Origin of the sequence: Paenibacillus sp. P2(2022), assembly GCF_029522175.1 — a bacterium.
Lineage (GTDB): Bacteria > Bacillota > Bacilli > Paenibacillales > Paenibacillaceae > Paenibacillus > Paenibacillus polymyxa.
In genome coordinates this window covers 1-57,671 of the sequence record NZ_JAKWFI010000017.1, presented here as the reverse complement: position 1 = coordinate 57,671, position 57,671 = coordinate 1, and the positions used below count along the sequence as shown (strand labels likewise).

Annotated in this window: 52 protein-coding genes, 1 tRNA gene, 1 rRNA gene, 1 other RNA gene and 1 riboswitch (1 of these 56 running past the window's edge); of the genes, 16 read left to right on the top strand and 39 right to left on the bottom strand. The window is 46.6% G+C overall.

All coding sequences use genetic code 11. From position 1 onward, the window contains the following. The 10 genes from dnaX to rpoE form a co-directional block, all read right to left on the bottom strand. Window positions 1-1,154, bottom strand: the 5' portion of a protein-coding gene (gene dnaX, locus MMB75_RS25320; RefSeq protein ID WP_025363686.1) for a DNA polymerase III subunit gamma/tau. Its footprint begins 595 nt before the window's first position; the window shows 1,154 of its 1,749 coding nt (coding positions 1-1,154); the start codon lies at window positions 1,152-1,154; its stop codon lies off the left edge, out of view. Between the two features lie 156 nt (window positions 1,155-1,310). Continuing rightward, window positions 1,311-1,577: signal recognition particle sRNA large type (gene ffs, locus MMB75_RS25315), an RNA gene on the bottom strand. A gap of 111 nt (window positions 1,578-1,688) precedes the next feature. After that, window positions 1,689-1,886, bottom strand: coding sequence for a 50S ribosomal protein L31 (rpmE, locus tag MMB75_RS25310; protein ID WP_016818578.1), 198 nt, complete (start codon window positions 1,884-1,886; stop codon window positions 1,689-1,691). A gap of 152 nt (window positions 1,887-2,038) precedes the next feature. Then, window positions 2,039-3,310, bottom strand: a complete 1,272-nt coding sequence (locus MMB75_RS25305) for a radical SAM family protein (protein ID WP_019685780.1) — start codon at window positions 3,308-3,310, stop codon at window positions 2,039-2,041. Window positions 3,311-3,404: 94 nt separating this feature from the next. Further along, window positions 3,405-4,742: a transcription termination factor Rho gene (gene rho, locus MMB75_RS25300; protein ID WP_019685779.1), complete on the bottom strand. Its 1,338-nt coding sequence runs from the start codon at window positions 4,740-4,742 to the stop codon at window positions 3,405-3,407. 264 nt (window positions 4,743-5,006) lie between these two features. After that, window positions 5,007-6,260, bottom strand: coding sequence for a UDP-N-acetylglucosamine 1-carboxyvinyltransferase (locus MMB75_RS25295; protein WP_016818575.1), 1,254 nt, complete (start codon window positions 6,258-6,260; stop codon window positions 5,007-5,009). A gap of 225 nt (window positions 6,261-6,485) precedes the next feature. Next, window positions 6,486-7,340: a class II fructose-1,6-bisphosphate aldolase gene (gene fba, locus MMB75_RS25290; protein ID WP_016818574.1), complete on the bottom strand. Its 855-nt coding sequence runs from the start codon at window positions 7,338-7,340 to the stop codon at window positions 6,486-6,488. A 248-nt stretch (window positions 7,341-7,588) separates the two neighbouring features. Next, window positions 7,589-7,957 carry a response regulator gene (locus MMB75_RS25285; RefSeq protein ID WP_014599366.1) on the bottom strand — a complete coding sequence of 123 codons (369 nt, stop codon included), beginning with the start codon at window positions 7,955-7,957 and terminating at the stop codon, window positions 7,589-7,591. 213 nt (window positions 7,958-8,170) lie between these two features. Then, window positions 8,171-9,772 (bottom strand): CTP synthase, encoded by a 1,602-nt coding sequence (locus MMB75_RS25280; protein ID WP_016818572.1) that lies wholly within the window; start codon window positions 9,770-9,772, stop codon window positions 8,171-8,173. A 401-nt stretch (window positions 9,773-10,173) separates the two neighbouring features. Further along, window positions 10,174-10,725 carry a DNA-directed RNA polymerase subunit delta gene (rpoE, locus tag MMB75_RS25275; RefSeq protein ID WP_013368770.1) on the bottom strand — a complete coding sequence of 184 codons (552 nt, stop codon included), beginning with the start codon at window positions 10,723-10,725 and terminating at the stop codon, window positions 10,174-10,176. A gap of 405 nt (window positions 10,726-11,130) precedes the next feature. On the opposite strand from rpoE, the gene MMB75_RS25270 reads away from it, so the two are divergent. Beyond that, complete coding sequence (locus MMB75_RS25270; protein ID WP_045245401.1) at window positions 11,131-12,291, top strand: S8 family peptidase; 1,161 nt, start codon at window positions 11,131-11,133, stop codon at window positions 12,289-12,291. An 18-nt stretch (window positions 12,292-12,309) separates the two neighbouring features. Here MMB75_RS25270 and MMB75_RS25265 read toward each other — a convergent pair whose 3' ends face one another. Genes MMB75_RS25265 through MMB75_RS25250 form a run of 4 tightly spaced genes read right to left on the bottom strand, consistent with a single transcriptional unit; the run spans window position 12,310 to window position 17,455 of the window. Then, a complete protein-coding gene (locus MMB75_RS25265) occupies window positions 12,310-13,695 on the bottom strand; it encodes an MBL fold metallo-hydrolase (RefSeq protein WP_045245400.1) in 1,386 nt (461 codons plus the stop codon). Next, complete coding sequence (locus MMB75_RS25260; RefSeq protein ID WP_277511406.1) at window positions 13,692-15,362, bottom strand: ABC transporter permease; 1,671 nt, start codon at window positions 15,360-15,362, stop codon at window positions 13,692-13,694. The genes MMB75_RS25265 and MMB75_RS25260 overlap by 4 nt, the downstream gene beginning before the upstream one ends. 4 nt (window positions 15,363-15,366) lie before the next feature. Further along, window positions 15,367-16,437 carry an ABC transporter substrate-binding protein gene (locus MMB75_RS25255; RefSeq protein ID WP_019685775.1) on the bottom strand — a complete coding sequence of 357 codons (1,071 nt, stop codon included), beginning with the start codon at window positions 16,435-16,437 and terminating at the stop codon, window positions 15,367-15,369. A 19-nt stretch (window positions 16,438-16,456) separates the two neighbouring features. Then, the gene (locus tag MMB75_RS25250; protein WP_019685774.1) at window positions 16,457-17,455 is read right to left on the bottom strand and encodes an ABC transporter ATP-binding protein; all 999 of its coding nucleotides are present in this window, start codon (window positions 17,453-17,455) and stop codon (window positions 16,457-16,459) included. Window positions 17,456-17,656: 201 nt separating this feature from the next. On the opposite strand from MMB75_RS25250, the gene MMB75_RS25245 reads away from it, so the two are divergent. Both MMB75_RS25245 and MMB75_RS25240 read left to right on the top strand, forming a co-directional pair. After that, complete coding sequence (locus MMB75_RS25245; RefSeq protein ID WP_019685773.1) at window positions 17,657-18,535, top strand: LysR family transcriptional regulator; 879 nt, start codon at window positions 17,657-17,659, stop codon at window positions 18,533-18,535. A gap of 141 nt (window positions 18,536-18,676) precedes the next feature. Beyond that, window positions 18,677-19,537 carry a CYTH domain-containing protein gene (locus tag MMB75_RS25240; protein ID WP_019685772.1) on the top strand — a complete coding sequence of 287 codons (861 nt, stop codon included), beginning with the start codon at window positions 18,677-18,679 and terminating at the stop codon, window positions 19,535-19,537. 127 nt (window positions 19,538-19,664) lie between these two features. On the opposite strand, the gene argS is transcribed toward MMB75_RS25240, so the two are convergent. From argS to MMB75_RS25225, 3 genes are all read right to left on the bottom strand, one after another. Further along, window positions 19,665-21,344, bottom strand: a complete 1,680-nt coding sequence (gene argS, locus MMB75_RS25235; RefSeq protein ID WP_016818563.1) for an arginine--tRNA ligase — start codon at window positions 21,342-21,344, stop codon at window positions 19,665-19,667. After that, window positions 21,341-21,781, bottom strand: coding sequence for a YwiB family protein (locus MMB75_RS25230; RefSeq protein ID WP_016818562.1), 441 nt, complete (start codon window positions 21,779-21,781; stop codon window positions 21,341-21,343). Before MMB75_RS25230 ends, argS begins: the two co-directional genes overlap by 4 nt. Window positions 21,782-21,875: 94 nt before the next feature. Further along, complete coding sequence (locus tag MMB75_RS25225) at window positions 21,876-22,766, bottom strand: LysR family transcriptional regulator (RefSeq protein WP_016818561.1); 891 nt, start codon at window positions 22,764-22,766, stop codon at window positions 21,876-21,878. A gap of 150 nt (window positions 22,767-22,916) precedes the next feature. Here MMB75_RS25225 and MMB75_RS25220 point away from each other — a divergent pair, with 150 nt between their 5' ends. Together MMB75_RS25220 and MMB75_RS25215 are read left to right on the top strand one after the other, a co-directional pair. Further along, window positions 22,917-24,668, top strand: a complete 1,752-nt coding sequence (locus MMB75_RS25220) for an ABC transporter ATP-binding protein (protein ID WP_019685770.1) — start codon at window positions 22,917-22,919, stop codon at window positions 24,666-24,668. Then, window positions 24,665-26,404: an ABC transporter ATP-binding protein gene (locus tag MMB75_RS25215; RefSeq protein WP_017427233.1), complete on the top strand. Its 1,740-nt coding sequence runs from the start codon at window positions 24,665-24,667 to the stop codon at window positions 26,402-26,404. Before MMB75_RS25220 ends, MMB75_RS25215 begins: the two co-directional genes overlap by 4 nt. Before the next feature lie 119 nt (window positions 26,405-26,523). On the opposite strand, the gene MMB75_RS25210 is transcribed toward MMB75_RS25215, so the two are convergent. After that, window positions 26,524-27,816, bottom strand: coding sequence for an MFS transporter (locus MMB75_RS25210; protein WP_016818558.1), 1,293 nt, complete (start codon window positions 27,814-27,816; stop codon window positions 26,524-26,526). Window positions 27,817-28,080: 264 nt separating this feature from the next. After that, on the bottom strand, window positions 28,081-28,908 hold the full coding sequence (speE, locus tag MMB75_RS25205) for a polyamine aminopropyltransferase (protein WP_017427232.1): 828 nt from the start codon (window positions 28,906-28,908) through the stop codon (window positions 28,081-28,083). Between the two features lie 283 nt (window positions 28,909-29,191). Between speE and MMB75_RS25200 the strand changes: the two genes are divergently transcribed. After that, complete coding sequence (locus tag MMB75_RS25200; protein ID WP_016818556.1) at window positions 29,192-31,249, top strand: transglycosylase domain-containing protein; 2,058 nt, start codon at window positions 29,192-29,194, stop codon at window positions 31,247-31,249. A gap of 149 nt (window positions 31,250-31,398) precedes the next feature. Here MMB75_RS25200 and MMB75_RS25195 read toward each other — a convergent pair whose 3' ends face one another. Together MMB75_RS25195 and MMB75_RS25190 are read right to left on the bottom strand one after the other, a co-directional pair. Further along, window positions 31,399-31,863 (bottom strand): transporter, encoded by a 465-nt coding sequence (locus tag MMB75_RS25195; protein WP_162835286.1) that lies wholly within the window; start codon window positions 31,861-31,863, stop codon window positions 31,399-31,401. Between the two features lie 147 nt (window positions 31,864-32,010). Beyond that, on the bottom strand, window positions 32,011-33,048 hold the full coding sequence (locus tag MMB75_RS25190; RefSeq protein ID WP_016818554.1) for a hypothetical protein: 1,038 nt from the start codon (window positions 33,046-33,048) through the stop codon (window positions 32,011-32,013). A 122-nt stretch (window positions 33,049-33,170) separates the two neighbouring features. On the opposite strand from MMB75_RS25190, the gene MMB75_RS25185 reads away from it, so the two are divergent. Both MMB75_RS25185 and MMB75_RS25180 read left to right on the top strand, forming a co-directional pair. Continuing rightward, window positions 33,171-33,563 (top strand): VOC family protein, encoded by a 393-nt coding sequence (locus MMB75_RS25185; protein WP_016818553.1) that lies wholly within the window; start codon window positions 33,171-33,173, stop codon window positions 33,561-33,563. Window positions 33,564-33,652: 89 nt separating this feature from the next. Continuing rightward, window positions 33,653-34,465 (top strand): pentapeptide repeat-containing protein, encoded by an 813-nt coding sequence (locus MMB75_RS25180; protein ID WP_016818552.1) that lies wholly within the window; start codon window positions 33,653-33,655, stop codon window positions 34,463-34,465. A 367-nt stretch (window positions 34,466-34,832) separates the two neighbouring features. On the opposite strand, the gene MMB75_RS25175 is transcribed toward MMB75_RS25180, so the two are convergent. From MMB75_RS25175 to MMB75_RS25165, 3 genes are all read right to left on the bottom strand, one after another. Next, window positions 34,833-35,183, bottom strand: a complete 351-nt coding sequence (locus MMB75_RS25175; RefSeq protein WP_016818551.1) for a YunG family protein — start codon at window positions 35,181-35,183, stop codon at window positions 34,833-34,835. Window positions 35,184-35,348: 165 nt separating this feature from the next. Then, window positions 35,349-35,855: a PTS sugar transporter subunit IIA gene (locus MMB75_RS25170; protein ID WP_016818550.1), complete on the bottom strand. Its 507-nt coding sequence runs from the start codon at window positions 35,853-35,855 to the stop codon at window positions 35,349-35,351. 348 nt (window positions 35,856-36,203) lie between these two features. Continuing rightward, on the bottom strand, window positions 36,204-36,710 hold the full coding sequence (locus tag MMB75_RS25165) for a YwhD family protein (protein ID WP_016818549.1): 507 nt from the start codon (window positions 36,708-36,710) through the stop codon (window positions 36,204-36,206). A 124-nt stretch (window positions 36,711-36,834) separates the two neighbouring features. Between MMB75_RS25165 and MMB75_RS25160 the strand changes: the two genes are divergently transcribed. From MMB75_RS25160 to MMB75_RS25145, 4 genes are all read left to right on the top strand, one after another. After that, window positions 36,835-38,847: a M1 family metallopeptidase gene (locus tag MMB75_RS25160; RefSeq protein WP_016818548.1), complete on the top strand. Its 2,013-nt coding sequence runs from the start codon at window positions 36,835-36,837 to the stop codon at window positions 38,845-38,847. 11 nt (window positions 38,848-38,858) lie between these two features. Further along, window positions 38,859-39,686 carry a hypothetical protein gene (locus tag MMB75_RS25155; RefSeq protein WP_016818547.1) on the top strand — a complete coding sequence of 276 codons (828 nt, stop codon included), beginning with the start codon at window positions 38,859-38,861 and terminating at the stop codon, window positions 39,684-39,686. 276 nt (window positions 39,687-39,962) lie between these two features. Continuing rightward, window positions 39,963-40,100: riboswitch (cyclic di-AMP (ydaO/yuaA leader) on the top strand. Between the two features lie 5 nt (window positions 40,101-40,105). Then, a complete protein-coding gene (locus MMB75_RS25150; protein WP_016818546.1) occupies window positions 40,106-40,606 on the top strand; it encodes a C40 family peptidase in 501 nt (166 codons plus the stop codon). Between the two features lie 302 nt (window positions 40,607-40,908). Next, window positions 40,909-41,415 carry a GNAT family N-acetyltransferase gene (locus MMB75_RS25145; RefSeq protein WP_016818545.1) on the top strand — a complete coding sequence of 169 codons (507 nt, stop codon included), beginning with the start codon at window positions 40,909-40,911 and terminating at the stop codon, window positions 41,413-41,415. A gap of 78 nt (window positions 41,416-41,493) precedes the next feature. On the opposite strand, the gene MMB75_RS25140 is transcribed toward MMB75_RS25145, so the two are convergent. Beyond that, complete coding sequence (locus MMB75_RS25140) at window positions 41,494-41,793, bottom strand: 4a-hydroxytetrahydrobiopterin dehydratase (RefSeq protein ID WP_007428083.1); 300 nt, start codon at window positions 41,791-41,793, stop codon at window positions 41,494-41,496. Window positions 41,794-41,910: 117 nt separating this feature from the next. After that, window positions 41,911-42,204 carry a hypothetical protein gene (locus MMB75_RS25135; RefSeq protein ID WP_028542600.1) on the bottom strand — a complete coding sequence of 98 codons (294 nt, stop codon included), beginning with the start codon at window positions 42,202-42,204 and terminating at the stop codon, window positions 41,911-41,913. A 187-nt stretch (window positions 42,205-42,391) separates the two neighbouring features. Here MMB75_RS25135 and motA point away from each other — a divergent pair, with 187 nt between their 5' ends. Beyond that, on the top strand, window positions 42,392-43,186 hold the full coding sequence (gene motA / locus MMB75_RS25130; RefSeq protein ID WP_013368736.1) for a flagellar motor stator protein MotA: 795 nt from the start codon (window positions 42,392-42,394) through the stop codon (window positions 43,184-43,186). Next, on the top strand, window positions 43,179-44,006 hold the full coding sequence (motB, locus tag MMB75_RS25125) for a flagellar motor protein MotB (protein WP_016818543.1): 828 nt from the start codon (window positions 43,179-43,181) through the stop codon (window positions 44,004-44,006). The genes motA and motB overlap by 8 nt, the downstream gene beginning before the upstream one ends. Before the next feature lie 136 nt (window positions 44,007-44,142). Here motB and rluF read toward each other — a convergent pair whose 3' ends face one another. After that, complete coding sequence (rluF, locus tag MMB75_RS25120) at window positions 44,143-44,844, bottom strand: 23S rRNA pseudouridine(2604) synthase RluF (RefSeq protein ID WP_045245398.1); 702 nt, start codon at window positions 44,842-44,844, stop codon at window positions 44,143-44,145. 50 nt (window positions 44,845-44,894) lie between these two features. Continuing rightward, on the bottom strand, window positions 44,895-47,171 hold the full coding sequence (locus MMB75_RS25115; RefSeq protein ID WP_019685757.1) for a PAS domain S-box protein: 2,277 nt from the start codon (window positions 47,169-47,171) through the stop codon (window positions 44,895-44,897). A gap of 328 nt (window positions 47,172-47,499) precedes the next feature. Between MMB75_RS25115 and tadA the strand changes: the two genes are divergently transcribed. Further along, a complete protein-coding gene (gene tadA / locus MMB75_RS25110) occupies window positions 47,500-48,000 on the top strand; it encodes a tRNA adenosine(34) deaminase TadA (RefSeq protein ID WP_017427224.1) in 501 nt (166 codons plus the stop codon). A gap of 60 nt (window positions 48,001-48,060) precedes the next feature. Beyond that, window positions 48,061-48,618 carry a GNAT family N-acetyltransferase gene (locus MMB75_RS25105; RefSeq protein WP_025363666.1) on the top strand — a complete coding sequence of 186 codons (558 nt, stop codon included), beginning with the start codon at window positions 48,061-48,063 and terminating at the stop codon, window positions 48,616-48,618. Between the two features lie 123 nt (window positions 48,619-48,741). Here MMB75_RS25105 and MMB75_RS25100 read toward each other — a convergent pair whose 3' ends face one another. The 11 genes from MMB75_RS25100 to rrf form a co-directional block, all read right to left on the bottom strand. Beyond that, entirely contained in the window at window positions 48,742-49,818 is a 1,077-nt protein-coding gene (locus tag MMB75_RS25100) for a hypothetical protein (RefSeq protein ID WP_045245397.1), read from the bottom strand. Between the two features lie 197 nt (window positions 49,819-50,015). After that, on the bottom strand, window positions 50,016-50,171 hold the full coding sequence (locus tag MMB75_RS25095) for a small acid-soluble spore protein P (RefSeq protein ID WP_014599349.1): 156 nt from the start codon (window positions 50,169-50,171) through the stop codon (window positions 50,016-50,018). A gap of 72 nt (window positions 50,172-50,243) precedes the next feature. Beyond that, window positions 50,244-50,414, bottom strand: a complete 171-nt coding sequence (locus MMB75_RS25090) for a hypothetical protein (RefSeq protein WP_017427220.1) — start codon at window positions 50,412-50,414, stop codon at window positions 50,244-50,246. Window positions 50,415-50,441: 27 nt separating this feature from the next. Next, window positions 50,442-50,783, bottom strand: coding sequence for a hypothetical protein (locus MMB75_RS25085; RefSeq protein WP_017427219.1), 342 nt, complete (start codon window positions 50,781-50,783; stop codon window positions 50,442-50,444). A 146-nt stretch (window positions 50,784-50,929) separates the two neighbouring features. Continuing rightward, window positions 50,930-51,018 (bottom strand) — tRNA-Ser (locus MMB75_RS25080). A gap of 90 nt (window positions 51,019-51,108) precedes the next feature. Further along, complete coding sequence (gene serS, locus MMB75_RS25075; RefSeq protein ID WP_013368725.1) at window positions 51,109-52,392, bottom strand: serine--tRNA ligase; 1,284 nt, start codon at window positions 52,390-52,392, stop codon at window positions 51,109-51,111. 36 nt (window positions 52,393-52,428) lie between these two features. Then, window positions 52,429-52,995, bottom strand: coding sequence for a pyridoxal 5'-phosphate synthase glutaminase subunit PdxT (pdxT, locus tag MMB75_RS25070; protein ID WP_045245396.1), 567 nt, complete (start codon window positions 52,993-52,995; stop codon window positions 52,429-52,431). A gap of 16 nt (window positions 52,996-53,011) precedes the next feature. Then, entirely contained in the window at window positions 53,012-53,893 is an 882-nt protein-coding gene (pdxS, locus tag MMB75_RS25065; RefSeq protein WP_013368723.1) for a pyridoxal 5'-phosphate synthase lyase subunit PdxS, read from the bottom strand. Between the two features lie 132 nt (window positions 53,894-54,025). Next, window positions 54,026-55,414 carry a D-alanyl-D-alanine carboxypeptidase family protein gene (locus MMB75_RS25060; protein ID WP_016818537.1) on the bottom strand — a complete coding sequence of 463 codons (1,389 nt, stop codon included), beginning with the start codon at window positions 55,412-55,414 and terminating at the stop codon, window positions 54,026-54,028. Window positions 55,415-55,745: 331 nt separating this feature from the next. Next, window positions 55,746-57,203 (bottom strand): IMP dehydrogenase, encoded by a 1,458-nt coding sequence (gene guaB, locus MMB75_RS25055; protein WP_016818536.1) that lies wholly within the window; start codon window positions 57,201-57,203, stop codon window positions 55,746-55,748. Between the two features lie 343 nt (window positions 57,204-57,546). Next, window positions 57,547-57,663: ribosomal RNA gene (rrf, locus tag MMB75_RS25050) — 5S ribosomal RNA — on the bottom strand. Window positions 57,664-57,671 lie beyond the last annotated feature (8 nt).

Genomic DNA, 57,671 nt, shown 5'->3' with positions numbered 1-57,671 from the left:
ATGGCCACTTCTTCCTGACCAGCAGCACCAGAGCGCTGTACAGTCGGCTGTGCAGCAATTCCCGCTTCCCCCGGAATGCTGCATAACTTCAATAGAGCTACCTCAAATAAAGTTTGGGGCTGAACGGCATATTTCATCTCACCTTGATAACGATTAAGGGTGTCGATCATTGCAAAGAGCTGCTCCTTGGTAAAAGCATCTGCCACTTCCTTAAACTGCTCCGGATTCAGCACTCGCTCTGTCATTTTGGTCGCCTGCGGCACCATCTTGATCATTAGCAGATCTCGGAAATAGTACAGAAGATTCTCCATACACTTATCCGCACTTTTACCTTCCTGCATAAAGTTCTCGATCAATTGGAGCACTGTGCCCACATCTTCTTTCAGTAATGCCAAGGCCAATTTACCGAATTGCTCGGATGCGATCCCGCCCGTCATATCCAGCACCTGCTGATACGTAACCCGGCCATCAGTAAACGAGGATATCTGATCCAAAACGCTAACCGCATCTCGCATCCCGCCATCTGAAAGACGTGCAATATACTGCAGTGCATCCAAATCAGCCTGGATGTTCTCCTGTTGGCATATCAGGTCAAGCCGCTCTGTCTGCTCTTCCAGCGATACTCGCCGAAAGTCAAAACGCTGGCAACGTGATATAATTGTCGCGGGAATCCGATGCGGCTCTGTCGTAGCCAATATAAACATTACGTGTGGCGGCGGCTCTTCCAGCGTCTTGAGCAGCGCATTGAACGCTTCCGTCGTCAGCATGTGCACTTCATCAATGATATAAACCTTGTGCCGCACTTCTGTGGGCGCATATTTGACTTTATCGCGCAAATCACGAATCTCTTCAACACCCCGGTTAGAGGCTGCGTCAATCTCCTGCACATCCATGACCGCTCCGGCCGTGATCCGTTTACAGGCTTCGCATTCGTTGCAAGGTTCCGGCGCAGGTCCATGCTCACAGTTGATTGCCTTGGCCAAAATTTTGGCCGCACTGGTCTTACCCGTTCCTCGCGGACCACTGAACAGGTAGGCATGGGACGTGCGATTTTCGCGGATGGCATTCTGCAATGTCTGGATAATATGCTGTTGTCCTACCATGTCCTTGAAAGCCTGCGGCCGCCAAGCACGGTACAACGCTATATGTTCCAATGCGCGTTCCCTCTTTCCCATTCACTTTCATGACCATTTATGGTCACTTCATTATACTATACTCCCGTCCGAATCTAAACCAGACACATTTCAAATTATAAGCACAAAAAAACACCTTCGCATAATCGCCAAGATGTTTCAATCCCTAAGTATATACCGTGCACCTGTTATTGATCGTTGTGATCCGAGCGGCAACCCTGAGCAACAACTCGGGCTAGGCAACCCTCCGGCACAAGAGTGGACTTGCTTATGGCTGCTTCCTTCCGGACCTGACCAGGTTCACAAGTACTCATTGCGGAGGACCCAACCGTCAACATTGTGCGCAGGGACCAGCCTCACATCAACAACACCTCTAACAGGAATTCAACCTCGCTATAGCGGATTGCGAGTTACAGGGCACCGCTACCTCCCCATCTAGCACGGTGAAAATAAGTATATCTCATGGTTGCACAAAATGCAAATAGCAAATAACGACAAAAAGAGCCTCCTGCAATTGCAGAAGGCTCTAATAACTTTATCTCTTGCGGCAACTTATTACATACCGTATTTCTTTTTGAAACGATCCACACGTCCACCAGCATCAATAAACTTCTGCTTACCTGTGAAGAACGGATGGCAAGCGGAGCAAATCTCCACACGCAGAGATTCTTTTACAGAACCAGTTTCAAACGTATTCCCGCAAGCGCAAGTAACATTAGTTACGTTATACTTCGGTTGAATAGCCTGTTGCATTAACTTTCACCTCTTTCCGCCCTGAACGTCCTATCAGCCCAGAGTTGTATGAACACATGTTCAAATTATAGCACTTGAATATAAGTGTTTCAACATCTTTTTAGCACACAAAACAGTGTAAGATCAGTGTGTTTCAAATAACTCCCGACCGTTTAGGTTCTGGCAAATTTGGGACGTGCTAGCCCTTGCGGCGGCACATGAGTGTAAGAACCGATAACCACATCCGGCAGTTCCTCACGATAAATCTCAAGCATTTGCTTCATACCAAGTATCTCCCCTTGAGCCGGTGGAATCAACTCCAGATAGCTTTCAGGATCAATATTCAGATTACGCATTTGAATCAGCTTGAGCTTAGTGCGTTTGGCAAATTCAATCATTGCCTCAATTTCTTCCTCCCGGTCTGTTACACCCGGGAAAATCAAATAGTTGATGGACGTATACACTCCCTGATCGGACGCATAACGGAGTGACTTTTCCACATTAGCCAGCGTGTATCCGCGCGGCTTGTAATACGCATTGTAATGGTCGTCCAATGCACTAATTGTGCTTACTCGCATGAGATCAAGACCCGCATCCACAATTCCCCGGATATGATCATTCAATCCCGCATTGGTGTTGATATTAATATATCCCATATCTGTAACGGAACGTACTTCTTTGATCGCATCAATAATCAGTTTGGCTTGAGTGGAGGGCTCACCTTCACAACCTTGCCCAAAACTGATGATAGACTCAGGTGTCTTCAAATGTTCCAACATAACTTCTACAATCTCTTCCACGCGGGGACGGAAGTTCATTCTTGTCTGAGGAGATACAAAACCACTGTCATCCGGCTGTTCAGATATACAACCAAAGCAGCCCGCATTACAAGAATAAGATACCGGAACTCCCCCCTCCCAGCGATTCAGGAACGTATTCGAGGAAGTAAGGCATTCGTACCCCAGCGCACAGTTAGACAAATGCTGGTACAGCCTATTTTCGGGATACTGCTCTGTCATCCGCTGAACTCCCAATTTAACTTGATTGCGGTCACAGTTTTCGGGATTCCATTTGGAAGGACTGTCACTCTGCTCTGCTGTTACATAAAACGCCCCATCTTTCCAGACAACGGCTGAATAACCGAACAAGGGGAGTTTATACTCCTTATCCGTCTTCACATATCCCGGCAGACACAGGCGTGTAAAGCCTTGCGGTAACAAAGCCCCTACTGCCTGCATATTTCCCGGAAGAGAGACCATTTCCCCTGTTTCAGGGTTCATACCGACCGGGCGGGTGCTGGGCAGGCTTACCAGTGTGGCTCCTTCCGGCAACGGAATAAGCTCATCCTCCATGATTTCAACAATCATGTCTGCACTACGGGCAAGCCCATACAAAGAAGCATGATCATATACATTGCCTTTTTCGTCGGCATACACCAAATACATTATGGAGCTCCTTTCGTTCCATTAAACGCGCCATTAACCAAATAAATAGTAATGGCTGTCTACTTACGGAACAGATAAAATACATGGGTTGGGTTTAATTGGTTGTGGCGGGAACCGACGCTGTGGTAGAACGCGTAGTTCTTCGTTGTTGGCCACCAGAGCTACCTTGCGAGCCGCTGGAAGAAGGTGCTGTCAAATCAAACGAGGCTAAAAACTCAGCGTTAGTTTTGCTGTTACGCAGTTTTTTGAGGAAGCCTTCCACAAAGTCATGGCTTTCCGTCATATTTTTACGAATAGCCCAGATCGTATCTAATTCTTCCTTGTTCAACAGCACTTCCTCACGACGTGTACCGGAACGACGAATATCAATCGCAGGAAAGATACGACGTTCTGCCAGTTTGCGGTCCAAATGCAGCTCCATGTTGCCTGTGCCTTTGAACTCTTCGTAAATAATATCGTCCATACGAGATCCTGTATCAATCAGCGCTGTGGCAAGAATCGTCAAGCTACCGCCTTCCTCCACATTCCGAGCTGCGCCAAAAAAGCGTTTTGGACGGTGAAATGCTGCCGGATCAATACCCCCACTCAAAGTACGACCAGAAGGAGGGATGACGAGATTGTACGCACGAGCCAACCGTGTAATGCTATCCAACAGGATGACAACATCCTTTTTATGTTCTACGAGACGCAGTGCACGCTCCAACACCAGTTCTGCCACTTTGATGTGATTTTCAGGAAGTTCATCAAATGTAGAGGCCACAACTTCACCTTTGACAGAACGCTGCATGTCAGTCACTTCTTCAGGGCGTTCATCAATCAACAAGACAAATAGCTCAATCTCGGGATTGTTGGTAGAAATGCTATTGGCAATTTCTTTGAGGAGAAGCGTCTTCCCAGCTTTGGGAGGTGCCACAATAAGTCCGCGCTGTCCAAGTCCGACAGGGGCCAGTACATCCATAATTCTCGTAGACAAATGGTTGGGGGAAGTTTCAAGGACTAATTTGGTTTGCGGATACAGTGGAGTCAGTGCAGGAAAATGTAGCCGCTCAGCAGCTTGCTCAGGACTTCTTCCATTGACGGCGTTAACTTGAAGCAATCCAAAATACCGTTCATTTTCTTTCGGCGTTCGGCATTTACCGGAAACGAGATCGCCCGTTCTCAGGTCAAACTTGCGGATTTGTGAAGCAGAGATGTAAATATCTTCGGTACTCGGGAGATAGTTGATCGGCCTCAGAAAGCCGTAACCTTCAGGAAGTATTTCCAGAACACCCTGCATAAACATTAATCCACTCTTCTCAGCTTGTGCGCGCAGGATGGCGAAAATTAATTCTTTCTTCTTGAGCGTTCCGTAGTACGGGATCTGGTATTGCTTGGCCAGCTTGTACAGGTCGGTCAGCTTCATTTCTTCCAGATCGGAAATTTGCAGATCCATATAATAACCACCTATTCAATTATTAAGTCCATTCATACAATTAAATGATAGACAATGATATCATAAACACCATCAACATAATTTTAACCAAAACAAATAAAGTTATGCAGCCAGCTGCCAGGATTATACCGAATTATTCCGGTTTTTTGATAAAAGATTGTTAGGTATGAACCAAATCTTATACCAAGCAGCGGCTGCATAGGCGTTACCCGTTATTCCGCTTTGGTTACAGTAAATTCAATTCAAACAAAGTACATGGTTTAATTACTCAGTCTGCCGCCACACATCTGCGCCTAAAAGACGCAGGTTCGAAACGAGATGATCATAACCACGGTCAATATACTCGACACCTGCCACCTCGGTTACCCCTTCGCTTACTGTAAGTCCAGCAATGACAAGGGCCGCTCCGGCGCGCAGATCTGCAGCCTTCACTTTAGCCGCATTCAGTTGACCACCTTCAATAATGGCAGACCGACCCTCTACGCGAATTTTAGCCCCCATTCGCACCAGTTCAGGGACGTGCTTAAAACGATTGCTGTACACAAAATCGCTCAACACACTAACACCCTGAGCTTGGGTTAGCAAGCTGGTCATGGGAGATTGTAAATCTGTGGGGAAGCCGGGGTATACCAAGGCTTTAACGTCGACATGCCCATAGGAAGGTGCACCCAGTACGCGAATACTTTCATCATATTCCTCGATGCCGATGCCCATTTCCTGCATTTTGGCAGTGAGAGCCTCCATATGTTTGGGGATTACATTGTCAATCAATACATTTCCACGGGTTGCCGCAGCAGCAATCATATAAGTGCCTGCTTGTATACGGTCAGGTATGATGGAATGACGGCAACCATGCAGCTCCGACACACCTTCAATACGAATTGTCTCCGTACCAGCGCCTTTAATAATCGCCCCCATGGAGTTTAACAGAGTTGCTACATCTATAATCTCAGGCTCTTTAGCCGCATTTTCGATAGTTGTGGCGCCTTTGGCACGTGCGGCCGCCAGCATAATATTAATGGTTGCTCCTACGCTGCTGACATCCAAATAAATCTTGGTGCCGCGCAGTTCTTTGGCGTGCAAATGAATAGCGCCGTGCTCGTTCGTAACCGTGGCACCCAGCGCTTCAAAACCTTTGATATGCTGATCAATGGGCCGGGGTTCAAAATTACATCCTCCTGGCAAACCGATGATCGCTTCCTTGAATCTGCCAAGCATGGCCCCCATCATATAATAAGAGGCTCGTAATTTCTTAACAGGTCCATTCGGCATGGGAATGGATTTAATGGAGGAAGGGTCTATCTTCATCTGGCTACCTTCCCAGGTAACCTTTGCGCCAAGCTCCTCCAATATTTCGGAATACACCGCCACATCACTGAGCAGCGGCAAATTATCCAAAATGACTTCCGACTCTGCCAGAATGGCTGCGGGAATCAAGGCGATGGCACTGTTTTTGGCACCGCTGATGGAAACTGTACCCTGAAGCGGCCGTCCACCGGTGATCATCAATTTTTCCATAAGCTTGAGGGTCCCCCTACGTGTTTTGCAGTCGGTCAAACAATGAACTGAAACCATAAACTTTCAACTTTTTAAGTGGTTAAAATGGAAAGACACCGGCTAAGCGGTGTGCTTTCCATACCACACTATTCAACTGTACAGATTTAAATATTTTGTGCAGCATAATTACAGCTACAACGAAGAAATGCATCCAGTCTATGCAGAGGCATGACTAGTTGGAACTTATTACGCTTTGTTGTTGGAACCGAACTCACGGATTTTACCGATAACTGTTTGTTTGATTGCTTCACGACCTGGTTGGATGAATGTACGTGGATCGTAAGCATCTGGTTTTGCAGCAAGCACTTCACGAACCACTTTCGCAAATGCGATTTGGTTTTCAGTGTTTACGTTGATTTTGGAAGTACCCAGGGAAATGGATTTTTGGATGTCATGTGTAGGGATACCTGTTCCGCCATGAAGAACGAGTGGCATTTTCACAGCATCGCGAATTTCTTCCATTTCTTTAAAGCCCAGGTTTGGTTCACCTTTGTATGGTCCATGAACAGAACCCAGTGCAGGAGCCAGTGTATCGATGCCTGTTTCTTTAACGATACGTACACAATCGTCCAGCTTAGCGTACATTACGTCACCTACAACATCATCTTCTTGACCGCCAACCATTCCAACTTCAGCTTCAACGGAAACGCCTTTGGAATGTGCATATTCAACAACTTTCTTCGTTGTTTCGATATTTTTCTCGATTGGGCTGTGGGAATCGTCAATCATAACAGATGTGAAACCAGCGTCGATTGCTTCTTTACATTTGTCAAAGCTAGAACCGTGGTCCAAGTGAATTGCAACTGGAACCGTAATTTTCATGTCATGAATAAGACCTTCTACCATTTTAACAACAGTGTAGAATCCGCCCATGTGACGTGCTGCGCCTTCAGAAACACCCAAGATTACTGGGGATTTTTCTTCTTCAGCAGCGCCCAAGATAGCTTGAGTCCACTCCAGGTTATTAATATTGAATTGACCTACTGCATATTTTCCTTCGAGTGCTTTGTTCAACATGTCTTTCATAGATACCAATGGCATGGTTACAGTCCTCCTAAAGGTGTTTGGGTTTGTCTATATTTTTAGCCGACATCACATACGGGCTTATTATACCACAACCCATGTTAAATACTAAACAAGCTTTTGCATATCAACACATACAAAAATCACGCTCAGGACGCCGTTTTTCCATAGAATTGTATAAGGAGAGGATTTACTTTCAGTATTTCCCATAATCACAAACAAAAAACCCTGTTTTGTTAACAGAGTTCTCAACCAAAATGACTTCCCTAGTCACCTCTGAGTTGTTTGTTCACGGCGATCCGCATTTCATCAATATCAAAGGGCTTGGTAAAATGCATAAGTGCACCTAGCTCCGTCGCCTCTTTAATCATGTCCAGTTCTCCATACGCTGTCATCATAATAACCTTGATGTCGGGATTCATGCTTTTTAGGTGCTTCAGAATTTCAAGTCCGTCCATACCTGGAATTTTCATATCGAGCAGAACCAGATCAGGTGGTTCCTTCTCAACAATCTCAAGAGCAATTTTCCCGTTCGCTGCCTGAAAGGTCTCATAACCCTCACTTCCGAACACTTCCATCAGTAAAATCCGTATTCCATTCTGGTCATCGACGATTAATACTTTTTTCTTTTCCAATGTTTTAACCTCCTAAGATCTTAAAACGAGGATCATGCAGCTATTGCCATAACAGCGTCCGATGACGTACAATATCCGTCCCATACCTAAAACTATATTCGCTCCTGCAAAAAGAAAATCCTGCTCTTATACATAATTGTGGAATATTCTTTCATAATCAGGAAGCATGGGATAAAAAAAGACCTCCCAAAGGAGGTCTTTCAAGCTGTAGCATTAACCTTGAAGCTGCAATGCCGCTTTTACAAATTCACGGAACAAAGGCTGTGGACGATTCGGACGGGAAGTAAATTCTGGATGGAATTGTACCGCCAGGAACCATGGATGCTCAGGAAGCTCGACAATTTCCACCAAACGTCCATCCGGTGAAGTACCAGAAATACGAAGACCTGCTTTTTCAATAACTTCACGATATTCGTTATTGAATTCGTACCGATGACGATGTCTCTCGTACACCAGCTCGTCGTTGTAGCAAGCCTCTGCCAGGGAACCTTCCACCAGTTTACATGGATACAGGCCAAGACGCATGGTACCGCCCAAATCTTCGATGTCTTTTTGGTCAGGAAGCAAGTCAATGACAGGATAATCGGTAGCCGGGTTAATTTCCGAGCTGTTGGCTCCTTCGAGACCAGCCAGGGAACGAGCAACCTCAATAACAGATACCTGCATACCCAGGCAAATACCGAAGAACGGAATTTTTTGCTCCCGTGCATAACGAATGGTGCTGATTTTGCCTTCAATTCCGCGATCGCCGAAGCCACCTGGTACGAGAATACCGCCAATGCCGCCCAGCATGTCAGCTACGTTCTCGTCCGTTACTTCTTCAGCGTTCACCCAGCGGATTTTTACGTCCGCATTTGCATCAAATCCAGCGTGAGAAAGTGACTCAACAACACTTAAGTATGCATCATGTAGCGCAACATATTTACCAACAATAGCAATTTCAACCGTTTTGTCCAACTTGCTGATTCGATCAACTAACCCTTCCCATTCGGTCATATCCGGTGCAGGTGTTGTCAGCTTCAGGTGGTTAACTACGATTTCGTCCAAACCTTCTTCACGTAGGTTCAACGGAACCTCGTAGAGAGTCGAAGCATCGCGGCATTCTACCACTGCATTCGCATCAATATCGCAGAACAATGCAATTTTAGCCTTCATATCGGAGGACAATTCATGCTCTGTACGGCAAACAATGACATTCGGTTGAATGCCGATGCTGCGCAGTTCTTTCACACTGTGCTGAGTTGGTTTGGTTTTAACCTCACCAGCAGCTTTAATATAAGGAATGAGCGTTACGTGAATGTACATCACATTTTCGCGCCCAACTTCACTTTTAAGCTGACGAATGGCTTCCAAAAATGGCAAGCTTTCAATATCGCCTACAGTACCGCCGATTTCCGTAATAATGACATCCGAACCCGCTTCACGGCCTGCACGGTACACGCGCTCCTTGATTTCGTTCGTAATATGAGGGATAACCTGTACGGTACCGCCCAAATATTCTCCGCGACGCTCTTTGCTGATCACGCTGGAATATACCTTGCCTGTTGTGACATTGCTGTTCTTGGACAGATTAATATCAATAAAGCGCTCATAGTGTCCCAAGTCGAGATCCGTTTCCGCACCATCATCCGTTACAAACACTTCACCGTGCTGGTAAGGGCTCATGGTACCTGGATCGACATTCAGGTAAGGATCAAATTTTTGAATCGTTACCTTCAGTCCCCTGTTCTTCAAAAGCCTCCCCAGTGAAGCTGCCGTAATCCCTTTGCCCAAGGAAGACACAACCCCGCCTGTCACAAAAATATACTTCGTCACTGTTCAAAACCCTCCTAGATAAGATGCAAAAATTCAGGCGACATTATGATGTTATCGTAACCCGTTTGCACGGATTATCATCCATGAAGAAGGCAGCGGTTATATTTTCCAATCCGCCGCCCTTAGCCCTCTTTCATGAGTGGAAACACCCCTATAAAAAACAAAAAAGCACTCCCGTAGTACGGGGCACTTTTATACAAAAAGCAAACATATAAGTGAATCAATCATAAGCCCAAGCAATAGTTTACCCCGTGTCCAATCCGCTGTCAAGGAAGTTATCTGTGTTAATTTGTCCTTTGAACCTGATTGGAATAAATCTATCTGAAAGCTATAAATCAGCAGGGGTTTCAAGAAAACGGTCATGAAAAAGGGGAGAGCGTATCTCCCCTTGCAACCTGTTCCTAACGAAGTGAATCGTCGTCGTCTTCGATCGACTCATCGTCATTTTCATCATCTGTATCTTCCTCATCACTGAGGTCTTCATCGTCAATAACTACGTCATCGTCACTATCATCGTCATCTTCTCCGTCGAACAGCTCGTCTTCGCCATCCTCGTCTTCGCTATCTGCATCGAAGTCGTCATCGGAGTTGTATGTTTCTTCTTCCTCATGATAGTCATCTTCGTCGTCATCGTCTTCATCGTTAATGATACGAGGACGCTTGGCGCCTGTCAGGGCATCTTCGGATTTATCTACCGGATACCAACGTTTCAAGCCCCACAGATTCGTACCGACACAGGCAAAACGCCCGTCAATGTTGATTTCAGTATATAGCTGAGCAATAACGTCATTAATTTCTTCGTCGGACAAGCCGCGCAATTTGGCGACTTCATTCATCAGGTCACGGTAATAATATGGAGTATTGGCTGCTTTCAATACCATAAATGCCAAATCCACCATTGGAGTCTCGTGGACTTTCTCCGGGTCAATCTTCAAGTTGAGTGGTGTACTCACCTAGGGACACTTCCTCTCACACGTAATTCACAAGAACATGTTTCAGAGCATACACGATACATGCAATACTAACATATCCATTATCAAAACTAAGTAAAACCTATTTGGAAGCAAATTGCAAGTTAAACATGGGTATCGTCATAATTTCCAAGAATATCCCTCTGCACAAGACGGCACACGTAAAAAGACGGGGTTCCCCCCGCCTCCGACTGTACCCGCTCCGGGAGAGGCCTCCCAAAGTTGTTGCACAAGAGCTTATGCCCTCCATGTATCGTATGTGTCCATAGCTACTTTGACACGACAAGCAGGCCTATTTCCATAAAAAAGGGGCAAGTTTCCCATGCCGTAGCTGACGCTTGCTCATACAATACCTCAGCATGGCTCATCGGAGGGGGACCGTCTCAAATGGACTATCCGGATTTTTTGCAGCGTTTGCATGAGGGTATTTCGGAGCCGTCCGGCAGTGGACGGAACAAACAGATTATCACGTTCGATAAGCCTCACCAATACCGGGAATGCCTGTCCTATCTCAGGAAGCTGAAACCTGAGCTTGCGGGATTACGGCAAGTACAACCGGCTAGGCTAATCCGTGCTCTCATCGCTCCGCTTTCAGGGGGAGACAGGCTGGGCAAATATCACCACGGTGTTACCGTTGAAGAAGATACCCGCATAAAGGTTCACGCAGAAACGGCTTATATACCGAAAGTAGAGAAAAGCATTTCTATGCCATGGGGAGTCAAACAGGTACGTGCATACAAGGCTTGGCCTTCCTCGACAGGGAATCGGGTCAGAATCGGTGTGATCGACACAGGAGCGGATTTTCATCATCCTGATCTTCGCCATTCCCTTGCCAGAGGTATCAATTTGTTGAACCGGACCATGCTACCCTATGACGACAACGGCCACGGCACTCATATTGCTGGAACCATCGCGGCATCTAACTATGACGAGGGTATGGTTGGCGTAGCACCACGGGCTTTAATTCATCCTGTAAAAGCATTCGATCATAATGGAGCCGCCTATGTCTCTGACATCATTCTTGGTATCGACTGGTGTGTATTAAATCGTGTCGATATTATTAATATGAGCTTTGGTATGAAGTCGCGCAGCAAGGCACTGCTTGATATGGTGAATAAAGCATATCATAACGGCATTGTAATCGTAGCTTCCTCGGGAAATGAGGGTAAGCGTCGAAGTATTGACTATCCGGCCCGCTATTCCCAGACGATTTCAGTCGGAGCTACCGACAAATACAGACGTATCGCTCCTTTTAGCAATCGGGGGCAATTCGTAGACGTGTATGCACCCGGTGAGAAGATCAGATCCTCCTGGATTCATGGAAAGCATCATGAAATGAGCGGCACCTCTATGGCTACTTCCCATGTGACCGGGAGCATCGCACTTCTCCTTTCACTGAGACCGGAACTGGAGCCCGGAGAAATTAAAGCGCTGCTTAAGCGCACTGCCACACCGCTACGCCTTCGTAAAAGTGCTGGACGCACTTCCATCTCCACCAAGCTTGGAGAAGTGGATGCCTTCCGATTGATGCAAGAGGGCACAAAGTGAACCACGATCTGATGAATACTAAACCTCTATCGTTGCACCTGGCTCCAAAGAGTGAACTTCTCTGGCAGGACCTCCATGTTCATTATTTCCTTCTCTTATTAACTCATCTCGTACAAGGTCGGTCTGCAATTTGGGTGCATGAACGAGTACAACCTGTTTGCTAGGCATCTCCTTCAGCATTTGCCGTACATCCGATAATCCCTGGTGCACCTTGTAAATCAAATGCCGAGCTATACAGATGTCATTGGCGTCTGCACGTTCCAACAGATGTTTACCAAAAGTACCATTGGAAGCATGCCCGGTCAATATCACACTGTTCCTAATATCCTCCCCGCTATCCACATCGATCAGCATACTGCGGTGATCCGAAAGATATTGATAATACCAACGCGCCTGCGGGGAATCCATCATGCCGTCTCTTGTTACGATAATAGTGGCCGTGTTCCGTTCCAGCAGACTTATCCGTCCCGCAGTATCACGAGGCACAAACACCCTGTCACTGTTCAACACATGTTTTATTCGCGTGGAAGCTCCCGGACGTAGCCACTCTTTCCATCGATTTAACTGTTTCAATCCGTGCCACAGGTCAGGCTCTATAATTATTGTTTGTTCAGGAAATTGCTCGCTGGCCCATACGATCAATTCCTGTCCTCTGCCAAAGGCAGGCACTGGCAACAACACATGGCCGCCAGACAATAATACCTGCTCCATCTCGACCCTCAGCCGCTCCAGCTTAACAGGCTGCGGGTCTATATCCATACCATAAGCATTGTCCATGATTGATATGTCCACTAGATTGGACTTTGGCTTGCATCCAGGAAGGTCATCTACCCCCTCTCCCATACACAAGTCCGGTGCATCGGCAGCAAGAAGCTCAGATTCACGGCTATAGTCTCCAGAAAAGAACAGCCGCTTCCCTTCCATTTCTACGATATACCACACTGCACCAGCCAAATGTCCACTGCGTCCCCACATCATTCTCACACCCGGACAAGCTTCATGCCACACTCCTGACGGCGTTTCGTCTTCTAGATAGCGATAGGTAATAGATTGGATATCTTGTTCACTGTAGGGCAATTCGCCGTCTCTCGATTCAACATAAGTTTGCCAGGAGCGAAAATAGGATCCCAGCTGCTCAGCGGTAGCCTTGGTCGTCCAGACCTCTCCCCGATATCCATACTTGTACAGTAAGGGGAGCGCCATGGAATGATCCTCATGTGCATGAGACAGCAAAACAGTAGTTAGCTCCTTCACCTTCTGTGGCGGAAAAACCGGATATTGCCCGGTTCCTTCCTTTTTTACGCCACAATCCAGCATGATACGATGCTGCTTTCCTTCAAAAACATAACAGGAGCGGCCATGTTCGCCCGCTCCACCCCAAATCCTAAGCTTGGTCATCATCATTTCCACTTTCTCCGCGAGTTTAAGCTTTCCATTAAGATCAGTAGCAATGTGGTCAAACCAACCGATATAACAGCCATCGCCATGCCAAGCGACACCTGTCCCTGCTCAAACTGGGCAAATATATAGGTTGCAGACGTCTGGACGGATGGCGGTAAAATCAGCAACGATCCTACCAGCTCCCGTGAAGCAATGGTAAAGGTCATCATCCAACCAGCGAGCATCCCCGGTCCAATCAGCGGCAGTACAATCCGGCGGAATATGTAAGACGGACGCCCGCCGAATACCTGTCCCGCCTGAAAAAGACCAGTGTCCACCTGTGTAAAGGCGCTTTTGACATACTGCACCGTATAAGGAACAAACAAAATAACATACGTCAGAATGCCCATGCCATATGTGTTATACAATGGAATGGGCATCCACGGCGAATTCCACCACAAAATCAGACCCACCACCATAACAATTCCCGGCACTGTATTCGGAAGTAAACTGAATGCATCAACTGTCCGTTGGATTTTCGTGCGTGATCCACCGATAACAAGCGCAAACCAGGTGCCCAGCACCACTGCAAGCGTCGATGCACCCAAAGAGAGAAATACACTGTTCAGTAGCGCTTCCATGCTTTCTGAACCCCACGACAGCAGTTCCTTGTAATAGTCGAGTGTAAGGTTGTTCCATGCCAATCCGATTCCCCGCAGCTTCATGGAGGAGGCCGCAATAATTGAAAAGTAAGGGATGCCAATAGCTGCGATGAGCAGCAATAGGATGAACATGACACTCAGTGCTGTAGTCCAGCTGGATACACGAAGACGGGAAGGACGGGAACCTTTACCCCCTACCAGTCTGTATGTGAACTTTCGGTTGATCACCGATTGCACATACCACATAAGCAGGCAGGCCGTTAACAGCACCGAGGCCATGGACGTCGCTTTGCCAAAATCGATGGGCCAACTGGAAATATATTTGTGAATTTCAGAAGTCATAACCTCATACCCGATACGTCGCCCAAAGGTAGCGGGTGTGCCAAACTCGGCAATCGTTTTAACGAAAATGAGCAGCGCACCCATTCCGTATGCCGATAGTAGCAGCGGTAAAATGATTCGACGGAACCTGTACAGAAAGCCTCCGCCCATGACAGCACCCGCCTCTTCCAGACTGCCGCCAATCCTCACCAGCGCCCCGCGTAGCAGCAGGTACAGGAATGGAAACAGATGCAGGCTCATGATCATCACCATGCCGCCAAGGCTGAAGAAGGAAGCCGTTAAGAAATGCATATCCGGGAGCAACTGCTCCATATACCCGTTTTTTTGCATAAACAGGATCCATCCCATGGAACCGATATAGGGCGGAGTCATAAACGGAATCAGCAGCACGACATCCAACCAGCGCCAGTGTGCGAGTCGGGTGTTGGACATGATCCAGGCTAGCGGAAGTGCAAGGACGGTCGTTCCTGCGATCACACAGATGCCTAGCCAGATCGAGTTGAATAGCACTCCTGCAAATTGAGAAGCAGCTAACGTTCGAAAAGGCGCAGCCCATTGAAATGTCCCATCAACATACACACTTTGGATGAAGATTTGCAGCAACGGCAGTACAATTAGGATAAAAAGCGCGATCAGAGCAAGTGTCAGGGACCATCCCCTGATGTGTTTAACAGACAAACCTCCCATCGGCTTATTTGAACATTTGCGTGAACTTTTCCGTCACGTCTGATCCGTGTTCACCCATCCATTCCCAGTTGGTTTTCAGCAATGGGATTTCGTCGAGGTTTGCACGCTTGTCAGCTTTGATATCCGTGCGTCCAGGGAGTAGGGAAGCATCTGCTACTAGTTTCTGTGCTTCGTCCGACAACAGATAATCAATGAACGCTTTGGCATTTTGCTCATGCTGTGTGGACTTGAGGATTGCGGCAGGACGCGGGCTAATGACCGTTCCCTCTGTCGGATAAACGATGTCTATCGGCTCGCCTTTGGCTTTAGCCTTGTAGGTCATGTAATCAACCGCAGCGACGACTACACCTTTAGCCCCCGTAATCACTGGATCCAGCGCTTCCTGATTCGCACCGGCCATGGCCACACCGTTAGCCTTGTACCGCTCAAACAACGTCCAGCCTCCATCGCCCTTGGCGCTCAGATAGCCTGTCATAAAATCCAACGCTGAGCCAGACAGCGATGGATCAGGAATGTTAACCTGATCCTTGTACTCAGGCTTCGCCAAATCGGCCCATGAAGTAGGTGGCGTTTTCACTAACTTCGTGTTAAATGCAATACCCAAAGCAGAAGCACTTGTGCTGAAATAGTGACCCTCCTTATCAGACCAATCCGGGTTTAGCTTGTCCGCATTTTTAGCGTCCGGATAGGGGAGTGTGAGTCCTTCCTTTTTCAAGCCTTGTACAGACGGAAGCGATGCCAGCACAACCACGTCTGCTACCGGATTCGTTTTCTCCGCTTCCATGCGGGCTAAAATCTTACCTGTCGTTCCCTGAAATAACTCTACCTTAACCCCGCTCTGCGCCTCATACCCCGCTATCAGCTTTTTCGCAAGTCCATCCGGGCCTGCGCTGTAAACAACCAACTTCTGATCGGTGGACGCCGCCCCTGCTTGCCCTGCTGATCCATCGGCTTGTGCCCCATCCTTCGATGTCGTAGCCGTTCCGCAGCCTGCCACAGCCAGTCCAAAAGTCAATGTTAAAGCAAGCATAGCCCCTTTTTTCCATCCTGTACGAAAAACACGCCTATTCATCATCTTATATAACCCCTTTTCCCTATGTTTCAAGTTGGTGGATGTATTGCGGGGATACCCAAATATGCATTTGTTCGCCTATGGGCAAGCGGGTGGAGTGATACGCAGTCCATTGCTCGCCGTTTTCGGCTACTAGACGGATTTCATAGCGATCGCCAACATAGCTGACATGCAGGATCTCTACTGTAAAAGTGTGCTGATCCGCTTGTTCCTGTTCCCAACGGACATGTTCAGGTCGAAATAGTGTCCGTTCCAACTCGATCCAGTTGGATTTGCCGATAAAGCTTGCCACCTCTGGATGAGACGGACAACCATAGATCACCTCTGGTGTTCCGGTCTGCAAAATATGTCCACTTTTCATAACCACTACTTCATCAGACATGGACATGGCCTCGATCTGATCATGAGTGACATATAAGGCGGTCAGCCCCAGATCGCGCACAAGTGATATCATCTCAATGCGCATCTCCTCCCGAAGTACGGCATCCAGTGCACTGAGTGGCTCGTCGAACAAAACCAGTCGAGGCCGGATAGCAACTGCTCTTGCAAAAGCAACCCGCTGCTGCTGACCACCGGACAGCTGATGGGGATAGCGATCCTCCATCCCTGACAACCTCACCTTATCGAGCGCCTCCAGCACCACTGCCCGCAGTTCCTTGCCTTGAGCGCTAACAGCCCCTTTTCCCCGCTTGCTCGCTCGCAAGCCGAAGGCCACATTTTCAAACACCGTCATATGCGGCCACAGCGCAAAATCCTGAAAGACCATACCAAAGTGGCGGAGATGTGCGGGAACATCCTTTTTGCGTTCAGCTGAAAAGAGAATTTCCTCTCCCATCGTGATTGTGCCGGTATCTGGTGTCTCCAGACCAGCAATCAAGCGCAAGAGCGTCGTCTTCCCACAACCGGACGGTCCAAGCAGTGTGGTGAACTTGCCCTGTCGTACGACCAGATTCGTCTCATGCAACGCGGTGGTATGGCCGAAGGTTTTACTTAATCCGCGAATATATAGATCCTGATTCATCGCATTACCTGCCTGTTCTTGTGACTGACCCCAGTGTAAAACTTGAATTCGCAACCTGTGTTATTGGGAAGTTAAAACAAAATTAATTATTTCAATGAATTGTGTTAACACTCATAGATTTAATCTATATAGAGGCGGTTGATGCTGTTGCCCAGAGAATAAGCATGATTGTTTGACTTAACTGAAAGCGAGGCATTCTAAGTGAACTTAAGTCTTCTAAAGTTACATATTGTAGAGCTGCTGAACAAGCACCATAAAATTACCACCGTAGCCGAGGTTCTCGGCCTAAAGCAACCCACTGTTACTTTTCATATGAAAAATCTGGAGCGTGAGTTTGGAGTAAAGCTATTTGATACACGTATGGGCAAAATCATCCTGACGGATGCCGGAAATGCGCTGCTGCACTATGCTACCAAGATTAATGCACTTGCGGCTGAGGCTGAGCGGGTTGTCCGTGAGTTCGATACGCTCCAACGAGGGAGTATACGGATTGGCGCAAGCTATGTACCTGCCACCTATCTGCTTCCTGCCGTGCTGCATCGGTTTGCCCGCGAGCATCCGGGCATTCACATTGCCTTGTCCGTGAAAACAGCGCCCGTGATCAAGGACATGCTCGCTCGCCACGAAATTGACCTCGGCATTATTTCGGCAGAGCCGTTTCAATCCCCAACGCTGCTCTCAGAATCCTTGGGAGAAGATGAACTGGTGCTCATCTGCTCACCCACTCATCCGCTCGCTAACGAAACCGATTTAACACCCGAGCGCATCGCTTCTTCCTCTTTTGTGTTGCATGGGAAGGATTCCAGCACACGCCACGTGACTGACAAATGGCTGGAGCGCGGAAGGCGCCGACTTCCATCCTATCTGGAATTGGATTCACTGGAAGCTATCAAACAGGCGGTTATGCTGGGAGAACACATCTCCTTTGTCTCTCGCCTTGCTGTTCAATCAGAGGTTGAGCGGGGTTTACTGATCATAAGACCTATTCCGGGACAGCCTGTTGAGCGGCATATTTATATGGTCAGCAACAAAGATCGTCATCGCTCCGCGCTGATTCACAGATTCACTAAATATTTATGATGGAACCAAGATTAAATCTTAGCTGTCATATAAAAATTATGGTATTTTTTAACCAGAATACCATCTTAGCTTGACATACGACTGACAAATCACCCGTAAAGTGAAGCGTGTAACCTATTCGGACGAACAGGAGAGGATGAAATGAAAACAAGCCTGCGTATCACTAAATTCATGTCAGTAGTAACTCTGAGTGCAGTGCTGCTCGCAACAGGATGGAAAGGTGCAGAGCCCGTACAAGCCGCTGCCAATGCCACACCAAGCTATGAGGTAAAGCTGCTGCTGGATACAGCTCAGGTCCTCAATGCGGATGGCTCTTTAAAAAGCGGTATTGTAAATGAGTTCGGAATCAGTGAAGATGCGCAACGATTAAGCGTCGAGTATTTTGATACAGACTCCTTGCAATTGAATGACGAGGGCTGGAACGTTAGATTTCGCAAAAAAGAGGACAAAAAAAATTATGAGTTAACCTACAAAAAGCGATATACGATCACAAACGGGAATATCGACGCAGCACTTACCCAAGCGAATAAAGAAGGCTTCAGTGCCTCTGATGATAATTATGAGGCTGAGGTGGATTGGGGATACAGCAAGCAGACATTAAGCTTTTCCAATGACAAGAAAACGAACGCCTCCAAAGGATTAGCTCTGCCTTCCCCGGATCAGGCATTAAAACAATTGCAGGACAATCTTCCGGGCAAGCTGCAAAACTGGAAAAGCAGCAACTGGGGCAAACATACCTTGGCAAACTCCAGAGTACGCGGTCCTGTACAGGTCAACAAATATAAGGGCAGCTTTCAGGGCTTGGATACTGACGTTGAAGTATGGCCTATTCGCAGCGCCAACGGATCGGGTACCGACAATATCATCGAAATCTCCTTCAAAACTTCGGATTACAATACTGCCGCAAGCAACCGCACCAAGCTGATGAATCTGCTACAATCCAAAGGATGGCTGATTCCTGCCGATTCCCTGAAAACGAATCTGGTACTGGAACGCTATTAAGCTACTCAAACTTATTGTATTCAAACCAAAAAAAGGAACCGAACGAGCCTCCCTAGAGGGCAGCACGAACGGTTCCTTTAACCATTATACATATGACTACAAAATCATTATGTTGCAGTTGTTTACTTTACATACGTTCCGGTGCAGACACGCCCACCAGCTTCAGTACGTTGGCAATGGTCGTGCGGACCGCGCCAAACAACGCCAAGCGAGCTTGCGTTTGAGCGGCATCCTCCGTGATGACACGCTCTGCTTTATAGTAGCTGTGGAACATGGATGCCAGCTCGTAGACATAGCGAATCATACGATGCGGCGCAAAGTTTGCAGCTGCCACCGATACTTCCTCTGGCAACTCGCCAATTTTGCGCAACAAATCGTATTCATGCTCAGCCGTCAGCTTCGACAAGTCAACTTCTGCCAATGGCAGTACAGCAATACCCTGCTCTTCGGCTTGACGATATACGCTGCATGCACGTGCATGTGCATATTGCACGTAGAATACCGGATTCTCATTGGAGGTAGAAATCGCCAAATCCATATCAAAATCCAGATGCGAATCCATACTACGCATGGTGAAGAAGTAACGAATCGCGTCTACGCCCACTTCTTCCATCAGATCCTCCATCGTTACGGCCTTGCCAGTACGCTTGGACATTTTTACTTTTTCACCGTTTTGGAACAAGCTGACCATTTGGGCAATCAGTACTTTAAGCTTATCTGGGTCATTGCCCAGTGCTTCCATTGCGGCCTTCATCCGTGGAATATAGCCGTGGTGATCCGCTCCCCAGATGTTGATGATCGTGTCATACCCACGAGCATATTTGTCGCGGTGATAGGCGATATCCGGAGTCAGGTACGTATAAGTGCCGTCATTTTTGATCAATACGCGGTCTTTATCGTCACCATACTTAGTCGTGTTCAGCCAAGTAGCTCCGTCCTTATCATAAATTTCCTCACGGTCACGCAGCTCATTCAGTGCTTTAAGCACTTCACCGTTATCATACAGTGATGTTTCACTAAACCAGGAATCAAAAGGTACACGGAACCGCTCCAGATCACGCTTGATCTTATTCAGTTCCTTTTCCAGACCGTATTCACGGAAATAAGCGGCACGATCTCCTGGTTCCATAGACAACAAAGAATCGCCCTTCTCAGCCACCAGTTCCTTCGCAAACCCGATGATATCCTCACCATGGTATCCGTCCTCCGGCATCTCCGCAGGCTGTCCTAGCTCCTGCAAATAACGCGCTTCGATGGAACGGCTCATATTGTAAATCTGGTTCCCCGCATCATTAATGTAATATTCACGAGTGACTTGATATCCGGCAAAATCAAGCACATTACAGAGCGCATCCCCTACGGCTGCACCACGTGCATGGCCCAAGTGAAGACTCCCAGTCGGATTGGCGCTGACAAATTCGATCTGTACCTTTTTGCCCTCACCTACCTGTACACGACCGTAATCTGCTCCTTGCTCCTGTACTTGTCCGATCACTGCATAGAGGTAGCTCTTGTTCAGGCGAAAGTTAATAAAGCCTGGTCCCGCGATTTCCGCACTTTCAATAGAAGCGGAAGCTAAGTCCATATTCGCAATCAGATCTTCAGCGATTTGACGCGGATTCTTCTTCGCAATGCGAGTGAGCTGCATGGCTACGTTGGTAGCTAAGTCACCGTGTGACTTGTCCTTAGGTACCTCCAGCGTAATGGTCGGCAGCTCTTCGCGACCCACGATTCCAGCAGCCAGCACCGCTGCCTCGATTGCTGAGGTCACCTTTTGATTAATAAGTTCCAGTGGATTGCTTGTCATGATTGTTGCTCCTCCTGTATATGCAAACTGATGGCAAAATGCCCCGAGAAATCCTCAAATACGTATAGATCATAAGTCCAGCTCACTTGTCCGGTGAATCCATCCATCCGAATATCGAGCTTCTGCGTATGCGCAGACATGTTCAGGTTTAAATAAGGCGAGCGGTAAAATCCAGGCAACCTGCGTCCCAGCGCGAACGACTGCTCTGATTGTACCTCACCGTGACGAATCAGCTTTAGCTCATCCGGTCCGATCTTGACTGTGTTCCGTGTCGTACCGCCCTCAGGACTCTCTTGCGGCTCCTCGTACCTTATATATAGATGCTTCCCGCGAACGATTGCTTCTCCAGGAAGCTCCTGTACCACATCTTCTCCGTCATGATGACTATGAAGACGGATTCGAACCTTTGCATTGTGTGGCATGTGTTCAAACTCCATTCTATCGCTATCCTACTGTACTACTATATCCAGTTCCCGATTGCAATTCAAATGAGTTTTTACAAAAAGATGCTTTCGCCCTTAAAAAATTCAACTACTGTAGGTCAGCTACACTGGATGCCTGACTAAAACTTTCAATGAACCGGGAAGCCAAAGAAGACATGTATTTATCCTTCAACCAGACGGCAGCCACACGAGTGTGCAAATCTTCACACATAATTTCCTTAACAATTAAATGATTATTGCTGCCCAAAGACAATGCGGAGCTCGAAATCATGCCAATACCCAGCCCTTCGTTGGCCCAAAGAAGCGTGGTGCGGGCATCGTCATTTTTGCAAAAGTAGTTTGGCTCAAAGCCATGCTTCATACAGGTGTCGTGGATCAATTGCTCAAAACGACGATATACGATGAGTGGTCTGTTCTTCAGCTCAGCCAATGATATGCTCTTCTGTTCGGGACTCCAATCATGTTCTTCCGTCATCACTGCTACCATCGGCTCAGTGGACGCATATCTACACCCTAAATCAGTGGTATTAAAAGGAGTTCTGACGATACCGACCTCTACAATTCCTTTGTTCAGAAGATCGAGAATCCGGAAGGTATTTCCCTCATGTATTTCAAATTTTACACCCGCATAGGTTTTATGAAATTCGGAAAGCCTGTCTTTCATCAGGGTTGCCCCAGAGGAAGAAACCGTTCCAATGGTGAGCGTCCCCTTCATCCCCATGGCGAAATCGTTTATTTCCCTTGTCGTAGCATCCGTCAGCTCCAAAATCTGCTTGGCCCTGTTCCGTAAAATGATTCCCGCCTCTGTCAATTGAATGCTTCGTGAGCCTCGATGCACAAGCTTTACACCCAGCTCTTCCTCCAGCTGCATAAGCTGTTGACTTAAGGGAGGCTGTGCGATTTGCAGTTTTTTGGCTGCCGCTGTAATCTGTCCAGCGTCTGCAATCGCTAAAAAATACTTGAGATGTCTCAATTCCATCATGAACCTCCGGTCCTGATATATGTAAAACCTATATCTCTAATATATATTAAATATTATTCATATGGTTGGGGATATGCCATAATCATATTCAGATATGCAATTACAATAGAAAACTTTATACAATATTCAGGTTAGGTGATGGTTGATTTGCTGAAATTTGCTGTTTTTTTGAAACCCTATAAAAAGGAAACGATTCTTGGGCCTCTGTTTAAACTAATTGAGGCTATTCTGGAATTGTTGTTGCCTACTATGGTGGCTTTAATGATTAATCATGGCGTTGGTAAGGGAGACACCCATTATGTTTGGCAAATGGGTCTTTTAATGTTGCTCATGACTATACTGGGCTTTGGCAGTTCTCTAGTGTGCCAGTTTTACGCAGCCCGTGCTTCCCAAGGATTCGGAACCACACTGCGCAATACGATGTTTAAGCATATTTCATCGTTTTCTTATGCAGATCTCGATAAATTTGGTACGCCCTCTCTCATCAACCGAATTACGAATGATGTCAATCAGCTGCAAACAGCTGTAGCGATGTTGATTCGTCTGGTTATTCGTGCTCCTTTTATTTGTATCGGGGCGATCATCATGTCCATGATACTGGACTTCCGCCTTGCTTTGGTGCTGTTGGCGGCTACACCCGTTCTGGCTTTGATTCTGTATGTAGTCATTACGAAGGCTTCTCCGCTGTACCAGCTATACCAGAAAAAGCTCGATAAAATCGCTCTGGTGCTAAGCGAAAATCTCACAGGTGTAAGGGTTATCCGTGCATTTGCCAAAAGAGGAGCTGAACGAGTAAAGTTCAATACTGCCTCAGATGACCTGACCCAGACCGCTATTCGTGTCGGCCGTATTTCTGCTCTACTTAGCCCAGCCACCTTACTGGTGGTCAACGGAGCTATTATTGCCATTCTGTGGATCGGCGGTATCCATATCCAATATGGATCTCTTACACAAGGAGAGATTATTGCGTTTATTAATTACATTACGCAGATTTTACTGGCCCTGATTGTGGTGACGAATCTCATTATTCTGTTCACCAAGGCGGCCACTTCAGCCGCGAGAATTCAGGAGGTCCTAGACACGGAAGCTTCGATTTCCGATACTGCCAATTCTGCATCATTCGATCAGGGAAGAACGGGTAAAATCAGCCCAGTACCAGCCATCTCTTTTGATCATGTCTCCTTTGGCTACAATAAGACAGGACAACTGGCACTTAGCGATGTAGTCGTAGACATCTATCCCGGTGAAACGGTTGGAATCATAGGAGGAACAGGCTCGGGAAAATCCACCTTCGTGAATCTGATTCCCCGCTTCTATGATGCAGTAGAAGGTTGTGTACGTGTCGATGGCATCGACGTACGGCATTACAAGCTGGAGCAATTGCGGCAGAAAATCGGGATTGTTCCACAAAAGGCACTGCTGTTCACAGGGTCTATAGCGGATAATATCCGTTGGGGACATGAACATGCCACCGATGAGGAAGTCGCCCGGGCCGCCGCTATCGCGCAAGCGGATGAATTTATTTCTAACTTACCGGAAAAATTCGACGCCCCGATCATGCGAGGTGGACTTAATCTGTCAGGCGGCCAAAAGCAGCGACTTACCATTGCCAGAGCTATTGTAGGCAATCCGGAAATACTGATTTTGGATGATTCCTCAAGCGCACTTGATTTTGCAACTGATGCCGCCCTTCGGAAATCGCTTCGGGAAAATAGCACCCGCATGACTGTCCTGCTGGTCTCACAACGAGTAAGCAGTGTACAGCATGCCGATAAAATCATTGTATTTGATGAAGGCCGGATTGTCGGGATCGGCACACATGATCAGTTGATGAGCAGCTCGGAGGTATATCAGGAAATTAATCGCTCCCAGCTCTCAACGCAGGAGGTAGACCAATGAGTGGCAAGGAAACCTGGAGAAGATTGTTAACCTATGTGGGACAATATAAATCAACAACGTTTTGGGTCATCGTCAGTGCGATTCTCAGCGTGCTCGCCAGTCTGGTCGGACCCTATATGATTGGTCGGGCTATCGACCATATGGTGAATAAGGGAACGGTAGACTTTAGAGGTATTGCACAGATTTTAGCTGGACTAGGCGTTGTATATGTTGTAGGCAGTCTATTTAGTTGGCTGCTCACATATTTGACGAACCGCATTGCTTTTCAGACTGTAAATGATATGCGACGGGAGTTATTCGATCATTTTAATATCCTTCCGTTAAGCTTTCATGACAATCATCCGCAAGGAGATAGTATTAGCCGTTTTGTGAACGATATGGATGCCGTGTCGGATGGCTTGTTGCAGGGCTTTTCCACCTTGATCACCGGATTGATTACTATTGTTGGTTCGATTGTACTCATGCTGTATATCAGTCCAGTGATGACGCTGGTGGTATTAGTGTCTGCCCCCATCACATATGGCGTTGCACGGTTCATTACTACAAGATCGCAACGTATGTTCCGCGAACAGGCCAAAATTTTAGGAAGTCTGAACGGTTATGTGGAAGAAATGATTGGCGGACAGCGGGTAGTTACTGCCTTTCATTATGAAAATCGCTCGCTTGAGGAATTTTCCGCCCGAAACGAGCAATTGTATCAAGCGGGAGTTAAATCACAGTTTTATGGATCATTGTCCAATCCTTCTACCCGTTTGGTCAACAACATGACTTTTTCAGTCACCGCTATGATTGGCTGTATTTCGATCATTTTGGGTGGGATTTCGGTAGGCGGTTTATCGAGCTTTCTCATCTACACCAATTTGTTCGCCAAACCTTTTAATGAAATCACAGGGGTGCTGACTCAGTTTCAGGCTGCTACGGCTTCTGCTCAACGCATATTTGCTATTTTGGATTCGCCGCCGGAGCAACCGGAAAAATCGAACGCCGTACAGCTGGAGCGTAGCAAAGGCACGATTCTGTTTGATCATGTGAAATTTTCCTATAATCCGGAACGGACGCTCATCACGAACTTTAGTTTGGAGGTCAAGCCAGGCACCCGCGTAGCTATTGTTGGGCAGACTGGAGCAGGCAAAACCACACTCGTTAACCTGCTCATGCGCTTTTACGATGTGGACAGCGGTTCGATCTCCATCGATGGGGTGAATATCAACGATATGAGCCGGGACAGCCTGCGGACTAACTTTGGTATGGTGCTTCAGGATACATGGCTGTTCAGCGGAACGATTCGGGACAATATCGCTTACGGGAAGCCAGAGGCCACAGACGAAGAAGTTATCGCGGCTGCGACAGCTGCCAATGCGCATAGCTTTATCAAGCGCCTGCCTCATGGTTACGATACGGTCATCAGCGGGTCAGGCGACAGCCTGTCGCAAGGGCAAAAGCAGCTGCTCACCATCGCGAGAGTGATTCTCGTCGATCCACCTATGCTCATTCTGGATGAAGCAACCAGCAGCATAGACACCCTTACAGAAGCCCGTATCCAAAAGGCTTTTATGAAAATGATCGATGGACGCACCAGCTTCGTCATCGCCCACAGACTATCAACCATCCGCGAAGCGGATCTGATTTTATACATGAAAAACGGTGATGTCGTCGAAAGCGGTACCCATGAAGGACTGCTCGCAAGCGGCGGCCATTATGCCTCGCTTTATAACAGCCAGTTCACTACGGCCTAACATCGCAGTTATGGTAACAGGACGTTACGTTCGTAAAAAACGTTCTCCTTAAAAGTCGGTTGCTCTTATGCAACCGACTTTTTTGTTGTGGCACAGAAAGGAGCTATTGCTTATGTAATTCATATCCCTGCTCCCGTAGCGGTCGGATGATCAATCGGTTCGTCTTCCTGAAAATCACGCCGATACCACCAGCCGATCAGAACAGCAATGGTAGTCATAGCCGCAGCCAGCAAATACACCTGCACCATGCCGAATCGGTCAGCATACCAGCCCATGAATAATAAAGCCAGGCCAAAAGCGAGATTGGTAATTACATCAATCCCTGCCATCACTTTGGGTAGTTGGGCTGCCGGTGCACTGCTTTGTAGCAAGGTGCGGCGAATAATGCCCGCCATTTGAACAGGTAAGCCTGATACAGCAAAAAGAACAAGCGCAGCCACGGGAATGGTATTTAGCGCAAATACAATGGTAATCAGTACATACACCAGCAAAGCTCCGAGCATGTACAAAAAGCTGTTCTTTTGCAACCGTTTAACCAAGCCAACAACAATTAACCCACCCAAAATCGTGCCGGAGAAAAAGGACGCATTCATAAAGCCCCACCAGCTCTCATCACGATGCAACACTTGGCTGACGTACGCCAAAATAAATACACCGAGCCAGGAGACTCCCCCAATACTGTCCACGCTATCGACGATCATCAGAGAACGAATACGGCGGTTGTGCCAAATGATTTTCCAGCCTTCCCCAAGCTCTTTCCAATGGGAGCCTCTTTCCTTTTCCTTTGCGGGTTCTTCCGCATTTGTTGGGGAATTCGAAGCTTCAAGACCTAGGTGCTTCTGATCCAGCGGATCACGAATGAAGGACGTGACAGTTACAGCCACGAGATAACAACAGGAGGCAATTGCAAGCGTATTCAGGGAACCCAGCCAAGCCACAATAATTCCGCTTAATGCCCAGCCTGCACACCTTACCACCTGATCACTGACCGCTACCATGCCGTTGGCACGCATCAGTCCTTCACCCGTAGCCAAACGGGGTACAAGCGCATTACGCGCAGGATTGGTCCAGCCATCTAGGAAAGACATACCGAACACCATTACAAAAATAAACAGAAACGACCTCTGCTCAGGTACGATCCACAAATAAAGCAGCAGCAACGTAAAAATGACGAACTGCCCAAACTGGGAAAATAGAAGAACCTGCGTCAGCCGAAATCGACCGAGCACGATCGGTGCAACAAGCCCACTAAGCACTTGAGCTGACAACCGGAACAACGGGATTAAAATAGTCGTCATTAAGGAATTACTTGAACTGAACACCAACACCACCACACTCAACATATAGATGATATCTGCTGCGTTGGAGATCGTCTGAGACCCCAACAGGTAATAAAAAGAGCGTCTGATCAAAAAAGTTTCCCCCTCTTTGGTACATCGCCAATTTATGTATTTCCATAACCAAACCTCCCCTGTCGATTACAAATCTGTTAAATGTCTGGTTTTTTGTATGTTCTACACGCACCCTTAAATTTCCTTCTTTTATCTTAAAAGGAAATTCAGTGTCCACTATATTCTCATCCCTACTACGTTCTGATTTAACACAAAAAAAGCGTCTATAGCGCTCTTTTCGCTCTATACTGGCGATAAAGATCCCTACGACGCTTCTTAAAATGTTTACTTTGTTAAATCTTCCACAAATTTAGGCAGTACAAACGCTGCTTTGTGCAGACGCGGACTGTAATATCGAGTGTCCATCTCTGGAATTTGGTTCTCGTCCACTTCGAGCGGATCATATTTCTTGCTGCCCAATGTAAATGTCCATAGACCGCTTGGATAGGTTGGAATGTTTGCACCATACACACGCACAATCGGGAAAATCTCTTTTACATCTTTGTTGACCTTCTGAATCAGGTCAGCCTTGAACCAAGGATTATCCGTCTGCGCCACGAAAATGCCGTCTTCCTTCAGCGCCTCAAAAATACCTTGGTAAAACCCACGTTCGAACAGCGGCGCTGCCGGACCCACTGGCTCCGTCGAATCGACCATAATCACATCGTATTCATTTTTGTGTTCGATAATATGCATGTAACCATCATTGACCAGCACTTCCACATTAGGCTCGTCCAACTTCCCGGCAATTTCAGGTAAATATTTTTTAGAATATTCAATGACTTTACCGTCGATCTCAACCAATACAGCCTTTTCCACTTCAGGATGCTTGATGACCTCACGGATAACGCCGCCATCGCCGCCACCCACAACCAAAACCTTTTTCGGATTCGGATGTGTATTTAAGGCCGGATGCGCTACCATTTCGTGATATACAAACTCATCCTTAACCGTTGTCATCACCATGCCGTCCAGAACAAGCATATTGCCGAATTCCTCCGTCTCGATCATTGCCAGATCCTGAAAATCTGTTTTCTCAGAGACGTAGGTTTGTTTGATTTTTGCTGTAATGCCGAAAGAGGGAGTCTGCTTCTCCGTAAACCACAAGTCCATCATTCCAACCTTCTTTCTGATCAAAGTATGTGTCCGGCAATCCGGTAGCATAAACATGGACTTTCCCTTATAACTGCAACACGCAAACGCCGAGTTTGCTATATTTATTGTACCAAACACACTTGAATTTCACACTTTTTGCATTATAAGCGATACCTGAATGGACTGCAAAAGCATTTTTAGGGCTTAATCTTGTTTAAAATAGATACGTATGCGCATCTGATGAATAGACGCTTTCGGATTGACTATACTGAGAACATCAACTATGGAAGGAGGTGGCATGATGACCGATACTACCGGGCGGTCCTCCAAGCGTAAACCGCTTTGGCTTCGATGCTTTCAAGGGCTGATGTCTCTCACGATTCTGACGGTCATCGCCGCCTGCATTCTGCTCGCTTATTTGTACACAACCAGTCTTCCACTCGCCGATACAGATCGGAATTCACGTCTGCTCGATAGTCAGGGGCAAGTCATTGCTACCTTCTCTGCCGGAGGCAAGGAATCTATTCCTGTCCAGCTTGATCATATTTCGCCCGATTTAATAGCAGCTACACTGGCTGTGGAAGACCGGAAGTTTTACGATCATTTTGGCTTTGATTTCAAAGGCCTGGGCCGGGCAGTAATCGTTAATTTGACCCGCTGGGATATGTCACAGGGGGCCAGCACGCTGACTCAGCAGCTTGCGCGCAATCTGTACTTATCTCACGAGAAAACCTGGACGCGCAAGGCCAAAGAGGCCATCTATACTGCACAGCTTGAAATGAAGTATTCCAAGGATGAGCTGCTGCAAATGTATTTGAATGAAATTTACTATGGCCATGGGGCCTATGGCATTGAGGCGGCCTCGCAAATGTATTTCGGTAAATCCGCAAAGGATCTGGATTTGGCCGAAAGCGCCCTATTGGCAGGTATTCCGAAAGGACCGACCTACTATTCACCCTATAATCATATGAAAAACGCAAAGGATCGGCAGAAAATTGTACTGGACTCTATGGCACTCATCGGTAAAATTACACCAGCTGAAGCCAGCAAGGCCTATGAGGAAATACTGCCCTTGCGGCCCGAGAGCCAGCGTCGGACAGTGGAAGCCGCCCCCTGGTTTCGCGATTACGTTCGCCAACTAGCGACTCATCAACTTGGGATTGGCGAAGCGGTGCTTGAGCATGGCGGGCTAAGCATTTATACGACGCTGGACATGCACATGCAACAGGCAGCCGAGGCGGCTGTCAATGAGGGCATGAAGAACAGCAACGGACTGGAAACTGCATTAATCTCTATGGACCCGCGTAACGGACATGTCAAGGCTATGGTCGGCGGAACGAACTATGTAGGGAATCAATATAACCATGCGCTAGCCACAACCCGGCAGCCAGGCTCCTCTTTCAAGCCGATCATGTATCTCAGCGCGCTCGATTCCGGTGAATTGACAAGTACGTCTAAGTTCGAAAGCCGACCAACGTTGTTCCACTACGACAACAACCGTAAAACTTATAAGCCCAAAAATTTTGGAGACAAATATTGGGGCGAAATAGATCTACGGCGCGCCATTGCGGCGTCTGATAATATTTATGCCGTCAGCACCATTTTGCAGGTGGGAGCGGATAAGGTCATGGACCTCGCCAGCAAAATGGGCATTACGAGCGAGCTCAAGCCCGTGCCTTCGCTGGCATTAGGCGTGTCGCCCGTCAGCCCGTTCGAGATGGCCTCGGCCTTCTCGGTCATCAGCAGCGGCGGGCAAAAGGTGGCTCCGGTAGCGGTGCTGCGCATCACCGATGCGGCCGGACGATCGCTGTACGAAGCACCGCAGGCCGCACCTGTGCAGGTCGTGAAGCCCGCCTCCGCCTATGTCCTCACACGCCTCATGGAAGGCGTGTTTGAAGAAGGCGGCACCGGTAACCGGGTCGCGAAGCTGATCAAACGCCCGGTTGCCGGCAAGAGCGGCACGACCAACACGGACGCATGGATGGTCGGCTTCACCCCCGAGCTATCCACCGCTGTTTGGGTTGGATATGACAAAGGCAAGGCCATCAGCACGCAGGATGCCCGGCGGGCGGCACCGATTTTCGCACAATATACAGAAAAAGCGCTGGAGAATGTGCCGCCCAAAATCTTCCCGATCCCTGACGGCGTAGTCAGCGCCTATATTGATCCGGCCAGCGGCAAGCTGGCTGCGCCGGACAGTCCCGACAAGCGGCTGGAGGTATTCGTTAGCGGTACCGAGCCGAAAGAGACCCTATCGGGGCAGAATAACCCACAGGCATCGGCACCTACTGACCAAGCGGAACGGCAGGCCGAAAAAAAATCCTGGTGGGGCAATTTTAAGCGATGGTGGATGGAGTAATAGCAAAGAAAGACTGGGAAACGCCATGATGCGCTCTCCCAGTCTTTTTTTATCTTTACTTCACTTATTTCATTCGCCCATTATAGCTCTCTTGCCAGTGCCATCAGCCATTCCCCAGTTAAGCCCCGCTCTTCCCTAAAGCTGCGCTATTACCAAAAACAACTAAACGACTCAATACGGTTGGTGTCTACACCATAGTAAAACCAAAAACGTCCACTCCACCGAAAACCCGCTACCGATGTTCTGCCTACAAAGACAGGGTACATCCAGAAACGCTCTCCGTTCGTCAGCCATACAAACGTATTGCGGAACAAACAACCGAAAATGGCTCCAGGGTCAACCGCAAATGTTGAAACTAGCGGCTTTGGTGGCGTAAATGGTGGTGGTGGGGAAGTTGGTGCTTGAGCTTGTTGCCCACCTTGCGGACCGAACGGCCCTTGCGGCGGCGGTGAGAAAGGCTGTGGCGAAAAGGGGCCTGGCCCTGGTGGCGGACCTACCGGAGACGGAAACGAATCCTGTATATCAGGAAATTGTGGAATCGAAGGACCTGACGGTGTGAATGGACCCGGAGTACCCGGTTGCGTTCCGAAAGGAACTTGTGGCAGTAAAGACATGTGTTTCACTCCTTGTGTTCTAGGCTGATGTATCCTATGCGGGACATCAGCCCGTGGACTGGGCGAATCCCTATATCGCCGCCAAACTCCGTCATTTCGTCCTTTTATACCAAAATTTCTTATATCTCAACCCGGTTAACTCCCCGTCTAGACATGCTCCAGCTCAATTTCATGCACCATTTTGATCTCGACTCGTTTCCTAATCTCATCATACTGTTCCAGCAACCGGTGCTCATACCCCAAATGTTCGTTCATCCAACCTATCATAGAGTCATCCTTATGCTCCGTCGACCAGCTAAACAAATCGCTATAGATTTGAGCAAATGATTCCTCGTTACAGCGAGCGAACCGGATTGGCCGAGCTCTATAGCTGAGCTTTAGTTCCAACATTTCATATAACACATCCAAGCGGTACTCCAATGCCTGTACACCTGCTTTGAATACATCGTAGCTTTTTATATCCTGAATAAGCTCTCTAAAGGTCAACCCTACATGCTGCATAGCAATATAAGACCACACACAACTTCCCGTAGCCGTTCCATGAGCCTCCCAAAGCGGATTCCACAAAATAGATCGGATCGTATCCTTCTGCTTTTCTCCAAACAATGCAATTCCAGCAATAATTCCCGCATTACAGTCTACGGAAGCATGCCGCTCTCCCCAATGCACCAATCGCGGAACCATATCCTCTGTAGTACATTTAAAGCTCAGTAGAGGTAAGAATTCATTAAACAGATTTTGATTTACTGCTTTTTCCAATTCAGTCGCCAATCGTTCACGAAACGATTCGCATGGAAGATGTACGAGCCCCAAACAAGCATCCACGGATGCTGCCCCATAGGGCCCGTTCAACCATGCGACGAGATCAGCCGCAGCTTCCACATAACCCAAATAACCTAACACATGCAGCACACCATCAGGTATATGTTCCTGGGATGTCTGATTTCGAACGTAACGCTCGTACATATCCTGCGCCAGAGCAACATCTCCGCATCTCATGATCGGCCCAAGTAACAAACCCCTAACATAGTGATCAGGATCTTCTACAAAAAGCCAATATAACTCCCAAGCATCCTCCGCGGTTCCGTATTGGGCAACTACATCCGTATAGGCCGAAATAATGCTGGCGTCCAGTTTCCTGCCTGAACCCACCATCTCAATAAGCTTTGCTGTCGCATCTATCATCTGGTTTCCCCTTCCCAGTTATGCCTATCTTTCTTTATGAAGTACTTCTCTAATCATGAATATTTCTATTACTAAAGAGAAAAAATGTTATCATCTATAATCCACTCAAGGGAGCTGATCTGATGCAGGATTCTAGTCCAAAAATCACAACGTTTTTCATGTTCCCCGGTCAAGCAGAGGAAGCCATGCAATATTATACCTCTGTATTTAAGCCGTCTGGTATCATGAGCATTTTTCATCAGGAAGATGGGACCGTGTTACATGCCGTATTCAACCTCAAAGGGCAAACCTTTATGGCCATAGATTATAACCATCAGGACAAACACTCTTTTACTCCAGCTTTATCGCTATTCGTCACTTGTGATTCGGAAGAAGAAATTCATCGTGTGTTTGGTCAGCTATCTCAGGAAGGCCGAGTTTTGATGCCCCTTGAAGCCTCGCCCGTAAGCCAACAGTTTGGCTGGGTCGAAGATAAATACGGTGTTTCATGGCAATTGAATTTGGCAAAAGGGTAATCGACCTATTTTACTTAGCAATACACCATCCTGCATCTTTTTTTGGTATTATTACATGTAGTAGGTGCTAATAAAAGGATGTGTATTTATTGTATACTGCCGATTGTGAAAAATGTTTTGGTTTATGCTGTGTCGCCTTGCCTTATGCCAAATCTGCTGATTTTGCCTTTAACAAGGATGGAGGAACTCCCTGTCAACATCTAAATGCGGATTATCGCTGTGACATTCATAAGAACCTGAGGAATAAAGGCTTGCGAGGCTGTACAGTATATGATTGCTTTGGGGCAGGTCAAAGAATTTCCCAAGTTACATACAACGGAAAAAGCTGGCGAGACGACCCGGCAATAGCTGATGAAATGTTCAATCTATTTCCCATCATGCAGCAGCTTTATGAAATGCTCTATTACCTAAATGAAGCCCTCAGCTTACAAGAAACTCACTCCATCTATACCGAGTTACAAGAAGCAATGGCGAAAACCGAGCAGCTTACGGATCAAGATCCAAAATCCCTCATAGATCTTCATGTACCCACCCATAGGGCGCTAGTCAATGATTTACTTGTACAAACAAGTGAGTTAGTGCGAGAAAAATGTAAGAAAAACATGGAGAACCATAAACTGAGTAAAAAAATCAAAAGTAGAGACCTGATCGGTGCCAATTTAAGAGGCGCTAATCTGAGAGGTGCCAACCTGAGAGGCGTTCTACTGATTGCTGCTGACCTGCGAGAAGCTGATTTGAGCATGACTGACCTCATCGGGGCAGACTTTAGAGATGCTGATTTAAGTGGGGCTAATCTGGAGGGAAGTATCTTTCTTACACAAGCGCAATTAAATTCGGCTAAAGGCAATTGTAAGACCAGGCTGCCCTCGTCTCTAAGCGTTCCCAGCCATTGGCTGCATTAGTTTTATTCGTAAGCAACAATACTTACCTAAACGAAAAAGAAGTAGACCGCCCTCGACAAGGTACCGATCTACTTCTGATATTTTAATGTTCACCCCGTAACTTCACTCGTCCGGTGCATATGGCTCTGTGGTGCTTTCCTGATAAAACAGACTTGTTCCTTACATCCATAACGAATAGTAGATCCAGTATCCTCATAATAGCCCATATCTTCGAAATTCGCTGGCTTTGTGGCTTCAATAAGATTTAGCAAATCCTGCGCGACTTCTGCTATAGAGTCTTTCTCAGTATCTCCCCCTATAGCTGGACCACCCGGCCCCTCGTATGCAGTTAATATCCAGCTTTGCCCAGTCGAATTTGTTGCTTTAATTATGTACCCATATACGATTCCCCTAGTCTCCGGCTTAAAGCTGCATACTGCTCTGCGTTGGTGTCTGAAAATGCTTCTTCCCGGTTGGATTGTACATGCTGATACTGTGGAAGGCTTGAAAATTGTGACTCCGTAAAATCTATAATATCCTCACCGATTCGGTTGTAATAATGCCAGCCGCTGTCCAGCCATGTCTTCAAAATATCACCACCAAGCCTGTCCTGAACGACAAGCGCTGTGACACCACATTGTCCGGCGGCAGGATTCTTGGCTGTCCATTTAGAGCTAGACTCCAAAGACCAAGCCTGAAACAACGCCTTTTCTAATTTTAAAATACGGTTTGCATTCAATATACATTTCCCCTTTCACAACCATTCTACATTATCCTAAACTGGACTTACTTATTAAAAGAAAAGACCAACCAAGATCTCCTGGTTAGTCTTCTTCTACATATTTTACCTTTACATTCAAAGAATTTTTTCTATGAGCATGATAGTAGAAAACAAAAATGCTAACTATGCTTTCAAGTGAACTCTTAATACAGGTACATCTGGAGAAGCAGATGGATTATCCAGTATTTCGACATGGCTGATCATATCTTGCCCGTCTGGAACGATTACTGGAGTAATTACAGGTAATCCACCCTGTTGAATTGCATCTAGATCAAATTCCATCAATAATTGCCCTGCTTTAATGCTATCTCCTACTTGAACTTTAGGATTAAATCCCTGTCCTTTGAGGGAAACGGTATTAATGCCGACATGTATCAAAACTTGTACGCCAGATTCATGTTCAATAATGAGAGCGTGTTTGCTTTTCTCCATAACATGAGCAACTTTTCCCGCGAAAGGAGCGGTGACCCTACCCTCAGACGGATGAATAGCGATGCCATCCCCCATAGCTTTTGTCGAGAATGCAGGATCTGGAACCTCTTCCAGAGAAACCACTTTTCCTTTAACCGGCGCTACCATGTCGAATTGTTCAATACGGGGAGCCGCCTTCTTTTTCAACCATTTAAACATAACGATGCCACCTTATTTAGAGATTACATTCATAAACAGCGATAGGAAAAAACTTCATCTTTTTAGGAACCGGTTCCACGAATTAAATAAAAACCGGATTGAAACCGATTTCTATTTGAATTATAGTGAATGCCTTTCCATGATGTCAAGGCGATGATGTTCATAACTTACATGAAAAGGAAGTAGACTACTATTTTATTGTCCGGTACATATTTTATGAGGTCAGAAAACTAACAATTGAAGGCATCATAGAGCTTAAATAGAGATTCCAATTCGGTTCTTCTTACAGGAAAAAGCAGCCTACAGTGGCTGCTTTTCTACAATACTGTTACTTCGTTAACGCTAGGCTTACCCTTCCAGCGCCTGCTTCAATTCCTCAGGCGAAGCGTCCCACCATTCCTGATTATGTGAAATCAGCAGGCTTCTGAGCGCTGCTTTATCTTCGCTGCCGAGATCATCCAGCATGAAACGGCGCTTGAGTGCATAATCCATACGATTAACATGATCGGCAAGAATTTTCCAGCCGCGTTTGGCTTCGTCGTCAATCAGCATCTCGCAGGCCGTCGCGCCACCATACATACGTCCTTCGGGCGTACGGTCCACAGCTACCCATACCAGCCATACCTGGCGTCCGTTCGGTACGTCCTCTTTATTCGTAGAGAACTTGATTCCACGTTCTACTTTACTTTTGGCATGCATGGCACCGACATCAATTTTCGCCTCTCCGCGGTCAATGATGACCGGGGACATGCTGTTCAGGTCGATTGAGCCTGCGCCGAAGCCCTTATGTTTACTCTTGCCACTGACAATATTCAGTGCAATCTGCTTTTTGCCGTCCGGTTGATTTTCACTCATGCGTCACTAGACCTCCAATTTCCGTCTTCACACTCATTCTACACTATAAATATTTTAACTAATAATCTCCCGAAAGCAAACATATACATGCTGTAGATGCTTGTCAACGGGAGGTATCCATTGTATGACCCCAGCACGCACCAAAATCGTTTTATTGTCCACACTAGCCCTCGGACTCCTCGCAGGGACGTTATGGTTTGCCTGGCAACCCCAATCGCAATCCGTCTCTCAGTCCGCAGGCAAACCACTATACGGCTCCGAGTCTGAGTCTGCGCTTGCGCCAAATATGGGCAAGCCTCTAGGGGCCAACATCATGCCCGATCTGCCCAAGAACCCTCCACAGCCCGCTTCGGAAATTCTCAGCAAACGGGTGGTGGAATATCACATTGATGTATCTCTGGAAAAAGGACGGGTTTTGCGAGGCACTGAGACACTGACCTGGAGGCATCCGGGTAAGAAAACTGTGAATGATCTGTATCTTCATCTATACCCGAATGCCTTCTCTTCCATGGAAACCACCTTTATGAAAGAATCCGGCGGAAAGCTGCGCGGAGACACCATGCCTAAGGATGGCTTTGGCTCCATGACGCTGACCGAACTAAAAACAGAAGACGGTTTATCTCTCATGCACCGCACTCAATATGTACAACCAGATGACGGTAACGCAAGCGACCGTTCGCTCATAAAGGTGCGTCTACCCAAGCCGGTACGAGGTGGCGAAGAAATCACACTATATATGAAGTTTGAAGTCAAACTGCCTGGCATTTTTGCTCGTATGGGTGCGACAGATGATTTTGTAATGGCTGGACAGTGGTTTCCAAAGCTCAGCGTCTATGAGACTGCAGGACAACGTGGACGCGCCGAAGAGGGCTGGAACCTCCATCAGTACCATGGCAACTCCGAGTTCTATGCCGACTTTGGAATTTACAGTATACGGATTCGGGTGCCTGAAACACACATCGTAGCAGCGACCGGTTTTCCCACCCGTGGTGCAGTACGACAGAACGGCCAGAAAATATATCAATTTTATGCCGATGATGTACACGATTTTGCCTGGTCTGCTTCACCCAACTTTGTAGCCGTAGAAGAACCCTTCTCTTCTACTGAGGTTCCTGGTGTCAAAATCAAGCTCTATCTGGACCCGTCCCATAAGGAACTCAAAGGACGTTACATGAGCGCAGCCAAGGCTGCCCTTTCGTACTACAGCAAATGGTACGGGCCTTATCCATATTCCACTCTATCCATCGTCGTTCCACCCAAAACAGGCAGTGGAGCCGGCGGCATGGAATATCCGACACTCATCACGGCCGCAGCTGCGGACCAACTGAATCCTGGCTATAATCTGGAACGGACGCTGGTTCATGAAATTGGGCATCAATATTTCTACGGAATGGTAGCCAACAATGAATTTGAGGAGCCTTGGCTGGATGAAGGCTTCACCTCCTATGCAGAGGAACGGCTCATGGAACAAGAATATGGGCTTACCCCCAACTTGCCATTACAATCGGGACAGGTAGCTTCCCCACAGCCGCTAAACCGCGAATCCTGGAAGTACGGATCGGCGGCTGAGTATGCGCAAAATGCCTATTCACGAGGTAAATTAGTACTACGAGGTATTGAGCGTCAGGTGGGTATGAAAAAAATGGACCGGATTATGCGGACCTACGTCCAGACTTATCGATTCAAGCATCCGACCTCACAGGATTTTCAACATGTCGTGGAGAGAGTGACCGGACGATCATGGAGCCACTATTTTGAACAATATGTATATGACGGCCAGATGGCGGATTTTTCAGTCGATCGCATCATGAACCACAAGCTGGAGAATGGATACGAAGCAGTCGTGACGCTCAGCAAAAAAGGAGCAGATTATCCCAAAATCCCTGTTCAATTTACCTTCAAGGATGGCACAACGATATTCAAGGCATGGGATGGTGCGGGCAAAAGTACAACTTTCCGACTCAAAAGCGCTTCCCCCGTGTCCTATGTGACTGTAGATCCTCTATACACTATTGCACTGGAGAACAAGCATATTAATAATAGCCTGAAGGCTGAATTGGATGAAAAACAACAAACCCGTTGGAGTGTAAGTGTAACCAAGCTGTTGGAGACACTGCTTGGAAGTCTGTCATGGTGAGGTGTCTATAGATGCGGACTGTTATAAAAGAAGGCTGGGCGCTGGTACGCATACGCTTTTATATCGTTATCATTTTATTTCTGTATCGTCTGCTGTGGGGAGTATTTCTCTATAGGCTGGTACAGTCTGCCGTTATCCCGCTGCTGCTACGTTATCCTGATCAGAGCCAAAACGAACTGGGAAAGACCTTGTTTTGGATGGAGGGCCAGATCGCCTTGATGGACAGCCGGGAAGTACATATGTACTTGTGGATATTACTAGGGGCGACCGTATTGCGCATACTAATCACTCCCTTCATTAGAGCTGGCATATATCAAAGCCTGCATACCGATGCGTCTGAACCGCAAAGCCTGTCCTTCTTCAAGGGGATGAAACGCCACGGTATGTCATCGCTATTGTATTACATCATCGAGTTGGGTTTGCTGCTGCTTCCCGCCTTTTGGGTGGTACCGAGACTCTATCCTATTGTAGTAGGAACGTTGCAATCTTCCTCTTACCTGCTACATTTGTTGCCCTATGCCATGGGGTGGATAGCTTACGGTTGGGTCATTCGGCAGTGCATCCTGTATATGCAGTTGGGCACTGTCAGTGGTCACACCATACTATCCTCCCTGCTCGCCTTCTTTCGCCAGCTTCTTCCGGCTGTTGGTGTATCCCTGTTGCTCGGTACTTGTGTGTTGCTAGTTTTCGGTCTATTTGGCACCGTGGCGATGATTTGGACGGGTATGTTGGCACTGATTCTCCAGCAATCGTATCATTTTGTTACCAGTCTGGTCAGGCTGTGGCATATCAGTTCACAGTATCGGCTATGGCACATCGATATCTCCAGCAGAGGCTAACCCCTCACAATATCCTCTCTCCTGCATTTTCAGCTGTCGAAAAAACTTTTTTCTTTCCCGTGCAAACGGCACATAACTGAATACTGTTAACAGAATCTGTTCCTAGAGCGTTAGGGACAGATTTTTTTTGTAACTTTTTGCGATGAAACATTTGCCAAAGCCTGCTGTCTTTGTTACAATAATCGCAGTGAACTGATAGTAACAACTTTGTAATCTTTATTGTAACCTTTATCTTAAAAACATCGTTGTCGTGAATACTGCTCTCCAAGGTGCACATCTTAAGTTAAGCCTAATTCCTGGCACCTAGGAAGCGGGGGAACCAGTTTGGGTGAATTGATCTCGCAACAGAGTGGTCATAGGGGAACCTTCTACCGAATCCTTAAGCTAACCTCGCAGGCATTGGAAGGGGTATATTTTTTTTGAAGAAGAAGCTAACGATCGCAGCCATGGGTCTCGCCATTGCCTTTACATCTTTTACATTCGGTGGCAGCAGTGCATTTGCAGACTCTAAGATGGACCAGGTCATCCAAGATGCCAAAGGAACGAACTACAGAAGCGGAGGCACTACACTCGAGGGATTCGATTGCTCCGGCTTCACAATGTATGTATTCAACAAACTGGGAATTAAACTGCCGCATCAATCTGGATCACAATTCAAAATGGGTTCTTCTGTATCCCGCGATGAAATGAGACCAGGCGACCTGGTGTTCTTCAACACCACAGGAAGAGGCGTTTCCCATGTAGGTATCTTCGTAGGTGAAGGGAAATTCGCCCACTCCTCGACTTCACGTGGTGTAGTAGTTAGCTCACTGAACGAAAATTATTACGCTAACCGTTATGTCGGTGCAAAAAGAATTATGAGCACAGACGCTTACCATTCTGTAGCTTCAGATATTCCTGATGACGACAACGTAGAATAACTACCGCACAGCAAGCTAACCCTAGCCGCAATTTGATTCTGGCCGGAATCGAATTGCGGTTTTTTATGTCCACTACATCGCAATGATTATCATTACTGACGAACTGACACCTCAAAAGGTTTCAATTTTAGCGAACATCGTCGGTTTTACCGTCACCGCTGGGGGAGCATATGAGCAGTAAATCCTTCTTATTGAATGTATACCCGACTTAGGTACGAAATAAACACGCTTGCCATTCTCCTACAACTTGTCTACAATCTGTGGTTAATGATTGAAGTACCTGCATAAGGAGGAATGGAAAAGTGCCGGCCTCAATATCCAACTACCGGATCGTACCGATGGACGAGCATCAAGCGGCTGAAATCTGTGAGTGGCGCTATGATCCCCCCTACAACATATACGGCTGGCTTCCCTGGGAACAAATGAAGGCACTTGAAGTCGAATTTGGAAGTCCCACGCTTCGCCAAGAGCAATATGTTGCGGTCCTGGACGAAGAGAATGAGCTGACGGGATTTGCTCAATATTTCCCTATGGTCGGTGTGACCCGGCTGGGTCTTGGAATGCATCCCGAAAGATGCGGACATGGCACAGGCTCCGATTTTGTCCGGGCCATTGCCGAGGAAGCCAGACGGCGGCATCCGCAGAATGAAATTGACCTAGAGGTTCTCACTTGGAATCAGCGGGCTATCCGAGCCTACAAGGCAGCTGGATTTGAGCTGACGGATACCTATGAACGCCAGACTCCAGATGGCAGAAAACCGTTCCATTGTATGGTATATCGTCCTGAACAACAGAATCGGGTTCTATAAATAAGAGCGCCTTCACTATACAACCGCGATGTTGTATAGCGAAGGCGCTCTTCATATATACGACAGATCATTACAAACTCAATGACTGCTGCGCATTTTTTCGAAAGCTTCATTATATTGTTGGGCTTCCTTAATATCTACGGCCATAATACCGCCATCGTCCCAGGAGGTCAAACGCAGAGTCACGGTCTTGTAATCAATCGTAATAAATGGATGGTGATTAAATGCCTCAGATATAGCGGCAACTTCATCCACGAAGGCAATTCCTTTCATAAAACTGGAAAAATTATATTTCCGAACGATCCAACGTCCTTCCTCCAGTTCCCAGCCCTCCAGCTTCTCCAGATGTGCTTCAATCTCTTCTTGTGTAAAAGGCATGTTACGAACTCCTCCCCGTTTATACGGAAGCCTTTCAGCCGCTTAGATGCGGCCAAAACTACGATATATTGGTGTACATATTACCACGGCCCCGTTGATAAATCCATAAGACGGCCATCAAATCAATGGGACCGACGTCAGCTCCTCATCCCCGATGAGTACATAGATCCGGTGCTGCTCCGGCTCATAAATCACAACACCGCTGCCTACAGTGATTATAGGTTCTGTGCCCAGTGCATAAAATAAGTCTTCTGCCAAAGCCTCATTGACTTCCTGGCGCCCCGCTGGGTCCAGCCTGTCCCAATCTTCTGCTTCCATTTCAAAAAATTCATAGCTATCTGGAATGCGTCCCACAGCCTCTGTCAAATCGTTCAAAATTTGTTCATACTCGCGCCCATGCTTTACTCCCATGCTATTTCCTCCAGTGGTTCAGCGATTCAATACATAATCACTTTATTATACCGGAAATTCGCCCTTAACAAAAAAGAGAGTTTTGTCGATAAATACTATAATCCGTCTCATAATGACGCGCTTGGGGCAAGGACGACCCATGCGGCATGAAAGGATTCAAAATCTATTCTCATGGATGAGGTGTATCATGCAAATTACAACCATTATTGGACTTGTGCTCGGGCTTTTGTCACTGGTCGTCGGGATGATCCTGAAGGGCGCGCCAGTCGTCAATCTGGTCAATAATCCCGCTGCTTACATGATTATTTTCGTCGGAACAGCAGCAAGTATATTCATGGCGTTTCCGATGGATGACATGAAACGGGTGCCAAAGCTGTTTAAAATTATTTTCACCCAGCAGAAATTGCTGGATCGCAAGGAGCTTATCGGTACATTTACTGAATGGGCATCCATTACCCGTCGTGAAGGTCTGCTCGCGCTGGAATCCAAGGTCGAAGAGATCGACGATCCCTTTATGCGCGGCGGTATGCGTATGATTATCGATGGTAATGATCAGGAGTTCGTACGCGATGTTCTGATGGAAGACATTAACGCTACCGAAGATAGACACCGCGCAGGCGCACTAATTTTCTCCCAAGCCGGTATGTATGCTCCAACACTCGGGGTACTCGGTGCGGTTGTAGGTCTGATTGCCGCTCTAGCCGACCTTAGTGACATGGAAAAACTGTCCCATGCCATTGCGGCCGCCTTTATTGCAACGTTGCTCGGTATTTTTACAGGTTATGTCCTATGGCATCCAATGTCCAACAAGCTGAAACGGCTATCCAAAAAAGAAGTGGAACTTAAGTTAATGATGGTCGAAGGTCTGCTTTCGATTCAATCCGGTATCTCGACGATTGCCATCAGCCAAAAGCTAGCAATCTTCCTAACTCCAACCGAACGGGCTTCGATGACCCAGAAGGATGGCGATTCCAGTGAGTAAAAAGAGACATGAACCGCATGAAGAGCATGCTGACGAAAGCTGGCTGTTGCCATATTCCGACTTAATGACCCTTCTGTTGGCTCTTTTCATTGTCTTATTCGGTATGAGCTCGCTCGATGCCAAAAAATTTGAAACTATGGCTCAATCCTTGAGTTCAGCTTTTAGTGGCGGTACTGGCGTGCTGGATCACTCGGCCGCGAATCCGTCGTCACAATCCATGGATATGGGCAAAAATAAAGAAGAGGTATCGCAACCTTTAAAATCAAAAGCCACTTCTACCTCTGATCTGCAGAAGCAACTCGCCCAGCGGGAAGAAGAAGATTTAAAGAAGCTTAAAAAACAAATGGATCAGTATATTCAAAATAACGGCCTGTCCACTCTACTGAACACCAAGCTGAACCAATCTCAGCTGATGATCACCATTAGTGATAATGCCCTGTTTTCATCCGGGCAGGCCGAAGTAAAGCCGGAAGCGAGAAAGCTAGCCAAATCCATTTCCAGCATGCTCCAGCAGTTTCCTGGTTATGATGTTATCGTATCCGGTCATACCGACAATGTACCTATTTCCAATAGTCAGTTCCCGTCCAACTTTGATTTGAGTGCCAAGCGCTCGCTCAATTTCTTGCGTATTTTGCTGCTCAATCCGCAGCTCGATCCTACCAAGTTTGTATCCATCGGATATGGCGAGTATCGACCATTGGCAAGCAATCAGACTGGAGAAGGACGCGCCAAAAACCGTCGTGTCGAAATTTCCGTTCTTCGCAAATATCAGAACGGTACACAAGTTATTAGTCCTACCTCAAGCTCGAATGAAGGTTGATCATGAATATGTTATATGAACAAAGGCACCGCCGCATTTCTTATGCAGCTGGTGCCTTTTGATTTAGTGATTCCTGTTGTCTAGCCCTGCCATATAGGAGAACCCAGCGCTGAAGGCTATAAGAAGGCCTCTGGCCTTAGCTAAGCGTATAATCAAGCATCTGGCCCAGTTCCAGCTTTTCAGCCTCTGTTAAATCGCGCCAGGCGCCTTTCTGAAGGGACCCCAATCGAATATTCATGATTCGCAGGCGCTGCAGTTTTTTAACTTCATAACCGAAGGCAGCACACATACGTCGGATCTGACGATTTTTCCCTTCTGTCAGAATAATACGGAATACATACTCAGATACACGTGTTATCTCACAGGGCAGCGTCCGATGACCGAGTATCTTCACACCGCTGGACATCCCCTGCACAAAGGATGGTGTGACTGGACGATCCACTGTTACCATATATTCTTTCTCATGCTTGCCTTCTGCCCGTAAAATCTTATTCACAATGTCCCCATCATTGGTCAATAAAATGAGACCTTCCGAATCCTTATCCAAGCGTCCAATTGGGAATATCCGTTGCGGGTGCCCCACAAAATCGACAATATTGCCTCTAATGTGACTCTCTGTCGTGCTAGTAATGCCGACTGGCTTGTTCAATGCAATATAGACGTGATCGGACTTATCGCGCAGTGGCTTGCCGTTCACACGAACATCATCGCCTTCTTCCGCTTGACTGCCCAGCACGGCCACTTCGCCGTTAATCGTCACGCGGCCGCTCTCTACCAGCTTGTCCGCCTCCCGGCGCGAGCAAAAGCCAGTTTCGCTGATAAATTTGTTAATGCGCAACCTGTGTACCCTCCATTTCTACGAACACACTTCCTCCTGCCCCCAGCCCGTTACTCGGGCTTGGCAATCGGAAGCTGCACGAGGGCGGTTGTTCCCTCTCCCTCTATGCTTTCAATATCCAGTGTGCCTTTATGGCTCTGTATAATACGCTGGCTGACCATAAGCCCTAGTCCTGTACCTGTTTCTTTATTTGTGAAAAAAGGTTCTCCCAGCTTGGATAGCATTTCTGCGGGAATACCCGTTCCCTGGTCCCGTATGAAGATTTTAACGCTTTCTCCCTCTAAGAACAAATGAATTGTGATGATGCCGCCTTTACTCATAGCCTCCATGCTATTTTTAAGTAAATTAATGAATACCTGTTTTAACTGATTTTCTTCAGCATATACCAAGGCAGGCTCGTCCGTAACCTGAAGGTTGAATACAATACCCAACAGATGCGCCTGGCTATCTAGCAAAGAAATAACATCACTCACAATATAACGAACATCTTTTTTCTGAAAATGTACTGCCTGTGGCTTTGCCAATATTAAAAACTCGCTAACGATCAAATTGATGCGATCCAGCTCAGACATCATAATATCGTTGTGTTTCATATTCAACACTTGATTTTGCTGCTGTAGTTGTAGGAAGCCACGTAGCGTGGTTAATGGATTACGAATCTCATGCGCTACGCCTGCCGCCAGTTGTCCTACGGTTGTCAGCTTCTCTGATCTACGTAGCAGTTCCTCCATCCGGTTACGCCCTGTGATATCACGCGAGACACAGATAAAGCCTAAGATTTCGCCTTGTTCATCCAGAATAGGTGAAGTACTCATACTAATCTCTACTGTACTTCCATCCTTACGCATTCGTAGGGTCTCGCTTGATACGATGCTTTCTCCCTGAAGCAGGCTCTCCTTCTGAAATTCATACTCCTCCTGTTGCTGCGGAGGCACAAACTCCAGCTTACGGCCAACCAATTCTTTCTTGGTCCATCCGTACAAAGCTTCGAAGGCATGGTTGACCCGAACAACACGATCCTCCTGATCGGTTACATGAATCGCATCTGCCGTCTGATTAATAACCGATTCTAGATGCTCCTTTACAGAACGGTTTTCTTCATACATTTGTTCAAGTCTTCTCGTATACATCCCCAAGTTGTAGGCCATCGCATTGATGCGCTCACCCAGCTGTGCAAGCTCATGGCCGCCCTTAATTTCTAGCCGTGTATCAAAATGGCCGTCAGCCATCTCGTTCACTTTTCCCAATATCGACTGAATCGGACGGACAAATAGGCTGGCGAGCACATAGCTTCCAATGATCACAACCTCCAATAGAACAATGGAAATAGCAACTAAACTGATTAATTGCTTGGATATAACAGAAGCGATTGTATCATAATTCATGACAATACGAATGACATAGGAATCACGGTTTGTCGGATAAAAAGGTATGTAACTGACAAGCACCCGTTCGCCTTTAATATAACAATCTTGTACGATACTCTCTCCCGAAAGGATCGCCCTGGACACAGCCAAACGATCCTCAGGCACTCTCGTTAGTTGATACGTGCCGAATTGGATCGGTTCGTTGTACATGTAGTAGTGCTTTCGATCGTTACCGTTCTTGTCCATCGTAGCGCCACCAAAGGTTGCAGGGTTGATTCCTGTTATCTCCAAAATGCGATAATCCACTTGCTGAGTCTGCTTCACAATCTCAGCTGGGCTCAGGATAGGTATAAAATCCTGGACTGAAGTATCCTGGAAGGATATTCGAATTAAGTAGTTACGTTTTTGGTCATAATAAAATCCCCATTTATTAATATGTGAGGAACCTGAATCTGTGTAATCAAAAGAACTGGTCCAAAAATGATCCAGGTTCTGACCATGCGCCATGGCCACCTGTCCATGTTTATATAATTGGTCAACTGCATTTTTCCAATACCCCATTAATGGATCGGATGACGTTAGCTCTTTAGGATTCGAAGATTTGACAACCTTATATCCCTGTCCATCTCGGATCATCAACGAGATATTAATATCCCTGTGGAGTGTAGCTATCTGTTGTAGCTGTTCCTGCTGGATATTACGAATATCGGGATCGAGCTGATTGGCAGCCAACGTAGCAGAAAGCCACAGATTATATCCGAGCTGCTTGTCAACGGCCTCCCAGCTATGTCGGGTTTGTTCGATAGCTCCTCCGATGATTTTAGCCGTCAGAACCATTTTGGTTTCACTGTCACTTCTTAGATTTTCGTGGGTCGTGTAGTAATTGAGTGCGATGTTTAACAATAGGATAAACAGGACCGACCCCGACAAAATGATCGTTATTCTGATTTTTATCGACACACTGATTTCTCACCTCTTGCCGTATGCTGGCGATTACTGGCAATTGCTAACTCAATGATACCGTAATAGCGCCTGGGATACCAGCATTTACATTTACCGGATATACATAAATACACATCCTGTGAACAATGTTGTCAATAGGCGAGCATTTACCTACAATGTATTAAGATAATCATCCACATATAGTCCACAAATACACAGATGTTATTATAAACTGTGGATAAATCTGTGGACAAGTATGGTGTTATCCACAATTTTATTCACATCATGTTAACAACGGAATACTTGTTCGTTGGATAATTCCGCGTTTGAAAGGAGCATTTTCCCAGTGACCATTATGGATCACGCCTATTGGATGAGAGAAGCCATTCAGGAAGCGTACAAGGCAGAAGCATTGGGTGAAGTCCCCATCGGAGCTGTCATTGTAAAAGATAATGAAATCATCGGTCGCGGCTACAATTTGCGCGAGACCGACACTGACCCAACTGCACATGCAGAGATGGTAGCCATCCGGCAGGCCAGTGAGCATTTGGGCGCTTGGCGCCTGCTGGATTGCAGGCTGTATGTCACTTTGGAGCCGTGTCCGATGTGCGCTGGAGCCATTGTGCAATCACGCGTCCCCCATCTAATATACGGCACCACAGATCCCAAGGCGGGTTGTGCAGGCACGCTAATGAATTTATTGCAGGAGCCTCGGTTCAATCATTGTACAGAAGTAACCCGCGGTGTACTTCAGGAGGAATGTGCCTCCATGCTAACAAACTTTTTTCGTCAGCTCCGGCAAAAAAGAGCGGCTGCCAAATTGTCTCCTCCTTCATCTCCATCCTGAGGAGGAAAAGTCCAAAGCTCTTCATCTCACTGCTAATTCCGCGTGAAAGGAGATCACCTTATGCCTATGAGCTTGTATAATACGCCTCAAGGTATCTTTTTACGTCCCCTAAGCTTGGAGGATGGCGAAGCCCTTCTCGCCCTTAGACTTCGAAATAGGGACTCTCATGCGCCCTATGAGCCACTGTATGAGGATTCATTTTTCACTTTAAAGAAACAACAGGATTACATCCGTGAGAGATTGCGTCAAGCGGAAGAAGATCGAGGGTACTTGTTTGGTATCTTTCTCTTAAAACAAGAACGGCTGATAGGTTACATCTCCATTTCCAATCTGGTGCGCGGAGTTGGACAATTCGCCGACGTCGGCTATATGATGGATCAACATGAGCAGGGTAAGGGACATATGACGGCCGCTTTAAAGTTGATCATACAGTATGCCTTCCGTGCCTTATCTCTACATCGTCTCCAAGCAGGTACCCTTCTGCATAATGATCGCTCACAACGTGTATTACAGAAGTGTGGCTTTCAACCGGAAGGTATTGCTCGCAAGCTGGTACAGATTCAGGGCGAATGGCAGGATCATCAGATGTTCGGGATTCTAGCTGAAGATGACGTGTGACGAATCTGAACAACTGCACAGAGGACAACTTAATCATGAACAAAAAAACCGCCCGGACTATGCCGAGCGGTTTTCTTACATCACATTCGAAGAAATGATGTTTGTAATCCTGTCATCCTCTGTTTAAGGAGATACAGTTTGCATTTTTTGTTGTAGTTGTTCGATAGTGAGGACTTGGTCCGCTGTTGGAATCCCCACTTTAAATGATGCTTTTTCATTGATTTTGCTGTATTGCGAATAGCCTGTTACAGACAACTTCACATTATCTTTCGTAGAAGGATCATTCACTTCCACGTTCGCATTCAGATCTTGATACACAGGAACGTTATCCTTGTTCAAAGCAGTGTTAATGTCAAACTGTTTCACTGTCAAATAGTTCTTCAACTCATCCAGCTTTTTGCTAACTTCGCTGGTGTTGGATTGCAGTTCTTTTTTCGCTTCAGCCAGTTCTTCCTTCTTCACTTGAAGCATGCCAGCATATTCGTCTTTAGACATTATATCCAGGACCTTAGGAAGCGCCTTAGTGATAAATGTATTGGTCGCTTGCTTCACGTTATCGTTCGTGATTTTAAACTGAACCACTTGTTTAGCTTCAACGCCTTGTGGCAATTTAGCATCTTTAGGATCAATATCAAAGAAATACGTAGCTTGATCATACTCGCCCATGATCGCAGCAATCACTTCGTTCGCAAATTTCTGCGATTTTTCCTGATCCATGGTTGCAGGGTTAAATTCTTGTCCCGTTTGTTTAGCCAGTTCTTGTGGATCAATGAGCAGGAATTTACCTACAACATCCTGTGGAAGCGGGTAAAATGGAATATTAGGAATTTTAACGTACAATTTACCTTTAGTCATTACCATTGGAATCGTAAAGCTAGTAGAAAGATCACCCTTCAAATGAATGCCAAGCGTCATTTCAGATTGGAAAGGCTCCTTTTGGTATACGCCATCCAGTGTAATATCAGCATTTTTCAGCATGCTAGTTACCATTGCACTTTGCTCAGCTGGCACAGAAGCGGAGGTAATTGTCAGTTCCTTAACGGTAAATTGACTTTTGGATTCATAGGAATTCAACTTCATCGCATTTGCTGTACCAGTCGTAACAGCTTCCTTCGGTTCTAACTTCTTGCTACAACCTACCAGCGCTACCGTCATTAGCAACACCATAGTGAGGACCAAGACGGATAATTTTTTACTCATTGTGTAGATTCTCTCCTCTCATAATTAACCCCTTTTTTTATGCTAACAAAAAAATACACACCCTCTATTTTAACTCATATTCATAAACGGCGAAACACTTATTGGAAAATTTTCTTGCAATAAGCACAAAGACACCCTGGCTCTCTAACCAGGGTGTACTATACTTCTTAATATTTTTAGGAGAAAAGTCTGACTGCTTATGAACCTTGTCTGTTATGGTGATCCACGTGATTGCGCTGTTTCACCTTCTTGGAACCGGATAACGGCTCTTGTTGATGACTACGCTCACGCTTTTCGTTACTTCCACCAGAATCCTGAGCCTCGGGAACAGGAACAGCTCTAGGTTTGCCCATTTACGCATCCTCCATTCTCAGTCTAAATTATTGGCACATCAACGAATCCGTTTATTACCATTTAAAATAGGACTATAGATGGTTCAGATCTTCCGTTTTATCGTGATTCAGTGAATCCTGATGACGACGATCATTACGATCCTGCTGCACTTGCTGTGCCTGATGACTATTGACTGGACGTTGTTCCAAATCATCGACAATGTTGGACAGGTTTTTATCCAATCCGTTTTTGGCCTTGGTCATGTAACCTTCCTCCTCATTCCTTCATGACTACGAGTGCGTTAATGACTGTAATGTTTGGGCGCATTGGTGAATGTGCCGCGTATAATCGGACACCAGCTGTTGAATGATATCTGTTCGTTCATCCACAGACCGTCCGTCACGCTCTACATCGACTAAGCTAACCTGTACCTCGCGAGAATCTACATACGTACATGCAAAGTTAAAGGAGTACATTTGTCGGCCTTCTACCTCGATATGGATTCGTATAGCCCGGTTATCAGCTTCATCTGCCTGTACCTGTGATTTATCCCCTGAATTCAAAAGAATCGGCAGTTGTTCCTGCCAGGCCTCTACCAGCTTTTGCTGATCTACTGTCATTTCTCGATTCATGCCAGCACCTCCACATCTGATAACGTGTGAAAAAAACAGGTTTTTTATACAACAAAAAAAGCCATTCTTCACGATTCCTGATCATTAGCATATAGAGCCTAATGTACCAGCTATCAGATTCGAATGGCTTGGTTTTATTTAGAATATGGCGGAGAGGATGGGATTCGAACCCATGTGAGCTTGCACTCTAACGGTTTTCAAGACCGCCCCGTTATGACCGCTTCGGTACCTCTCCAGGTGGTAAATGGATAAAGCTGCTTCCCTCTATTAAACAACTCAGGCGCAACAAAATTATTTTACCACAGAATTTTTAAGAATGCAAGGCTTACTGTTTAGGAGTTATAACCTCAATGCCTCGCATGTATGAACGTAGCACTTCGGGAATCACAATGCTTCCGTCCTCTTGCTGATAGTTCTCCAAAATAGCAGCTACAGTCCGTCCTACAGCCAATCCTGAACCGTTCAGTGTATGTACAAATTCAGGCTTTGCCTTCGCATCTGGACGAAACCGGATGTTTGCACGACGCGCTTGGAAGTCTTCAGTGTTGGAACAGGAAGAAATCTCACGGTACATGCCGCTCTCCGGCAACCATACTTCCAGATCGTACGTTTTGGCAGACGTAAAACCCATATCTCCTGTGCAAAGTGCCAGCACCCGATATGGAAGTCCAAGCAGCTGCAAAACACGCTCAGCGTTATTCGTCATTTTCTCTAATTCTTCATAAGAGGTATCTGGGTGAACCAGCTTGAGCATTTCCACCTTATTGAATTGATGCTGACGAATCAAGCCACGTGTATCACGCCCTGCTGATCCTGCCTCTGAGCGAAAGCAAGAGCTGTATGCCACATAATATTTAGGAAGCTGATCTGCATTCATAATCTCTTCACGGTGGTAGTTCGTTACCGGAACTTCGGCCGTAGGAATAAGATAATACTCGGTATCACGCAGTTTAAACAGATCCTCTTCAAACTTCGGAAGCTGACCCGTTCCGTACAGACTGTCCCGATTTACAATGTATGGAGGTAGCATTTCTTCATAACCATGCTCACTGCTGTGCAGATCCATCATAAAGTTAATTAGCGCACGTTCCAATCGCGCTCCCAGTCCCTTATAGAACGTAAAACGAGAACCCGTCACCTTAGCTGCAGCCTCAAAATCAAGAATATCTAGATCCTGAGCCAACTCCCAATGCGCTTTGGGTGTAAAAGAAAACTCGCGCGGCTCCGACCAGCGACGAATTTCCACATTATCCTCTTCTGAAGCGCCTACAGGCACAGTCTCATTAGGGATATTAGGAATCGACATCACCAGTTCGTCGATCTGAACTTCCAGTTCCCGCACTTGCTCATCCAATTCTTTAATACGATCGGAGACCTGGCGCATTTCAGCAATAAGATCATCCGCATTTTCCTTATTCTTCTTCAACTTGGCTACTTCACCAGATACGACATTCCGACGATTTTTGAGTCCTTCACTTTCCTGAAGCAACTCACGACGGCTTACATCCAGATCTGTAAAACCATTAATCAGATCCAGAGATTTACCTCTGTTCTGTAAAGCTTTCTCAACCCGACCAAGCTCATTACGCAAAATCTTTATATCTAACACAGGTGATCCCTCCTACACTACAAACCTGACTTTCCGCTATCCGCGGACCATATCCACAAAATACTGATGTAACCGGTAATCGTCTGTTAATTCCGGATGGAAGGATGAAGCCAGCAGATGACCCTGACGGGCTGCTACAATCTCGCCGTTATACTCAGATAGCACATCTACTCCCATTCCGACAGATTGTATTAAAGGCGCGCGTATAAACACCGCACGAACCGGCTCCTCAATCCCTTTAATGTTCAAGTCTGTTTCAAAGCTTTCTCGTTGGCGACCAAAGGCATTACGCGATACTGTAATATCCATTAGTCCCAAATGTGCTTCTTCCTGACCTTGAATCGTCTTGGCCAGTACAATCAATCCCGCGCAAGTGCCAAATACAGGCTTCCCTTGATTGGAAAATTGGCGTATAGCCTCTATAAAATCATACTTGCGCATTAGCTTACCGATAGTGGTGCTTTCACCACCGGGAATGATAAGACCGGACAGCTCATCGAGCTGTTCGATCTTCTTCACTGCTATACCCCCAGCACCCGCACGTTCAACACTTCGTATATGCTCAGCTACAGCGCCTTGCAGCGACAATACACCTATTTTCATGCCGGTCCCTTCTTTCTTACCAACCACGATCTTGCATGCGCTCATGCGATGCCAGTTTGGAAATTTCAATACCTTTCATAGGAGTCCCCAAATTCTTGGACACTTCTGCAATCAGCTTGTAATCCGTATAATGAGTGGTCGCTTCCACAATGGCCCGCGCAAATTTCTCAGGACTATCCGACTTGAAGATACCAGAACCTACAAATACACCATCAGCGCCTAAATGCATCATCAACGCAGCATCTGCAGGTGTCGCTACACCGCCCGCTGCGAAGTTAACCACTGGAAGCTTACCAAGCTCATGCACTTCCAACAGCAGCTCATAAGCAACTCCGAGATTTTTCGCTTCTGCATACAGCTCGTCCTTCGACAGGTTTTGCACCTTGCGAATTTGACCATTGATAAAACGCATATGACGAACAGCCTCAACAATATTTCCAGTTCCCGGCTCACCCTTTGTACGGATCATAGATGCGCCTTCACCGATACGACGCAATGCTTCCCCTAGATCCTTGGCTCCACAAACAAATGGAACGGTGAACTCCCGCTTATCGATATGAAATACCTCATCCGCAGGTGTCAATACTTCGCTCTCATCGAGGTAGTCAACACCTAGAGATTCCAGTACCTTTGCCTCAACAAAGTGACCAATACGAGCCTTAGCCATAACAGGAATAGAAACAACCTTCATTACCTCTTCCACAATCGTAGGGTCAGCCATGCGAGCAACCCCACCCGCTGCACGGATATCCGAAGGCACTCGTTCAAGAGCCATTACGGCCGTAGCGCCTGCTGCCTCAGCAATTTTAGCCTGTTCAGCGTTCATGACATCCATGATTACGCCGCCTTTTTGCATCTCTGCCATACCTCTTTTTACACGCGAAGTTCCCGTTTCCATGTCGTTGCCTCCTGTAAGGGTTACGTTTAGATTTCTAACTTAAGATTTTACCGTACGAACGCCAAATACACAATCATTTCAAGTTGCAAAATAAGTAATGCAGAACAGGTTAGACCGGTTAGCGTTTCATCTTTAGAAGAGATTTTTAATTCCCTGGAACAAATCGCCGAAGAAATCACCAATTGCCCGGAAAAGCATTCGGAACCAACCGCCCTCTTCTACTGCTGTAGTTGTAACCAAATCAACAGTTTTCGTCTGGCCTTTATCCACGCCATCCGTTTTGTATGTGTACGTAATCGTTCCGACTTTTGCCCCTTGCTTCAAAGGTGCCACGAGAGAGCTTGCTGGTGTTATATTCGTTGTAAAGGTTACCTTAGGATTGCTCGCACCCTTAGGCACGATAAAACTTACTGCATCTTTTGTGACGATCGGCACTTCTGTTTCCGTACCTTTGGTCACAGGCACATTCTCAACACCTTTAACCACCGTCTTTGGAGCCACAACCTGCTTCACTTCAAAGTTATCAAAGCCATAGTTCAGCACTTTAGCCGTCTCTGTAAAACGGTGTGCATCAGAGTCAGCGCCCATAACTACACTGATGAGACGCATTCCATTACGTTCAGCCGTACCTGTAAAACAGTTTCCAGCATTAGCCGTATGACCTGTTTTCATTCCGTCTAAACCTGGATAAGCGAATTTTCTAAAGTTAGTAATATTTTTGTTCGCTTCCAGCATCCAGTTATAGTTAATAATCGGTGCTTTATCGGTTGGACGGAATTTGTACGATTGAATTGTGGTAAACCGTGTATAATCTGGATGGTCCTTAATGATGTAACCTGCTAGAGTAGCTGCGTCTCTCGCAGTCATCACAGTTTCCCGGTCTGTGTCCGGTTGAAACCCTGCAGGCATATCCTTGCGATCCAAACCAGTCGAGTTGATAAAATACGTATTTTTCATACCCATTTTCTGAGCTGTTTCATTCATTAGTTTCACAAAATCCTGCTCGGTTCCAGATACGCGTTCAGCAAGAGCTACTGTTGCATCATTGGCAGAACCTACTGCCATGGCAATATAAAGCTCTTCTACCGTATGTTGATCCCCTTGAGCCAAAAAAATACGTGATCCGATACTCTTAGAAGCATTCTCGTTCACTGTAACCTTATCCGTCCACTTAAGTTTGCCTTGCTTAACCTGCTCCGCTACGATGTACTCTGTCATCATTTTGGTCATACTGGCTGGCGGGAGCGGCTCATCTGGATTCATAGAGAGCAAAACCTGCCCAGTGGAAGGCTCAATCAAAATAGCTGAACGAAGTGCCAGACTAGGGGGGTTAATAGAACCTGTTCCCGTGATATTCGTTGCCTCTGTTGCCGCTCCAGCAGCAAAAGTAGCCACGCTTGAATCGAAATTTCCTACAACAGGTAAGGCTGACATATACATCATATTAAGCACCATGACTGCAGTCACACTCTTTTTAATCATGCTGCGTTTATTATTTTTCTTAAAATTGTTCGCTTTCAAATGAATACAAACTCCTCTCGTACCTCAACCCGAACCGCTATGCTATGTATAACGAGACGGTGGTTACAGCCTTTACTTGGCCAAAGAATTAATGTTTTAGTATTATACAGTTTAGTGTCATTTCGTTTCCTAAGATATAGCTTGTCATGAGCATTCTGTGCCCGAATCTTCTTAACTGGTAGGAATCGTCCAAAATACCTAAGCGTCCTAATTCATCAATAACCTCATGAGAAGGCGGACACTTGTCTATTCTATCACAGGGGTATCTCTAAAAAAAGACAGGCAGAGCGAAATGCGCTCTGCCTGTCGTCAAGTCTATTACAGCCGAACTTTATAGAGAGTAGTTTGGTGCTTCTTTCGTAATCTGCACATCATGCGGATGGCTTTCGCGCAGACCTGCACCTGTAATACGGATAAAGCTTGTATCGTTTCGAAGCTCCTCAATATTAGCAGTACCACAATATCCCATACCGGAGCGAAGACCGCCCAACAGCTGGTGAACAGTGTCGGAAAGTGGCCCTTTATAAGCAACGCGTCCCTCAATACCTTCCGGCACCAATTTCTTGTCGTCATCTTGGAAATAACGATCTTTACTACCTTGCTTCATCGCAGCCATAGAGCCCATACCACGATATACTTTGAAGCGACGTCCTTGATAAATTTCCGACTCGCCTGGGCTCTCTTCCGTACCTGCAAAAAGACTTCCCAGCATTACTGCAGAGGCCCCTGCCGCAATGGCCTTTGTAATTTCACCAGAGTATTTAATACCGCCATCTGCAATAATCGGAATATTATATTCACGTGCTACTGTTGCACAATCATAAATAGCTGTTATTTGTGGAACACCAATCCCTGCAATTACGCGTGTTGTACAGATAGAGCCTGGACCAATACCGACCTTAACGACCGATGCTCCTGCTTCAATCAATTCGCGCGTTCCGTCACCTGTAGCTACATTACCTGCTACAATCGTCAGATCAGGATATGTTTTACGCAACTCGCGGACTGCTTCAATAATGTTAATATGATGTCCATGAGCGGAATCCACAACAATCAAATCCACACCAGCTTTTACAAGTGCATCAGTCCGTTCAAACGTATCCTTGGAAATGCCGACAGCCGCACCGACCAGAAGACGCCCTTGTGCATCCTTCGCTGCGTTCGGAAATTGAATAGCTTTCTCAATATCTTTGATGGTGATCAAACCTTTGAGGTAGTTCCCTTCATCGACCAGTGGAAGCTTTTCAATTTTATGCTTTTGCAAAATGACTTCCGCTTCCTGTAAAGTCGTGCCTACTGGTGCAGTTACCAGTTCTTCCTTCGTCATGACTTCACTAATTTTAAGATCAAAGTCGTGAATAAAGCGAAGATCACGGTTAGTAATAATACCCACCAATTTGTTCTCTTCGTTTACAACAGGCACACCGGAAATACGATATTTACCCATAACGGCCTCAGCATCGGATACCAAGTGATCCGGAGTCAATGAGAATGGATTGGTGATAACACCGCTCTCTGAGCGCTTAACCCGATCTACCTCTACCGCTTGCTGCTCAATCGACATATTTTTATGAATAACACCAATACCGCCCTCACGAGCCATCGCAATTGCTAGCACTGCCTCAGTAACAGTATCCATACCAGCACTCATTAAAGGAATGTTCAGCTTCACGTTATCACTCAAACGAGTTGCTACGCTTACTTCTTTGGGCAGTACCACCGACTTACGAGGTACCAGCAAAACATCGTCAAAGGTAAGGCCTTCCTTACCGAATTTATCTTCCCACACCAAGATGATCCTCCTTCAAAATGTTTAGTCTGTATTGGTCTTGTTGTCTGTCCGACATGGACAAATCAAGGCTCTCTGAAAATATATTATTGCAATCTTAGCAAAGCGGTATAGGGGTGTCAAGCCTTCATCAACAGCCCTAACCCGTAGTATTTCCCTGTACAAACAACTGTACTCCTACGAAGGACAACTATTATAAACAAACGGCTTTAAAGATACCTCTCTACTTACAAAAGCATATTTCACTTTGAGTAAGCAACAGAGGAATAAGAATATAAATAAATTCACTTATATACAAAAAAGGATCATGATCTTCTTGAGATCATGATCCTTTTTACTTGTTGCTTGGCGGCGTCCTACTCTCCCAGGACCCTGCGGTCCAAGTACCATCGGCGCTGGAGGGCTTAACGGTCGTGTTCGGGATGGGTACGTGTGGAACCCCTCCGCTATCGCCACCAAACATGAATT

Excerpts from the sequence above, each read along its gene's own strand:
- MMB75_RS25305 (WP_019685780.1), bottom strand. The coding sequence starts at position 3,310 with ATGTATTTGGTGTATGCCGACGAAAAAGGCAATGTATATGATCATGCT.
- MMB75_RS25265 (WP_045245400.1), bottom strand. The coding sequence starts at position 13,695 with ATGATGATGACCAAGCTTAGGATTTGGGGTGGAGCGGGCGAACATGGC.
- MMB75_RS25240 (WP_019685772.1), top strand. The coding sequence starts at position 18,677 with ATGAAAACAAGCCTGCGTATCACTAAATTCATGTCAGTAGTAACTCTG.
- MMB75_RS25095 (WP_014599349.1), bottom strand. The coding sequence starts at position 50,171 with ATGGGCAAACCTAGAGCTGTTCCTGTTCCCGAGGCTCAGGATTCTGGT.
- MMB75_RS25185 (WP_016818553.1), top strand. The coding sequence starts at position 33,171 with ATGCAGGATTCTAGTCCAAAAATCACAACGTTTTTCATGTTCCCCGGT.
- rpmE (WP_016818578.1), bottom strand. The coding sequence starts at position 1,886 with ATGCAACAGGCTATTCAACCGAAGTATAACGTAACTAATGTTACTTGC.
- MMB75_RS25195 (WP_162835286.1), bottom strand. The coding sequence starts at position 31,863 with ATGTCTTTACTGCCACAAGTTCCTTTCGGAACGCAACCGGGTACTCCG.
- pdxT (WP_045245396.1), bottom strand. The coding sequence starts at position 52,995 with ATGAAAATAGGTGTATTGTCGCTGCAAGGCGCTGTAGCTGAGCATATA.
- MMB75_RS25090 (WP_017427220.1), bottom strand. The coding sequence starts at position 50,414 with ATGACCAAGGCCAAAAACGGATTGGATAAAAACCTGTCCAACATTGTC.
- MMB75_RS25085 (WP_017427219.1), bottom strand. The coding sequence starts at position 50,783 with ATGAATCGAGAAATGACAGTAGATCAGCAAAAGCTGGTAGAGGCCTGG.
- speE (WP_017427232.1), bottom strand. The coding sequence starts at position 28,908 with ATGGACTTGTGGTTTACGGAGAAGCAGACTCCCTCTTTCGGCATTACA.
- MMB75_RS25250 (WP_019685774.1), bottom strand. The coding sequence starts at position 17,455 with ATGAATCAGGATCTATATATTCGCGGATTAAGTAAAACCTTCGGCCAT.
- MMB75_RS25255 (WP_019685775.1), bottom strand. The coding sequence starts at position 16,437 with ATGATGAATAGGCGTGTTTTTCGTACAGGATGGAAAAAAGGGGCTATG.
- MMB75_RS25100 (WP_045245397.1), bottom strand. The coding sequence starts at position 49,818 with ATGAGTAAAAAATTATCCGTCTTGGTCCTCACTATGGTGTTGCTAATG.
- MMB75_RS25200 (WP_016818556.1), top strand. The coding sequence starts at position 29,192 with ATGACCGATACTACCGGGCGGTCCTCCAAGCGTAAACCGCTTTGGCTT.
- fba (WP_016818574.1), bottom strand. The coding sequence starts at position 7,340 with ATGCCATTGGTATCTATGAAAGACATGTTGAACAAAGCACTCGAAGGA.
- MMB75_RS25155 (WP_016818547.1), top strand. The coding sequence starts at position 38,859 with ATGCGGACTGTTATAAAAGAAGGCTGGGCGCTGGTACGCATACGCTTT.
- MMB75_RS25190 (WP_016818554.1), bottom strand. The coding sequence starts at position 33,048 with ATGATAGATGCGACAGCAAAGCTTATTGAGATGGTGGGTTCAGGCAGG.
- MMB75_RS25295 (WP_016818575.1), bottom strand. The coding sequence starts at position 6,260 with ATGGAAAAATTGATGATCACCGGTGGACGGCCGCTTCAGGGTACAGTT.
- MMB75_RS25215 (WP_017427233.1), top strand. The coding sequence starts at position 24,665 with ATGAGTGGCAAGGAAACCTGGAGAAGATTGTTAACCTATGTGGGACAA.
- MMB75_RS25105 (WP_025363666.1), top strand. The coding sequence starts at position 48,061 with ATGCCTATGAGCTTGTATAATACGCCTCAAGGTATCTTTTTACGTCCC.
- MMB75_RS25230 (WP_016818562.1), bottom strand. The coding sequence starts at position 21,781 with ATGGAGTTTGAACACATGCCACACAATGCAAAGGTTCGAATCCGTCTT.
- MMB75_RS25140 (WP_007428083.1), bottom strand. The coding sequence starts at position 41,793 with ATGCCTTTTACACAAGAAGAGATTGAAGCACATCTGGAGAAGCTGGAG.
- MMB75_RS25160 (WP_016818548.1), top strand. The coding sequence starts at position 36,835 with ATGACCCCAGCACGCACCAAAATCGTTTTATTGTCCACACTAGCCCTC.
- MMB75_RS25260 (WP_277511406.1), bottom strand. The coding sequence starts at position 15,362 with ATGGGAGGTTTGTCTGTTAAACACATCAGGGGATGGTCCCTGACACTT.
- pdxS (WP_013368723.1), bottom strand. The coding sequence starts at position 53,893 with ATGGAAACGGGAACTTCGCGTGTAAAAAGAGGTATGGCAGAGATGCAA.
- MMB75_RS25165 (WP_016818549.1), bottom strand. The coding sequence starts at position 36,710 with ATGAGTGAAAATCAACCGGACGGCAAAAAGCAGATTGCACTGAATATT.
- MMB75_RS25225 (WP_016818561.1), bottom strand. The coding sequence starts at position 22,766 with ATGGAATTGAGACATCTCAAGTATTTTTTAGCGATTGCAGACGCTGGA.
- MMB75_RS25170 (WP_016818550.1), bottom strand. The coding sequence starts at position 35,855 with ATGTTTAAATGGTTGAAAAAGAAGGCGGCTCCCCGTATTGAACAATTC.
- MMB75_RS25135 (WP_028542600.1), bottom strand. The coding sequence starts at position 42,204 with ATGGGAGTAAAGCATGGGCGCGAGTATGAACAAATTTTGAACGATTTG.
- rho (WP_019685779.1), bottom strand. The coding sequence starts at position 4,742 with ATGGATCTGCAAATTTCCGATCTGGAAGAAATGAAGCTGACCGACCTG.
- argS (WP_016818563.1), bottom strand. The coding sequence starts at position 21,344 with ATGACAAGCAATCCACTGGAACTTATTAATCAAAAGGTGACCTCAGCA.
- motA (WP_013368736.1), top strand. The coding sequence starts at position 42,392 with ATGCAAATTACAACCATTATTGGACTTGTGCTCGGGCTTTTGTCACTG.
- MMB75_RS25270 (WP_045245401.1), top strand. The coding sequence starts at position 11,131 with ATGGACTATCCGGATTTTTTGCAGCGTTTGCATGAGGGTATTTCGGAG.